This window comes from Pseudomonas sp. Irchel s3a10 (assembly GCF_900187525.1).
Classification (GTDB): Bacteria; Pseudomonadota; Gammaproteobacteria; order Pseudomonadales; family Pseudomonadaceae; genus Aquipseudomonas; species Aquipseudomonas koreensis_G.
Window position 1 is genome coordinate 55,738 of sequence record NZ_FYDR01000001.1, and the last position, 53,111, is coordinate 108,848.

The 53,111-nt window shown below is 57.8% G+C and carries 61 protein-coding genes, 1 tRNA gene and 5 pseudogenes (2 of these 67 only partly in view); 31 read left to right on the plus strand and 36 right to left on the minus strand.

Annotated features, from left to right (window positions below):
- The 4 genes in view from aguB to CKW11_RS00290 are tightly spaced (at most 50 nt apart) and all read left to right on the plus strand, a layout consistent with a single transcriptional unit that may run on beyond the window.
- Positions 1 to 546 carry the 3' portion of an N-carbamoylputrescine amidase gene (gene aguB, locus CKW11_RS00275; protein WP_095135381.1) on the plus strand. 363 nt of this gene lie to the left of the window's left edge, so only the last 546 of its 909 coding nucleotides appear in the window; its start codon lies beyond the left edge, outside the window; its stop codon occupies positions 544 to 546.
- Between the two features lie 2 nt (positions 547 to 548).
- The gene (locus CKW11_RS00280) at positions 549 to 1,652 is read left to right on the plus strand and encodes an extracellular solute-binding protein (protein ID WP_095135383.1); all 1,104 of its coding nucleotides are present in this window, start codon (positions 549 to 551) and stop codon (positions 1,650 to 1,652) included.
- A gap of 47 nt (positions 1,653 to 1,699) precedes the next feature.
- The gene (locus tag CKW11_RS00285) at positions 1,700 to 2,818 is read left to right on the plus strand and encodes an agmatine/peptidylarginine deiminase (RefSeq protein WP_095135385.1); all 1,119 of its coding nucleotides are present in this window, start codon (positions 1,700 to 1,702) and stop codon (positions 2,816 to 2,818) included.
- A 50-nt stretch (positions 2,819 to 2,868) separates the two neighbouring features.
- The gene (locus tag CKW11_RS00290; RefSeq protein WP_095135387.1) at positions 2,869 to 3,891 is read left to right on the plus strand and encodes a GlxA family transcriptional regulator; all 1,023 of its coding nucleotides are present in this window, start codon (positions 2,869 to 2,871) and stop codon (positions 3,889 to 3,891) included.
- 25 nt (positions 3,892 to 3,916) lie between these two features.
- Here the strand turns inward: CKW11_RS00290 and CKW11_RS00295 are convergent, their stop codons facing one another.
- Entirely contained in the window at positions 3,917 to 4,951 is a 1,035-nt protein-coding gene (locus tag CKW11_RS00295) for an alpha/beta fold hydrolase (protein ID WP_095135389.1), read from the minus strand.
- Positions 4,952 to 5,252: 301 nt separating this feature from the next.
- On the opposite strand from CKW11_RS00295, the gene CKW11_RS00300 reads away from it, so the two are divergent.
- Positions 5,253 to 5,666, plus strand: coding sequence for a cupin domain-containing protein (locus CKW11_RS00300; protein ID WP_095135391.1), 414 nt, complete (start codon positions 5,253 to 5,255; stop codon positions 5,664 to 5,666).
- Between the two features lie 6 nt (positions 5,667 to 5,672).
- On the opposite strand, the gene CKW11_RS00305 is transcribed toward CKW11_RS00300, so the two are convergent.
- Positions 5,673 to 6,692, minus strand: coding sequence for an AraC family transcriptional regulator (locus CKW11_RS00305; protein WP_095135393.1), 1,020 nt, complete (start codon positions 6,690 to 6,692; stop codon positions 5,673 to 5,675).
- A 90-nt stretch (positions 6,693 to 6,782) separates the two neighbouring features.
- Entirely contained in the window at positions 6,783 to 7,478 is a 696-nt protein-coding gene (locus tag CKW11_RS00310; protein ID WP_095135395.1) for an SDR family NAD(P)-dependent oxidoreductase, read from the minus strand.
- A 439-nt stretch (positions 7,479 to 7,917) separates the two neighbouring features.
- Here CKW11_RS00310 and CKW11_RS00320 point away from each other — a divergent pair, with 439 nt between their 5' ends.
- Positions 7,918 to 9,414: a sensor domain-containing diguanylate cyclase gene (locus CKW11_RS00320; RefSeq protein ID WP_095135399.1), complete on the plus strand. Its 1,497-nt coding sequence runs from the start codon at positions 7,918 to 7,920 to the stop codon at positions 9,412 to 9,414.
- Positions 9,415 to 9,455: 41 nt separating this feature from the next.
- Here CKW11_RS00320 and CKW11_RS00325 read toward each other — a convergent pair whose 3' ends face one another.
- The 3 genes from CKW11_RS00325 to CKW11_RS00335 form a co-directional block, all read right to left on the minus strand.
- Positions 9,456 to 10,373: an AraC family transcriptional regulator gene (locus CKW11_RS00325; RefSeq protein ID WP_095135400.1), complete on the minus strand. Its 918-nt coding sequence runs from the start codon at positions 10,371 to 10,373 to the stop codon at positions 9,456 to 9,458.
- Positions 10,374 to 10,453: 80 nt separating this feature from the next.
- Positions 10,454 to 10,711, minus strand: a complete 258-nt coding sequence (locus CKW11_RS00330) for an Atu4866 domain-containing protein (protein WP_095135402.1) — start codon at positions 10,709 to 10,711, stop codon at positions 10,454 to 10,456.
- A 167-nt stretch (positions 10,712 to 10,878) separates the two neighbouring features.
- Positions 10,879 to 11,643: an SDR family NAD(P)-dependent oxidoreductase gene (locus CKW11_RS00335; RefSeq protein ID WP_095135404.1), complete on the minus strand. Its 765-nt coding sequence runs from the start codon at positions 11,641 to 11,643 to the stop codon at positions 10,879 to 10,881.
- A gap of 165 nt (positions 11,644 to 11,808) precedes the next feature.
- Between CKW11_RS00335 and CKW11_RS00340 the strand changes: the two genes are divergently transcribed.
- The 4 genes from CKW11_RS00340 (at position 11,809) to CKW11_RS00355 (ending at position 16,366) form a co-directional block, all read left to right on the plus strand.
- Positions 11,809 to 12,753: a helix-turn-helix domain-containing protein gene (locus CKW11_RS00340; RefSeq protein WP_095135406.1), complete on the plus strand. Its 945-nt coding sequence runs from the start codon at positions 11,809 to 11,811 to the stop codon at positions 12,751 to 12,753.
- Between the two features lie 182 nt (positions 12,754 to 12,935).
- Positions 12,936 to 13,670 (plus strand): SDR family oxidoreductase, encoded by a 735-nt coding sequence (locus CKW11_RS00345; RefSeq protein WP_095135408.1) that lies wholly within the window; start codon positions 12,936 to 12,938, stop codon positions 13,668 to 13,670.
- A gap of 178 nt (positions 13,671 to 13,848) precedes the next feature.
- On the plus strand, positions 13,849 to 14,070 hold the full coding sequence (locus CKW11_RS00350; RefSeq protein ID WP_095135410.1) for a hypothetical protein: 222 nt from the start codon (positions 13,849 to 13,851) through the stop codon (positions 14,068 to 14,070).
- 169 nt (positions 14,071 to 14,239) lie between these two features.
- On the plus strand, positions 14,240 to 16,366 hold the full coding sequence (locus CKW11_RS00355; protein ID WP_095135412.1) for a TonB-dependent siderophore receptor: 2,127 nt from the start codon (positions 14,240 to 14,242) through the stop codon (positions 16,364 to 16,366).
- Between the two features lie 67 nt (positions 16,367 to 16,433).
- Here the strand turns inward: CKW11_RS00355 and CKW11_RS00360 are convergent, their stop codons facing one another.
- Positions 16,434 to 16,973 carry a GAF domain-containing protein gene (locus tag CKW11_RS00360; RefSeq protein ID WP_095135414.1) on the minus strand — a complete coding sequence of 180 codons (540 nt, stop codon included), beginning with the start codon at positions 16,971 to 16,973 and terminating at the stop codon, positions 16,434 to 16,436.
- A 230-nt stretch (positions 16,974 to 17,203) separates the two neighbouring features.
- Here CKW11_RS00360 and CKW11_RS00365 point away from each other — a divergent pair, with 230 nt between their 5' ends.
- The 6 genes and pseudogenes from CKW11_RS00365 to CKW11_RS00385 form a co-directional block, all read left to right on the plus strand.
- Positions 17,204 to 17,422: a hypothetical protein gene (locus CKW11_RS00365; RefSeq protein WP_371917859.1), complete on the plus strand. Its 219-nt coding sequence runs from the start codon at positions 17,204 to 17,206 to the stop codon at positions 17,420 to 17,422.
- An 84-nt stretch (positions 17,423 to 17,506) separates the two neighbouring features.
- A complete protein-coding gene (locus CKW11_RS00370) occupies positions 17,507 to 17,746 on the plus strand; it encodes a hypothetical protein (protein ID WP_095135416.1) in 240 nt (79 codons plus the stop codon).
- Positions 17,747 to 17,881: 135 nt separating this feature from the next.
- Complete coding sequence (locus CKW11_RS00375; RefSeq protein ID WP_095135418.1) at positions 17,882 to 19,108, plus strand: zinc-dependent alcohol dehydrogenase; 1,227 nt, start codon at positions 17,882 to 17,884, stop codon at positions 19,106 to 19,108.
- A gap of 56 nt (positions 19,109 to 19,164) precedes the next feature.
- Positions 19,165 to 19,317: a hypothetical protein gene (locus tag CKW11_RS28605; protein WP_166496978.1), complete on the plus strand. Its 153-nt coding sequence runs from the start codon at positions 19,165 to 19,167 to the stop codon at positions 19,315 to 19,317.
- Between the two features lie 98 nt (positions 19,318 to 19,415).
- Positions 19,416 to 20,246, plus strand: coding sequence for a ZIP family metal transporter (locus CKW11_RS00380; protein WP_095136739.1), 831 nt, complete (start codon positions 19,416 to 19,418; stop codon positions 20,244 to 20,246).
- A 15-nt stretch (positions 20,247 to 20,261) separates the two neighbouring features.
- Positions 20,262 to 20,411: pseudogene (locus CKW11_RS00385) on the plus strand (DUF892 family protein); the annotation flags it as partial.
- Positions 20,412 to 20,614: 203 nt separating this feature from the next.
- Here the strand turns inward: CKW11_RS00385 and CKW11_RS00390 are convergent.
- A pseudogene (locus tag CKW11_RS00390) lies at positions 20,615 to 21,229 on the minus strand (SDR family oxidoreductase); the annotation flags it as partial.
- A 1-nt stretch (position 21,230) separates the two neighbouring features.
- On the opposite strand from CKW11_RS00390, the pseudogene CKW11_RS00395 reads away from it, so the two are divergent.
- A pseudogene (locus CKW11_RS00395) lies at positions 21,231 to 22,049 on the plus strand (LysR family transcriptional regulator); the annotation flags it as partial.
- An 81-nt stretch (positions 22,050 to 22,130) separates the two neighbouring features.
- Here CKW11_RS00395 and CKW11_RS00400 read toward each other — a convergent pair.
- Together CKW11_RS00400 and CKW11_RS00405 are read right to left on the minus strand one after the other, a co-directional pair.
- Complete coding sequence (locus CKW11_RS00400; protein ID WP_095136740.1) at positions 22,131 to 22,883, minus strand: methyltransferase domain-containing protein; 753 nt, start codon at positions 22,881 to 22,883, stop codon at positions 22,131 to 22,133.
- Between the two features lie 63 nt (positions 22,884 to 22,946).
- A complete protein-coding gene (locus CKW11_RS00405; protein WP_218235204.1) occupies positions 22,947 to 23,681 on the minus strand; it encodes a glutathione S-transferase family protein in 735 nt (244 codons plus the stop codon).
- Positions 23,682 to 23,775: 94 nt separating this feature from the next.
- Between CKW11_RS00405 and CKW11_RS00410 the strand changes: the two genes are divergently transcribed.
- Complete coding sequence (locus CKW11_RS00410) at positions 23,776 to 24,786, plus strand: AraC family transcriptional regulator (RefSeq protein ID WP_095135420.1); 1,011 nt, start codon at positions 23,776 to 23,778, stop codon at positions 24,784 to 24,786.
- An 87-nt stretch (positions 24,787 to 24,873) separates the two neighbouring features.
- Here the strand turns inward: CKW11_RS00410 and CKW11_RS00415 are convergent, their stop codons facing one another.
- Both CKW11_RS00415 and CKW11_RS00420 read right to left on the minus strand, forming a co-directional pair.
- On the minus strand, positions 24,874 to 25,263 hold the full coding sequence (locus CKW11_RS00415; RefSeq protein WP_095135422.1) for an AraC family transcriptional regulator: 390 nt from the start codon (positions 25,261 to 25,263) through the stop codon (positions 24,874 to 24,876).
- A 195-nt stretch (positions 25,264 to 25,458) separates the two neighbouring features.
- Positions 25,459 to 26,145 (minus strand): hydrolase, encoded by a 687-nt coding sequence (locus tag CKW11_RS00420; RefSeq protein WP_095135423.1) that lies wholly within the window; start codon positions 26,143 to 26,145, stop codon positions 25,459 to 25,461.
- A 275-nt stretch (positions 26,146 to 26,420) separates the two neighbouring features.
- On the opposite strand from CKW11_RS00420, the gene CKW11_RS00425 reads away from it, so the two are divergent.
- A complete protein-coding gene (locus tag CKW11_RS00425; RefSeq protein WP_095135425.1) occupies positions 26,421 to 26,882 on the plus strand; it encodes a Rid family hydrolase in 462 nt (153 codons plus the stop codon).
- 19 nt (positions 26,883 to 26,901) lie between these two features.
- On the opposite strand, the gene CKW11_RS00430 is transcribed toward CKW11_RS00425, so the two are convergent.
- From CKW11_RS00430 to CKW11_RS00445, 3 genes are all read right to left on the minus strand, one after another.
- Positions 26,902 to 27,879, minus strand: coding sequence for a LysR family transcriptional regulator (locus tag CKW11_RS00430; RefSeq protein WP_371917846.1), 978 nt, complete (start codon positions 27,877 to 27,879; stop codon positions 26,902 to 26,904).
- 306 nt (positions 27,880 to 28,185) lie between these two features.
- On the minus strand, positions 28,186 to 28,725 hold the full coding sequence (locus CKW11_RS00440; protein WP_095135429.1) for an AAA family ATPase: 540 nt from the start codon (positions 28,723 to 28,725) through the stop codon (positions 28,186 to 28,188).
- A 160-nt stretch (positions 28,726 to 28,885) separates the two neighbouring features.
- Complete coding sequence (locus tag CKW11_RS00445; protein ID WP_095136743.1) at positions 28,886 to 29,854, minus strand: AraC family transcriptional regulator; 969 nt, start codon at positions 29,852 to 29,854, stop codon at positions 28,886 to 28,888.
- Between the two features lie 103 nt (positions 29,855 to 29,957).
- Between CKW11_RS00445 and CKW11_RS00450 the strand changes: the two genes are divergently transcribed.
- Positions 29,958 to 31,205, plus strand: coding sequence for an MFS transporter (locus tag CKW11_RS00450; protein ID WP_095135431.1), 1,248 nt, complete (start codon positions 29,958 to 29,960; stop codon positions 31,203 to 31,205).
- A 612-nt stretch (positions 31,206 to 31,817) separates the two neighbouring features.
- On the opposite strand, the gene CKW11_RS00460 is transcribed toward CKW11_RS00450, so the two are convergent.
- Both CKW11_RS00460 and CKW11_RS00465 read right to left on the minus strand, forming a co-directional pair.
- Positions 31,818 to 32,867, minus strand: a complete 1,050-nt coding sequence (locus CKW11_RS00460) for a tyrosine-type recombinase/integrase (RefSeq protein ID WP_095135433.1) — start codon at positions 32,865 to 32,867, stop codon at positions 31,818 to 31,820.
- Position 32,868: 1 nt separating this feature from the next.
- Positions 32,869 to 33,111 carry a DUF4224 domain-containing protein gene (locus CKW11_RS00465; RefSeq protein WP_095135434.1) on the minus strand — a complete coding sequence of 81 codons (243 nt, stop codon included), beginning with the start codon at positions 33,109 to 33,111 and terminating at the stop codon, positions 32,869 to 32,871.
- A gap of 104 nt (positions 33,112 to 33,215) precedes the next feature.
- Here CKW11_RS00465 and CKW11_RS00470 point away from each other — a divergent pair, with 104 nt between their 5' ends.
- Positions 33,216 to 33,437: a hypothetical protein gene (locus CKW11_RS00470; RefSeq protein WP_085731246.1), complete on the plus strand. Its 222-nt coding sequence runs from the start codon at positions 33,216 to 33,218 to the stop codon at positions 33,435 to 33,437.
- A gap of 367 nt (positions 33,438 to 33,804) precedes the next feature.
- Here CKW11_RS00470 and CKW11_RS00475 read toward each other — a convergent pair whose 3' ends face one another.
- From CKW11_RS00475 to CKW11_RS00485, 3 genes are all read right to left on the minus strand, one after another.
- Entirely contained in the window at positions 33,805 to 34,029 is a 225-nt protein-coding gene (locus tag CKW11_RS00475) for a hypothetical protein (protein ID WP_095135436.1), read from the minus strand.
- Between the two features lie 120 nt (positions 34,030 to 34,149).
- Positions 34,150 to 34,716, minus strand: coding sequence for a hypothetical protein (locus CKW11_RS00480; protein WP_371917847.1), 567 nt, complete (start codon positions 34,714 to 34,716; stop codon positions 34,150 to 34,152).
- Positions 34,716 to 35,138: a hypothetical protein gene (locus CKW11_RS00485; protein WP_095135437.1), complete on the minus strand. Its 423-nt coding sequence runs from the start codon at positions 35,136 to 35,138 to the stop codon at positions 34,716 to 34,718. The genes CKW11_RS00480 and CKW11_RS00485 overlap by 1 nt, the downstream gene beginning before the upstream one ends.
- A 165-nt stretch (positions 35,139 to 35,303) precedes the next feature.
- Here CKW11_RS00485 and CKW11_RS00490 point away from each other — a divergent pair, with 165 nt between their 5' ends.
- A complete protein-coding gene (locus CKW11_RS00490) occupies positions 35,304 to 35,648 on the plus strand; it encodes a DUF6864 domain-containing function (protein ID WP_095135439.1) in 345 nt (114 codons plus the stop codon).
- Positions 35,641 to 35,949 (plus strand): hypothetical protein, encoded by a 309-nt coding sequence (locus tag CKW11_RS00495; RefSeq protein WP_095135441.1) that lies wholly within the window; start codon positions 35,641 to 35,643, stop codon positions 35,947 to 35,949. Before CKW11_RS00490 ends, CKW11_RS00495 begins: the two co-directional genes overlap by 8 nt.
- Before the next feature lie 12 nt (positions 35,950 to 35,961).
- Here CKW11_RS00495 and CKW11_RS00500 read toward each other — a convergent pair.
- Positions 35,962 to 36,884 (minus strand): annotated as a pseudogene (locus CKW11_RS00500) (DNA cytosine methyltransferase).
- Positions 36,885 to 36,971: 87 nt separating this feature from the next.
- Here CKW11_RS00500 and CKW11_RS00505 point away from each other — a divergent pair.
- Positions 36,972 to 37,256: a hypothetical protein gene (locus tag CKW11_RS00505; protein WP_095135443.1), complete on the plus strand. Its 285-nt coding sequence runs from the start codon at positions 36,972 to 36,974 to the stop codon at positions 37,254 to 37,256.
- A gap of 38 nt (positions 37,257 to 37,294) precedes the next feature.
- Here the strand turns inward: CKW11_RS00505 and CKW11_RS00510 are convergent, their stop codons facing one another.
- Positions 37,295 to 38,071, minus strand: coding sequence for a DUF2786 domain-containing protein (locus CKW11_RS00510; protein ID WP_095135445.1), 777 nt, complete (start codon positions 38,069 to 38,071; stop codon positions 37,295 to 37,297).
- Positions 38,072 to 38,154: 83 nt separating this feature from the next.
- Between CKW11_RS00510 and CKW11_RS00515 the strand changes: the two genes are divergently transcribed.
- Both CKW11_RS00515 and CKW11_RS00520 read left to right on the plus strand, forming a co-directional pair.
- Entirely contained in the window at positions 38,155 to 38,685 is a 531-nt protein-coding gene (locus tag CKW11_RS00515) for a hypothetical protein (RefSeq protein WP_095135447.1), read from the plus strand.
- 372 nt (positions 38,686 to 39,057) lie between these two features.
- Positions 39,058 to 39,189, plus strand: coding sequence for a hypothetical protein (locus tag CKW11_RS00520; protein ID WP_256582001.1), 132 nt, complete (start codon positions 39,058 to 39,060; stop codon positions 39,187 to 39,189).
- A gap of 273 nt (positions 39,190 to 39,462) precedes the next feature.
- Here CKW11_RS00520 and CKW11_RS00530 read toward each other — a convergent pair whose 3' ends face one another.
- Positions 39,463 to 40,494 (minus strand): hypothetical protein, encoded by a 1,032-nt coding sequence (locus CKW11_RS00530; RefSeq protein WP_095135451.1) that lies wholly within the window; start codon positions 40,492 to 40,494, stop codon positions 39,463 to 39,465.
- A 95-nt stretch (positions 40,495 to 40,589) separates the two neighbouring features.
- Between CKW11_RS00530 and CKW11_RS00535 the strand changes: the two genes are divergently transcribed.
- Entirely contained in the window at positions 40,590 to 41,435 is an 846-nt protein-coding gene (locus tag CKW11_RS00535) for a putative phage abortive infection protein (protein ID WP_095135453.1), read from the plus strand.
- On the opposite strand, the gene CKW11_RS00540 is transcribed toward CKW11_RS00535, so the two are convergent.
- Positions 41,407 to 41,742, minus strand: coding sequence for a hypothetical protein (locus CKW11_RS00540; RefSeq protein WP_095135455.1), 336 nt, complete (start codon positions 41,740 to 41,742; stop codon positions 41,407 to 41,409). The genes CKW11_RS00535 and CKW11_RS00540 overlap by 29 nt on opposite strands.
- A 147-nt stretch (positions 41,743 to 41,889) precedes the next feature.
- Between CKW11_RS00540 and CKW11_RS28610 the strand changes: the two genes are divergently transcribed.
- Positions 41,890 to 42,066 carry a hypothetical protein gene (locus CKW11_RS28610; RefSeq protein ID WP_003225311.1) on the plus strand — a complete coding sequence of 59 codons (177 nt, stop codon included), beginning with the start codon at positions 41,890 to 41,892 and terminating at the stop codon, positions 42,064 to 42,066.
- Between the two features lie 6 nt (positions 42,067 to 42,072).
- Here the strand turns inward: CKW11_RS28610 and CKW11_RS00545 are convergent, their stop codons facing one another.
- The 6 genes from CKW11_RS00545 to CKW11_RS00570 form a co-directional block, all read right to left on the minus strand.
- Complete coding sequence (locus tag CKW11_RS00545) at positions 42,073 to 43,680, minus strand: YqaJ viral recombinase family protein (protein ID WP_095135457.1); 1,608 nt, start codon at positions 43,678 to 43,680, stop codon at positions 42,073 to 42,075.
- Positions 43,677 to 44,483, minus strand: coding sequence for a phage recombination protein Bet (gene bet, locus CKW11_RS00550; RefSeq protein ID WP_095135458.1), 807 nt, complete (start codon positions 44,481 to 44,483; stop codon positions 43,677 to 43,679). The genes CKW11_RS00545 and bet overlap by 4 nt, the downstream gene beginning before the upstream one ends.
- Before the next feature lie 168 nt (positions 44,484 to 44,651).
- Positions 44,652 to 44,846, minus strand: coding sequence for a hypothetical protein (locus CKW11_RS00555; protein WP_095135460.1), 195 nt, complete (start codon positions 44,844 to 44,846; stop codon positions 44,652 to 44,654).
- A complete protein-coding gene (locus tag CKW11_RS00560) occupies positions 44,843 to 45,034 on the minus strand; it encodes a hypothetical protein (protein ID WP_095135462.1) in 192 nt (63 codons plus the stop codon). Before CKW11_RS00560 ends, CKW11_RS00555 begins: the two co-directional genes overlap by 4 nt.
- A complete protein-coding gene (locus CKW11_RS00565; protein WP_095135464.1) occupies positions 45,031 to 45,435 on the minus strand; it encodes a hypothetical protein in 405 nt (134 codons plus the stop codon). The genes CKW11_RS00560 and CKW11_RS00565 overlap by 4 nt, the downstream gene beginning before the upstream one ends.
- Positions 45,436 to 45,626: 191 nt before the next feature.
- On the minus strand, positions 45,627 to 46,055 hold the full coding sequence (locus tag CKW11_RS00570) for a hypothetical protein (protein WP_256582003.1): 429 nt from the start codon (positions 46,053 to 46,055) through the stop codon (positions 45,627 to 45,629).
- A 1,052-nt stretch (positions 46,056 to 47,107) separates the two neighbouring features.
- Between CKW11_RS00570 and CKW11_RS00580 the strand changes: the two genes are divergently transcribed.
- Positions 47,108 to 47,491 (plus strand): hypothetical protein, encoded by a 384-nt coding sequence (locus tag CKW11_RS00580; RefSeq protein ID WP_256582004.1) that lies wholly within the window; start codon positions 47,108 to 47,110, stop codon positions 47,489 to 47,491.
- A gap of 205 nt (positions 47,492 to 47,696) precedes the next feature.
- Here CKW11_RS00580 and CKW11_RS00585 read toward each other — a convergent pair.
- Positions 47,697 to 48,773, minus strand: a pseudogene (locus tag CKW11_RS00585) (IS30 family transposase); the annotation flags it as partial.
- Positions 48,774 to 49,022: 249 nt separating this feature from the next.
- A tRNA-Ser gene (locus CKW11_RS00590) sits at positions 49,023 to 49,110 on the minus strand.
- A gap of 123 nt (positions 49,111 to 49,233) precedes the next feature.
- Between CKW11_RS00590 and CKW11_RS00595 the strand changes: the two genes are divergently transcribed.
- Positions 49,234 to 49,905, plus strand: coding sequence for a Bax inhibitor-1/YccA family protein (locus tag CKW11_RS00595; RefSeq protein WP_095135472.1), 672 nt, complete (start codon positions 49,234 to 49,236; stop codon positions 49,903 to 49,905).
- Between the two features lie 64 nt (positions 49,906 to 49,969).
- Here the strand turns inward: CKW11_RS00595 and CKW11_RS00600 are convergent, their stop codons facing one another.
- The gene (locus CKW11_RS00600) at positions 49,970 to 50,296 is read right to left on the minus strand and encodes a YceK/YidQ family lipoprotein (RefSeq protein ID WP_095135474.1); all 327 of its coding nucleotides are present in this window, start codon (positions 50,294 to 50,296) and stop codon (positions 49,970 to 49,972) included.
- Positions 50,297 to 50,354: 58 nt separating this feature from the next.
- Positions 50,355 to 50,792, minus strand: coding sequence for an Lrp/AsnC family transcriptional regulator (locus tag CKW11_RS00605; RefSeq protein ID WP_095135476.1), 438 nt, complete (start codon positions 50,790 to 50,792; stop codon positions 50,355 to 50,357).
- Positions 50,793 to 50,942: 150 nt separating this feature from the next.
- Between CKW11_RS00605 and CKW11_RS00610 the strand changes: the two genes are divergently transcribed.
- Positions 50,943 to 51,839 (plus strand): DMT family transporter, encoded by an 897-nt coding sequence (locus CKW11_RS00610; protein WP_095135478.1) that lies wholly within the window; start codon positions 50,943 to 50,945, stop codon positions 51,837 to 51,839.
- On the opposite strand, the gene CKW11_RS28715 is transcribed toward CKW11_RS00610, so the two are convergent.
- Both CKW11_RS28715 and CKW11_RS28720 read right to left on the minus strand, forming a co-directional pair.
- A complete protein-coding gene (locus CKW11_RS28715; protein ID WP_256582005.1) occupies positions 51,826 to 52,821 on the minus strand; it encodes an SGNH hydrolase domain-containing protein in 996 nt (331 codons plus the stop codon). The genes CKW11_RS00610 and CKW11_RS28715 overlap by 14 nt on opposite strands.
- Before the next feature lie 39 nt (positions 52,822 to 52,860).
- Positions 52,861 to 53,111: the 3' portion of an acyltransferase gene (locus CKW11_RS28720; protein ID WP_256582006.1), read on the minus strand. 604 nt of this gene lie beyond the right edge of the window; only the last 251 of its 855 coding nucleotides appear in the window; the start codon falls outside the window, past its right edge; the stop codon is at positions 52,861 to 52,863.

The following is a 53,111-nucleotide window of genomic DNA, read 5'->3' on the forward strand; positions in this document are numbered from 1 at the left end:
GCCATCGGCTATCAGGAGAAGGAATATTTTAGCCCCGGCGATAGCGGCTTCAAAGTCCGGGACACCGCATTCGGCCGCCTCGGTGTGGGTATCTGCTGGGATCAATGGTTTCCCGAGACCGCGCGTTGTCTGGCGTTGATGGGCGCTGAAGTGTTGCTGTTCCCTACGGCCATTGGCTCCGAGCCGGGCTGCGCGGCGCTGGATTCTCGCGACCACTGGCAGATGACCATGCGCGGCCATGCCGCCGCCAATCTGCTGCCGGTGGTGGCGGCCAACCGGGTCGGGCGCGAAGTGGCGAGCACCGATCCGTCGCTGCAGATGAGCTTCTACGGTTCGTCGTTCATCAGCGATCACAAGGGCAAGTTGCTGGCCGAAGCCGATCGCGACAGCACGGGCGTGCTGGTGCACAGCCTCGATCTCGATGCGATGCGCGAAGAGCGCCTGAGCTGGGGCATTTACCGCGACCGCAGGCCGGACATGTACGGCGCGCTGCTCAGTCAGGATGGTCGCCACCTCCATGCACGCTGGAACGCTCAAGGGGTTTGAACATGGCTACGCACCACAAAAGATTGCTGGGCGCGCTGGGTCTGGCGCTGACATGCGTGATCCCGTCGCTGCACGCCGAGGACAAAACCCTGCGGCTGTACAACTGGGCCGATTATTTTGCCGAAGACACCCTGAGTCGCTTCACCGCCGAAACCGGGATCAAGGTGATCTACGATGTCATGGACGGCAGCGAAACCCTCGAAGCGAAGATGCTTTCAGGTGGCAGCGGCTATGACCTGATTTTCCCCGGCGACACCGTCGCCGAGCGCCTGATGCGCGCCGGCAGCCTGATGCCGCTGGCCCCATCGAAGCTGACGGCGCTGGCCGACATCGAACCCGGTTTGCAGAAATTGCGCAGCCATTACGAGCACTCCAGCCAGGCCACCGTGCCCTACACCTGGGGCACCATCGGCTTGACTTACAACGCGGCGCAGATCCAGCAGCGCGTGGCCGACGCGCCGGTCAACAGCCTGGACATGCTGTTCAAACCGGAGCTGGCGGCGAAGTTTGCCGACTGCGGCATTTCGCTGATCGACTCGCCGGACGAAGTGCTGGCAGTGGTGCTCAATTATCTGGGGCGCGATCCGCGTAGCGCGAAACCGGCGGATCTGGCGGCGGCCAGTGAGGTGCTGATGAAGTTGCGGCCTTATGTGCGCAAGTTTCAGTCACAACCGGTGACCGATCTGGTCAACGGCAACCTGTGCCTGTCGCTGGGCTACAGCGGCGACATGACCCAGGCCCAACGCACCTCGGACAGTGCCGGCAAGACCACCCGGTTCGAGTACCGCATCCCTCGCGAAGGCACCACGGTGTGGATGGACACCATGGCGATTCCCGTCGATGCGAAACACCCGGAATACGCCTACGCGTTCATCAACTTCGTGATGCGCCCGCAGAACATGGCGGCGATCAGTAACTTCACCGGTTACCCGACTTCCAACGCCAAGGCGCGGGACAGCGTCGATGCGGCGATGCGCAACAACCCGGACATCTACCTCGACGAGGCGACCTATGCTCGATTGATCCCGGGCAAGGACATTCCTCAGGCTGATATGCGCGCCCGCATGCGCACCTGGACCAAATTCAAAACCGCCACTCAGCCATGATCCAACGGCCGGCGCCCGGTCGCCGGCTCTTTTAAGGAAAACCAGATATGTCGACGCGTCGTGAATTCATCAAACAGGTATCGGTCGTGGCAGGTGTCAGCGCAGCCATGGGCCTTGGCCTGGCGCCGGGCAAACTGCTGGCGGCCAGCGCGGGAGATTGGTTCATGCCCGACGAGGGTGACCCGCACGAGCGCGCCTTCATTGCTTTCGGCGCACAGGATGCGATCTGGGAAGATTTCACCGCGGATGTGCAGGCAGCACTGGGTCGCATCGCCCACACCATTGCCCGTTATGAGCCGCTCACGGTGTTGTGTCGCAGTGGCGAACGCAGCCTTGCCGAAGAATATTGCGGCACCCGCAACGTCACCTACGTGACCGCCGCGCTCGACGACATCTGGATGCGTGACATCGGCGCCAATTTTGTCATCGACGACAAGGGCGGGCTCGGCGCGGTCGACTTCAATTTCAACGGTTGGGGCGACAAACAGCGGCACAGCAAGGATGCGAAAATCGCTGCACGAGTGGCCGCCGACGCCCAGGCGACCTACCTGCGCAGTGAACTGGTGGGCGAGGGTGGTGGCATCGAAGTCGACGGTCACGGTACCGGGATCATGACCGAAAGCAGCTGGATCAACAGCAACCGCAATCCCGGCTGGAGCAAGGCCGATGTCGAGGCTGAATTGAAGGAACGTCTGGGCCTGCGAAAAATCATCTGGCTGCCGGGCATCAAGGGCAAGGACATCACCGACGCCCACGTTGATTTCTATGCGCGGTTCATCAAGCCCGGTGTGGTCATTGCCAACCTCGACAACGACCCCGAATCCTACGATCACCAGGTCACGCTGGCGCACCTGGAAACTCTCAGGAAAGCCACCGACGCTGATGGTCGCAAACTGCAGATCCACACGATTTCGCCGCCGCTCAAGCCGCGCAAGAGCAAGTTCAACCAGAACAACCCGGATTTCGCTGCGGGTTACATCAACTATTTCGTGATCAACGGCGCGATCATCGCACCGGAGTTCGGCGACAAGGAGGCGGATAAAAAGGCTTATGACCTGCTGTCGAAGCTGTACCCGGAGCGCAAAGTCGAGCTGCTGAACATCGATGCGATCGCTGCCGGCGGCGGCGGGATTCACTGCGTGACCAGTCATCAGCCACAAGCGTGATTGACTCTTTGGCCCATCGAGCCAACTATCGGCGCATAACAACATGACCGATGGGCCAGACCTTGATCGAACGACGTCAATTCAGCGGAGGCATGAAGGGTAAAAACCTCCGCTATCTGAATGAGCAATCCGCCGAGACCCGCATCACCCGCACCGGTTTTCTGCTGCTGGAACACTTTTCGCTGCCGGCCTTCACCCAGGCGCTGGACACCATCATCACCGCCAACCTGTTGCGCGCCGAACTGTTCAGCTCGCGCACGTTCGGTTTGGGCGAGGGTGAAGTGATCAGCGATCTGGGGCTGGTGATTCGCCCGGATGCGCGAATTGATATGGCCAGCTTTGTGGATCTGGACTTGCTGGTGGTGTGCGGCGGCTACCGCACCGAGCTGAAGGCGGGTGAGGAGTTGATCAGCCTGCTGCGCTCGGCAGCGGAGCGCGGCGTCAGTCTGGCCGGTTTGTGGAACGGTGCGTGGTTTCTCGGCCGCGCCGGGCTGCTCGATGGCTATCGTTGCGCGATTCACCCGGAGCATCGCCCCGCGCTGACGGAAATTGCCAAAGCCACCCAGGTCAGCAGCGAACCTTATGTGATCGATCGCGACCGGCTCACGGCGTCGAGTCCGTCCGGGGCTTTCCATATGGCGCTGGACTGGATCAAGGGCCTGCACGGCAAGGCGCTGGTCGAAGGCATCGAGGACATTCTGGCGTTCGAGGAGTCGCGGTACCGGCGGATCAAACCGGATGAAAACCTCTGCGTCAGCGCACCGTTGCGTGAGGTGGTCAAACTGATGGACGCCAACCTCGAGGAACCGCTGGAGCTGGAGCAACTGGCGGTGTACGCCGGTCGCTCGCGGCGGCAGTTGGAGCGCTTGTTCAAGGAGCAACTGGGCACCACACCGCAGCGTTACTACCTGGAACTGCGCATCACCGAAGCCCGGCGCCTGTTGCAGCACACCGAGCTGTCGCAGATGGAAGTGCTGGTGGCCTGCGGTTTCGTTTCGCCGAGCCATTTCAGCAAATGCTACAGCGCGTTTTTCGGCTATCGACCGTCCAGGGAAAAACGCCTGGTCAAATAGACCGAGGCGTTTTCGGCCATTGGCCTCAGAGATGGTCGGCGTCGATCACCGCCTGAGCAAACGCTCGCGGATCCTCCTGCGGCAGGTTGTGGCCGATGCCGCCGTTGATCAGGCGGAACTGATACTTGCCGGTGAAACGTTTGGCGTAATCCTCGGGCGCCGGGTGCGGCGCGCCGTTGGCGTCACCTTCGAGGGTGATGGTCGGCACGCTGATCGACGGGGCGCTGGCGAGTTTCTGTTCCAGCGCCGCGTATTGCGGTTCGCCCTGCACCAGGCCCAGACGCCAGCGGTAGTTGAACACCGTGATCGCGACGTGATCGGGGTTCTCCAGGGCTTTGGCGCTGCGGTCGAACGTGGCGTCATCGAAGGCCCATTTCGGCGAGGCGAGCTGCCAGATCAGCTTGGCGAAGTCGTGGGTGTTTTTCCGGTAGCCGTCACGGCCACGTTCGGTGGCGAAGTAGAACTGATACCACCATTGCAATTCGGCCTTGGGCGGCAACGGATTCTGCCCGGCAGCCTGATTGCCGATCAGGTAGCCGCTGACCGAGACCAGTGCCTTGACCCGCTCCGGCCACAACGCCGAGACGATGTCTGCCGAGCGCGCGCCCCAGTCGTAGCCACCGAGCACCGCTTGCTTGATGTTCAGTGCATCCATGAAGTCGATCACGTCGCTGGCCAGCGCCGCAGGCTGGCCGTTGCGTGGCGTCTGATCCGAGAGGAAATGCGTGTCGCCATAACCCCGCGCATACGGCATCAGCACCCGATACCCCTTGGCGGCGAGCAGCGGCGCGACCTCGTCATAGCTATGAATGTCGTACGGCCAGCCGTGCAGCAGAATCACCACCGGCCCCTGCGCCGGACCCGTTTCGGCGTAGGCCACATCCAGCAGCCCGGCCTTCACATGCTTGAGCGGGCCGAACGGCGAGGGCGCGGAATAGCTGACGCTGTGCTCGTCGGTTGCCGGTTGCGCGGCGGCGGCCGTTGGCATTTGAGTCGCTGCCATTGCGCCGAACAGCGCCACGGCAAGGATGTTCATACGGTTGAATGCTGCGTTTTTCATGCTGAAGTCTCCTTGGCAATCCTGTTGGGGGCAGGTGCGGGCTGAGCCCGGCAAACCTTGCAGGCATTTGAACGCCGGGACGTATCTGGCCCATGTCGAAAAAGCGCGGTGATTCAAGTTCATGTATCGCCGGGGCGTCTGTACACACTGTGATACACGGTCGGTGTGCTTTGTATGGCCGTGTATCCAGCGTTGCGCGCGATACACGGCGAGACCAAACCCGGGTTTTTCGACACATCGCCGCTACACCCGGCAGTCACAGTGCAGGCCTTCACACCATGACTGTCGAGAGGGTAATTGCATGCAACGCACACTGATTCTGGCCACTGTGGCCGCACTGGTTTCATTCACCGGCCTGGCGCAGGCGGCAGACACTCAGGCCATGAGCTGGCAGCAGGGCCTGAGCCGTACCGACCTGATTCGTCAGGACCTGGGCGACGCGGATCGCGAGGTGATACAGGCGCGGATCGATTTCGAACCGGGTGTCACCGCGCCGCGGCATGCGCATCCCGGTGTCGAGGTGGCGCATGTGCTCAGCGGCACGCTGGAGTATCAGTTGGAGGGGCGGCCGGCAGTCACGCTAAAGGCCGGGGACTCGCTGTTCATCCCGGCTGGCGTGGCCCATGTGGCGAAGAACGTCGGCCAGGACAAAGGCGTGGAACTGGCGACCTATGTGGTGAAAAAGGGCCAGCCGCTGCTGGAACTGAAACCGTGATCGGGCTTATCTGGCGCGCAACAACTTGCGGTAATCCACCGGTGAAATCCCGCGTGCCTGACGGAAGGAATGGCTGAAAGAACTGGCCTGCGAGTAACCCAGCATCAGGGCGATGTTCATGATGCTGGTCTCGGTGCGGCGCAGGTAATGGTCGGCCAGTTCCATGCGCATGGTTTCCAGCACCTGATTGAAGTTTTCCCCTTCGGCGGCCAGTTTGCGCTGCAAGGTGCGCGGCGAAATCGCCAACTGCCGGGCCAGACTTTTCAGGCTGAAATCACCGGTCGGCAACTGTTCGGTGAGCAGCGCGCGCAAGCGGTCGGTCACGGAAAATGCCGGGTACGTCAGACACAACTGCCAGTCGGCCTCCAGCAACATGCTGCGATGCATGCGCGGGTCGGCACCCTGGATTCGTGCCGAGAGTGTCGATTCGGCGAACACCAGCGCGTTGCAACCGGCCTCGAACTGCACCGGACAGCCAAAAAAGTCTTCGTACAGCGCCGGCTCACCCAGCGCCGGATGCATCATCCGGACTTCGAGCATCGGCTGATTACTCGCGATCAACCAGCGGCCGAACGCTGCCCAGCCGACCATCAGCGCTTCCTGATGCAGGGCGCAGTAAGGCTCCAGCTCACTGATGCGCTGATCTTCGAGGGTCACGCGGCCGTCGCCGATGACGATCCGGGTCTGGCTGGACGGGCTGTCGTAAACGATCTTGCCGAACCGCAGAATCATGTTCAGCGACTCGCCGAGCGTCGCGCTGGTCATCAGCACATAACCCAGCACGCCATAGGTGCCCGGGTGCACGGCGGCGCCGACCAACAGGCCGAAATGCGGCAGGTTGCTGCTGAGCGCCGCCAGTTCCAGCAAGGCACGCAGTTGGCGCATGGGGATGCGCACGATCGAGTCAGACAACTGCTCGCGTGAGAGTCCGGTCTGCTGCAACAGCCAGTCGCCATCGCAGCCGTATTGTTGGGCGACATCAAGGACGTGGTTAACGAAGGCAGCGCTGGAAGTGGCGGGTCGCATGGGGGGAGGGGAAGTCCGGTAATCCGGTGATCTTGCTTTTCCGAAAGGTGAAGAAAGCGACGTCGCCAAGGCGCGCGGCGTCAATAGACCCTACATGCGCCCGATCACCGGAATACCGGTGCCGGTGACCGCTGAAGCCTGTTCCGAAATCAGAAACAGGATCACCGCCGCCAGTTGCGCAGGTGTCACCCAGCGCTGGTGCTCGGCATCGGGCATGGCCTCACGGTTTTGCGGGGTGTCGAGCACGCTCGGCAGCACGGCATTGACGGTGATGCTCATGTCCTTAAGCTCTTCGGCGAGGCTTTCGGTCAGGCGCAAAACGCTGGATTTCGACGCGGCGTAAGCGCCCATACCCAACCCGGCCTTCGCCGCCATGCTCGATCCGACATTGACGATGCGTCCCGCCGAGGATTGCAGCAGCAAGGGCAGCAAGGCTTTGCTGGCGTTCAATGCGGTTCGAAGGTTCAGCGAGTAGAGCCGATCCCAGGCCTCTATCGCACTGCCCAGCAACGGCTCCCACGCATAGCCGCCGGCGCCGTTGACCAGGGCGTCGAGGCGTCCGAAATAGCGATTGATCTGGTGGGCGACTGCCTGGCAATCGGCAAGGGAGGTCAGATCGATGCCGGACAGGACCAGTCGATTGTGGGAACTGGGCATCGCCATCGTCGCCTGATCGATCAGCACCAGATCCGCGCCCTGGGCTGCGGCCATGTCCGCCAGGGTCTCGCCGAGATTCCCCAGGGCGCCGGTAATCGCCACAACGCGCCGTGAGAGTGACTGAGTCATCAAGAGTCCTTTCCTTTTTAAGGGCGCATACTCTAATGACATCGGTGGCCCGTGGCATGCTTTTGGATGTCAACTTGTTGCGCAAAAGTGCCAAAATTTTATGCTTGGTAAAACAACGGGAAAGGGTCGTTAAACAGGCGTCAGAAAGTTGGCTTGAGGCTGGCGGCGCCAAGCGGATTCTGAAAGCCTGGCGATGGTTTGGTCTGGCATTCTTGTCGCTGTTTCGCCAAGCGCAAATGCTGTCCTGAAGTCGTTAGCACGCTTTTTTTCCGGACGACGCGGTACATATCAGAAGTATGTTGTTTGCGTCACATAATCTGTTGCTGCAGCAAGTCAGTGCTGCTTGTATCCTTGCGCGCGACAAGGACACGCGGCTGCAGTCATCGAGTCGGTCGACCCGCCGCAGGAACGGAAACCGGACTTTCCCAAAGGTAGTAATGTGAAGCGTGATACCCGCCTGGTTGTGCTTTTGTTGTTGGTGATCGGTTGTTCCCTCGGGTCACTGACGGTATGGAAAGTGTTGGCCTCTCGAGAGCGCGCACTGGAGGAAGTCAACGTTCATGGCTTGAACCTGACCCAGACGCTGGCGACTTATTCCGAAGGGATCGTCCGCCAGAGTTCGTTGCTGCTGCTCGGGATCGTCGAACGTCTGGAAACCGAAGGCAGTGGCCCCGCGCAGATCCAGCGTCTGAGCGCACTGGTCAACCGTCAGGAACCGCTGATGCCACAGCTCAGCGGCATCACCATTTACGACAATCAGGGCCGTTGGCTGATGTCGTCCAACCGACCGATCCCGGCCGGGGCCAACAGCAGTGATCGTGTGTATTTCATCCATCATCGCGATGATCCGAGCCGCGAAACCTTTATCGGTCCGCCGATCCAGAGCCGCTCCAATCAGGAATGGGTGATGACCGTCAGTCGCCGTTTCAATGACGCGCACGGCGAGTTTGCCGGGGTGGTGGCGGTGACCCTCGGGATCGAAAACTTCCTGCGCCTGTTCGGCAAGATCGACGTCGGGCAGGAGGGGGCCATCGGTTTGTCCTACACCGACGGCACGTTGCTGGTGCGCTATCCCTTCCGCGAGCAGGACATGGGGCGCAACTTTTCCAAGTCGCCCATCTATGCGAAGTATCTGGTTGATCGGTCCGTCGGTACCGCGTCGTTTACCTCCAGCCTCGATGGGGTCGAGCGGCTCTACGCCTTCCGCAAGAGTGACCGGCTGCCGCTGATCACCACCGTCGCCCTCGGCAAACGTGAAGCCCTTGCGGCATGGCGCATGGAAGCCTGGCTGTCGGCAGTGGTGGTTACGGGATTGCTGGGGCTTACCGGGCTCATCGGCTGGTTTCTGATTCTCGATATCCGCAGGCGCACCAGGGCTGAAGATCAATTGCGCGGGACGCAGCAGCAGTTACTTTCATCCAATCGGCAGTTGGAGTTGCTGGCGATGAAGGACGCCCTGACCGGTCTGGCCAACCGGCGCTGCTTCGATGAGAGCCTCGCCATGGAAGCCCGGCGCGCGCAACGTGACGGCACGACCTTGGCGTTGCTGATGATCGATATCGACTACTTCAAGCTGTTCAACGATTCATTCGGGCATGTCGCCGGCGATGCCTGCCTGCAGAAGGTCGGCACAATCCTCGAAGGTTGTGTACGGCGCCCGTCGGATCTGGTGGCGCGTTACGGCGGCGAAGAAATGAGCGTGATCATGCCGGCCACCGACAGCGACGGTGCTGCGGTGGTGGCGCAGCTGATCCTCGAGCGCTTGCAGCAAGCGAACATCGCACACCCCTCCAGCCCGTTCGGACGGCTGAGTGTGAGTATCGGCATCGCTACGGCCTCGGGGTCGCAACTGCAATCCTTGCAAGGGTTGATCGAGGTCGCCGATCAGGCGCTGTATAACGCCAAGGCGCTGGGGCGTAACCGTTTTGTGAAGTGATCGGTGGGCATTTATCCGATAGATTGCCGTCGGGCTGACTTTCACGCCGGGCGGCGAATCCGCTGGGTGTCTTTTGATGGCGGACACCCGAACTGGCGACTGTATTCCCGGCTGAATTGCGACGGGCTTTCGTAGCCCACTCGATAGCAGGCACTCGCCACATCCAGCCCTTCGCCGAGCAATAAGCGGCGGGCTTCCTGCAGGCGGAGCTGTTTCTGGTATTGCAGCGGACTCATGGCCGTCACGGCCTTGAATTGATGATGCAATGTGGAACTGCCCAGACTGGCAACCCGGGCGAGTTCTTCGATGCGCAAGGGTTGGGTGTAGTGGTTGTTCAGCCAATCGATTGCCCGCGTTACCCGGCGTGTTTGCGAGTCACCGAGAGCAAGCTCATACAGACGACGACCGTGCGCACCTCGCAGGAGCCGGTAATACAGCTCGCGAAGGGCGAGGGGCGCGAGCATGCCGATGTCCTTCGGTGTTTCCAGCAGCCGGACCAGCCGAAGCATTGTTTCCAGCAGAGGTACATCGACCTTTTCAATGAACAGGCCAAGCTCCGGCTCGTCGGGGACGCCCGTCGGGGGCGCATCGGCGATGACCTGCGCGATTTGCGTGGCTTCGAAATCAATGCGGATACACAGATAGGGCGCCTCCGGGCTGGCCATCAGCACGCGCCCGGACACGGGAAGTGTCACTGAGACCACCAGGTAACTGAGCGGGTCGTACAGATAATGGTCGTCACCCAGGCCGACTTCTTTTTGTCCTTGCACGATCAAGCAAAGTGCCGGCTTGTGCACGGTGTGGATCAGCTCCGAAGGTGCGTCAAAACGGATCACATGCAAGGGCGCTACGGCGGTCTCATAGACCCCGGGTGCGCTAAACCGTTGCGTCAGCAAGCGAACCAGTTCGTCACGGTAGATGGCCGTGTTTTGCAGGATGAAAGCATCGCTCTGTTGCATTTCAGGCTCTCACAAGTGTGCATGAGCGTCTGCCCGGAACTGTCCAGGCAGACGATATTCACCCGACATCATTAAAGTGTTCATTGCCGATAAAGGACCATGCCGGCGTGATACAGCACGTCGTCATGAAAATGCCCGTCAGCGGTGAAGCCGGTGTCGTCCCAGTACTGGATGTAATCACCGGCTATTTCGTAGCGACCTTCATAAGCACTGTTATTTTTACCACGCGCCTCGTCATAACGCCCAGTGGTCAGAAGCTCGTGACGGATGAATCCATCGGCGGTAACCCACATGCCGGCGTAACGATGGTCAGGCGTGATTTGTCTGGCATTTTTCATCAGCTTTTCTCCTCAGTCCTCATTCAATCCGAGCGGCCTGCCGTGGCCTGTGTCTGCATCCGTTGCGTGCTTTCAGATTACGTAGCCGAGCGCAGCGGTGTCAGAACAAAACTGCCGCAGATTTGCCTGATCCTGTTGGCTTGCCGGCGGTTCTTTCCTTTAATGGCTCACCCGGCCGTGACGGTCATGCCGCCGTCGGCCATGACCACTGAACCGACCATGAAGCTGGCGCGGTCCGAGGCGATGAACGCGACCACTTCGGCGATTTCTTCCGGTTGTGCCGCACGGCCGATCGGCGCGGCCTCGCCGTGTTGGGCGAGAAATGCCGGGCCATCGTCGACTACATTGTTGAGGATGTTGGTCACCACATCTCCGACGCCGACGGCATTGACGCGGATGCCGTGGCCAATGACTTCAAGCGCCAGGGTGCGCGTCAGTTGCGCGAGTGCGCCTTTGGAAGCGGTGTAGGCGGCGATGGTGGGGAAAGCGAAGTAGGAGGCGTAAGACGCGATGTTGACGATCGAACCGGATTTATTCGGCATCATCGCCTTGACTGCTTCGCGGCTATGCAGAAATGCCGCCGTGGCATTGACCGTCTGAATGCGCTCCCAGTCTTCGCGAGTCATGTCGATGACCAGCTTGTTGATGATGATGCCGGCGTTATTGACCAGAATGTCCAGTCGGCCAAATTGCTCGACGGCCAATGCGACTGCGCGTTCGGCGGCCCCGTCCTGAGTGATGTCGGCTACCAGTGGTACCAGCCCGGGGCGAGCCAGCGCCTCTACCTCAGGGTTGATATCTTCGGCGATGACTTTGGCGCCGCGGGCATGCAGCAGTAGTGCGATGGCCTTGCCGATGCCACTGGCCGCGCCAGTGATCAGAGCCACTTTACCGGCCACTTCGTTTGGTGTGCTGTGCTTGATATCGGTCATGATGTTCTCCAGCTTTTTGATCGAGTAGGGATTGGCCGGGTCGGCGCCCGCAAGGCGCTGTCATCGGCGACGGGCCTACTGTCTCGCAGCGGGACTAGGTCGGCTTTCGGGAGATTGCCCAGGCTGTCGGGGTTTTGCGCTGTATCTCAGCAAAAGGACATGTTCATGACCAATACCGGGCGAACGGCGTTGCAACAGAGGTCGACTTCCTCCCAGGACTTGCGCATCACCGGGCAGTCGATGGGGGACTACCTGCCGGGCGAGCCGCAGGCGTTGCCAGCGTGTCCGGAAATCAAGGACATCGTGATCCGGTTTTTTACCCATGGCAGCGTGGTTGAACCCATTCTCGTGCCTGCGGTGGTGGAACCGCTGCTCGTCTTGGTTCTGGCGGGGTCGGCGAGGGTGGAGGAGCGCGTGCCGGGTGGCGAGTGGGAAGCGGCGGAGGTCAGCACCGGCGATTTTTTCCTAACCAGTTCCGACGAGCCTTATGAGATGCGCTGGCAGACTCACGGGGGCGATACCTTTGAAGTCATGCACCTTTATCTGGGGCTGCCGCTGATCGAGCACGCGTCGCGTGAGCTGTCGGGTGAGTACGCTGGCGCTGTGCGTTTGCGTGATATTTCCGGGGCACGCGACGCGCGCGTCGCGTTTGTCATGGAGCAGTTGCGCACCGAACTGGTTCTGGAGCGCTCGCCCAGCGCGCTGTTTGCCCGCTCGCTGGCACAGGCGCTGGCCGTGCATCTGGTGCGCAGCTATCGCGCCGAGGCCCGCGGCGGACGTCGGAGCAACGCCTTGCAAGCCTACAAACTGCGCAAAGTCACTGACGCCATGAGTGCGGATCTGGGCGCTGAATTCAGTCTGGCAAAACTGGCCGGACTGGCCGAGCTGAGCGAGTACCACTTCAGCCGTCTGTTCAAGCGTGCGACGGGTTTTTCGCCTTCGCAGTACTTCATCCGCTTGCGCATGATTCGCGCGCGGCAACTGTTGCTTGAGACTGGGCGCAGTGTTATCGACATCGGGCTGGAGGTCGGCTATTCAAGCCCCAGTCACTTCTCTCAAGTGTTTCGTCGTGAGGTGGGCGTAACGCCCAGCGAGTTCCGTGGGGTTTGAACTTCGCTGCGCTTGCTTTTTTGCAGATTGCTGCACACCGACACGAATAGGCAAAAGTTGCGCAGGTTTCGGCACGCGCCAAGCAGACGTGTGCGCTTAATCTTTTCGACGTACCCCGCAGCAACGTCCGCGACTTCAGCGGTCGCTGCTGAACTTCAATGCTGAGAGCAGGAGCTACGGATATGTCGAACATTCACAACAAAGTCGTGCTGATCACCGGTGCAAGCAGTGGTATTGGCGAAGCGGCGGCCAGGCTGATCGCCAGCAAAGGTGCCCATGTGGTACTCGGTGCCCGCCGTACAGAGCGTCTGGACCAACTGGTCAGCGAGATCCAGGCCGCAGGTGGCTCGGCCAGCGCCCGCGCACTGGATGTCACGGATCTGCAATCGATGCAGGCGTTCGTGACGTTCGCCAAGGCGCAACATGGCAAGGTCGACGTGATCATCAACAACGCGGGCGTGATGCCGCTGTCTCCCCTGGCCTCGCTGAAGGTCAACGAGTGGAACCAGATGCTCGATGTCAACGTGCGCGGGGTGCTGCATGGTATCGCTGCGGTCTTGCCGGACATGCAGGCGCAAGGGTACGGGCAGGTTATCAATATCTCGTCGATCGGCGGTCTGGCGGTCTCTCCAACCGCCGCGGTGTACTGCGCGACCAAATTCGCCGTCCGGGCCATCTCGGATGGTTTGCGCCAGGAAACCGACAAGATCCGCGTCACGGTGGTGTGCCCGGGTGTCGTCGAGTCGGAACTGGCCGATACAATTTCCGATGAGGTGGCACGCGAGGCAATGAAAGCCTTCCGGCGTGTGGCGCTCAACGCCGACGCCATTGCACGAGCACTCGCTTATGCCATCGAACAGCCCGACGATGTGGATGTGAGTGAGATTGTGGTACGCCCGACGGCCAGCCCGCACTGATCGGACTTGGCGGGCAATCGTTCTCCGGCCCAGAGCAGTCGTGGATCAACGGCTGCTTTTGGCTGCTTCATTTATTGCGGCACAACGAAAACCATCTGTCGCGCCGTCAGTCGCCGCCGCTGAACACTCCAGAACCGCAGCCCTCTACCGACTTACAAGTCACCCGGGGGTAATGACCATGAGCGACATTCGCAAAGAGCAGGCGTTGGCCGCCTGGCGAAAGTTACTGGAAGAGCCGGAGATCCGTATGGACGCCGAGGATCAATACGACGAGTTGCTGAAAATGGCCGATACGATGGAGCAGGAAGGGCTGATTACAGCAACTGAATGGCGGCAGTTGGTGCGCAAGGCCGGGGTGAGGTTCGCCCAGACTTCGGAGGGACTCTCGGGCGGAACCTGAAAATTCGGCAGGGCAGGGCAGGGCGCTGAGCGACGGTGTCTTCCTTGCCAGGGGGTAACGCCGTTAATGGGAATTTGTATTAATTGCGAATAATTTTGTATAGCATGCGCGGGAGTTTTTTGGCGGTTTCACCCCCTGCTTTGGCCTATTCGTAAAGGTTGCTCTCTCCATGCGTCGAACCCTGCTTTCCATTTGTGTGCTGCAAGCATTGTCGCCTGCCTCATGGGCTGATCAAACGGGGGCATCACCCTCAACGCTGGAGCTGGACGCAACCGATGTCATCGGTACGGCGAATTACGAAAGGGCAGACGGCCCGGTGCAGGGATATCGGGCGACACGCTCGGCCAGCGCCACGCGCACCGACACCTCGATCCACGAAACCCCACAATCGATCAGTGTGATCTCGAAGGATGCGGTCGAAGATCTGGGCGCCACCCGTTTGCAGGACGCGCTGGACTACGCCGGCGGCGTGGGGCGGGCGAACAATTTCGGTGGCCAGGGCCTGACCACGTTTACCGTGCGTGGCTTCACCACCGGCGAGTTCTATCGCAACGGTTTCCCGATCAACCGCGGCTATCCGAACATGCCGGATGCCAACACAATCGAACGCCTCGAAGTGCTGCGCGGCCCGGCCACCATGCTCTACGGTCGAGGTGATCCTGGCGGCACCTTCAACGTGGTGTCCAAGCAGCCATTGCCTGAAAGTAGCGTCACTCTGGGCAGCCAACTCAACGATCAGGGCATGAAACGCGGCACGCTGGACGCTTCCGGCCCGCTCGACGAAGAGGGGCGTCTGGCCTATCGCTTGAACGTTGTGGGCGAGGGCGGCGACACCTTCCGCGATCACGTCGAAACCGAGCGCTACGGTATCGCACCGGTACTTACCTGGCAGGCAACCGATGCGACCAGGCTGATTTTCGAAGGCGATTTCATGCGCAACAACGCGCCTCTGGATCGAGGCCTAACCCGTTACGCGAAGCAGACCGGAACCGCCTCGCGCGACAGCTTTTTCGGTGAAAAAGACGCTGGCAAACTGCACAACGACAACAACATGGCGCAACTGCGTTTCGAGCACATGCTCAACGACGACTGGACCCTGGGCGGCGGCTTTCAGTGGCTCGACGGTTCGCTCAAGGGCAACGCAATCGAGGCCAATGGCATTGCCGATGACGGCCGCACCCTCGGGCGCAACTTCAACTACCGCAAGCTGGAGTGGACCGACAAGGATACCCAGCTCAACCTGACCGGGCATTTCGATACCGCGGGTTTACAGCACACGTTGCTCACCGGTATCGAGTACGAAGATTACGACTACAAGTCGATCATCCAGCGCTCCAGCGGCGCCGTCGGTGCGTACCCGATCGACATCTTCGATCCAGTGTACGGCCAGCCGCGCCCGGCACTCACCCGCACGCCGACGCACGACAAGGAAAACCTCAAGACGTATGCCGCGTTCGTGCAGGATCAGGTGGCATTGACCGACAGACTGAAAGTGCTGGCCGGGGCGCGTTTCGAGCGCTTCGAACATGATTACGAAACTTACGTGCCCGGTGGCAAGAGCTGGCAGGCCAGTGACAACGCGGTGACTCCGCGCATCGGCGTGACCTACGACCTGACCGAGACATTGGCGGTCTATGCCGACACCGCGCGCTCCTTCAAGCCGAACACCGGCGCCAGTCGCCAGGGTGGAGGATTCGAGCCGGAGAAGGGCAAGTCCTATGAAATGGGGATCAAGTGGGAAGCGCTGGATCAGCAGTTGAGTGTAGACGCGGCGATCTACCAGATCGAAAAACGCAACGTGTTGACCACCGACCCGGTTGACTCGACCTTCAGCGTTGCGGCCGGCGAGGTGCGCAGTCGTGGATTCGACGTCAACGTTGCCGGCAACCTCACCCCCGAATGGCGGGTGATTGGTGGTTACGCCTATGTTGATGCCGAGGTGACCAAGGACAACGTGCTGCGTTCTGGCACGCGGCTGATGAACATCCCGAAGAACAGCTTCAGCCTGCTGAACATGTATGAGTTCCAGGACGGCACGCTCAAAGGATTGGGGTTGGGCACCGGCCTCAAGTACGTCGACGAGCGCGCCGGACAAACCGCCAACACTGCGTTTTCGATGGGCAGCTACACGGTCGTCGACTTGCTCAGCTTCTACAAGATCAATGACAAGGTGCGGCTCAATCTCGACGTGAAAAACCTGTTCGACCGTGATTATGAAGAGGGCGCATTCGGCAACGTCTATGCCTACCCAGGGGCGCCGCGAACCGTGCAGGTTGGTGTTTCCTACACCTTGTAGCAGGGTGGAGCAAAATTCTCACAGGCCACAAATGAAACAGCCCTGAATATTCAGGGCTGTTTCTTGTTTATCCGATAACGCTTGAAACGTTCTTGCTGTAGCCGCTGCCGGCCTCCGTCAGATTCGCATAAAAGATACAGCCGATCAGTCTTGCGAACAGGCCTAACGTGTCCGCCAGATCCGGGTCGTCGAAAATGACCGCCCTGGAGTCCAGTGCACACAACGCGCCCCAAAGTTGTCCGTCGGGAAGGAAAATCGGCGCACCTGCGTAGCTTTCAATTAAATATTGCTTTACCACCGGGCGCGTCGAAAACCTGCCGTCGCGACTTATCTGCGGCACGAAAAGCACCTGAGGGTCTCTGCGAAATTCGCTGCACAGCGTGGTCTCCAATTCCAGCGTGTCGCCGGAGTTGATCCCAAGTTCGATCGGATCGTAGGCGGAACAGACGATCCAGTCCGTGTCGGTGAATTTTGCGATCGCCGCGAAGCGCGTCCCGGTCATGCGTGTAACGAGTTGCAGAATATTGGTCGTAGCTTCAATTTCAGCGATAGAGGAACGTTCCTCTGCGCTTAGCAACGCTCTGTCAATGGTGTCACTGAGGGGCATGCATTGTTCTCCGGTCATGATTGTTCGAGTTGGCGACTGCTAAACGCTTTTGAAACTGCGGTTTTGATACTAAACAAAACGGATTCGTTCACATGAAAGGTTCCTGATGGCTGCCATAGCGAAGGATCATTGGCTTCAGGCTTGAGGCGCCGTTATCGGCGGCGTAGCCTTGATCACACCATTTAGTTTGATGTCGCATTGAATGCAGGGTGAGGAAAGTGGAAGGCGTAGTGTTGAGCGAGAAGATGCAACGTGAAGCTGATCGGCTTCTGGCGCAGATTGTCCGGGCAGACTCGATGATCATCGCAGTAAAGGCGGGGGCTCGCGCCGATGGCTTCGTGCTTGGACTCGACACCAGTGGGGTTTTGCGTGCCGGCGATGCTGAAAGGCTGTACGTGATTTTTGAAGCGGCTTTGGTCGAGCGGCTGAAAACGCTTTCTCGCAGTTGAGCTGCAGAACATTTATCCGCTTGAACTAAAGATTGACCGGTAAGTCAGGGTAGTTGTCTGCCACTCTGATTTTTGAGGTCATCAATGCGCAACTACACCATCGAGTACCTGTTCAACGGCGAGTCCCGTACGCATCAACTCGCGCTGCAGCAGTCGAAGCTCTCCGCTCACGACGCTGCCATGCATCTGCTGGAACTGCATTTTGGGGATGGTGAGAACAGTCTGATCATGCCAACGGCGGACTCGACTGCTGAAGAGATTCTGGAGCAGGCCAGTCTGGTGGGTATTTCGCAAATCGACGTGAAGGATGCAGGCGCTGACTGATTTGTGGATTCGGCCTTGAGTCCGCGCCGCCATCCCGCTTATCCAGAATGCATAAAACAGAGTGAACTCGCGGTGGCGGAGTCCTTCCGAATTTGAAGAGAGAGTTCTTCAATTTCATCGTCAGAGGATTGCACCATGCGAGCAATGACCTACCACGGCGCTCACGATGTACGCGTCGAAACCGTGCCGGATCCGATCCTTGAAGCACCGGACGACATCATTCTGCGAGTGACCGCCACAGCCATCTGCGGCTCGGATCTGCACCTGTATCGGGGCAAGATACCGACGGTCGAGCATGGCGATATCTTCGGCCATGAGTTCATGGGCATTGTCGAGGAAACAGGTTCGGCAGTGACCGCGGTGCAGCGCGGCGATCGAGTGGTGATTCCGTTCGTGATTGCTTGCGGCGACTGTTTCTTCTGCCAGCAGGCGCTGTACGCGGCCTGTGAGACAACCAATGCCGGACCGGGCGCGGCGATGAATAAAAAGCGCATACCGCCGCCGGCTGCGCTGTTCGGTTTCAGCCGCATGTACGGCGGAATTCCGGGCGGCCAGGCCGAATTGGTGAGGGTGCCGAAAGCCAATACCGGGCCGTTCAAGGTGCCGGGAACGCTGGCGGACGAGAAGGTCTTGTTCCTTTCCGACATTCTGCCGACCGCGTGGCAGGCGGTGATCAATTCGGGCGTTGGCCAGGGTTCGAGTCTGGCGATCTATGGCGCCGGACCGGTCGGACTGCTCAGTGCGGCGTGCGCTCGCATGCTCGGCGTCGAGCGCATCTTCATGGTTGATCACCACGCTTACCGACTGGCCTATGCGCAACGCACCTACGGTGTCATCCCGATCAATTTCGATGAGGACGACGACCCGGCCGATACCATCATCAGCCAGACACCCGGCAGCCGTGGGGTGGATGGCGTGATTGATGCGGTGGGCTTCGAGGCCAAAGGCAGCACTACCGAAACGGTGCTGGCCACACTCAAACTCGAAGGCAGCAGCGGCAAGGCACTGCGTCAGTGCATCGCGGCAGTTCGCCGCGGCGGCTCGGTCAGTGTGCCGGGGGTGTACGCGGGTTTTATCCATGGATTCCTGTTCGGTGACGCTTTCGACAAGGGCCTGACTTTCAAGATGGGGCAGACCCATGTGCAGCGTTATCTGCCGGAACTGCTGGGGCATATCGAAACCGGGCGCCTGCAACCGGACGCAATCATCAGTCATCGACTCTCGCTTGAGCAGGCGGCCGAGGGCTACAAGATCTTCGACAAAAAACAGGAAGACTGCCGCAAGGTCATCCTGACGCCGGGCGGCAGTGCTGTGCCGCTGGCCGAGGTGGACGGGACAGCACCGCTGGTGCCGGCCGTCTGAGCAAGCAGACCTGTGGCGAGAGCCCTCGCCACAGAATCATTTAGCGGGAGACGATCATGAAAACAATCTGTGCCTGTCTGGGGCTTTGCTCAATGTTGCTGTTGCAGGGCTGTTTTGAAGGTTCGAATGACGCGCCGAACAAGGATGGCGACAAAAGCAAGGCGTCGCTGCAGATCCAGAAAGACAAAGCGCCCGATTCAGATAAGTGATCGAGGGTGCGGATGTGCGCGCGAAACTGAACTGCATTCGCGTGTGGAGCATCGCGTCCAGTGGTGGTTGGCCAGGCATCTTGTTTTGGTTAACGCTGATGCTGGTTACCGGCCTGCTGCTGATCAGCGGGTACAGCGCACTGGTCGACGCTGACAAGGAAAATCTGCGTCTGGCTGCATTGGGTGGCCTGTCAGGCTTCGGGGCGACCGCATTAGGTGCTTTGGTGGCGATCATCCTGCGCGATATCGCTTCACGCACCCAGGACATTATGCTGGGGTTCGCGGCCGGCATGATGCTGGCCGCCAGTTCTTTCTCACTGATTATGCCCGGAATCGAGGCTGCCCAAACGCTGTGTGGCAACCCGCTGCTGGCCGCCGCTGTGGTCGTGTGTGGATTGGCCTTGGGCGTTGCCCTGATGGTCGGTCTGGATCGCTTTGTACCCCATGAGCATCAGCAGATCGGCAGGCGTGGGCCCGACGCTCAACGCATCAATCGCGTCTGGCTCTTCGTTCTGGCGATCACTCTGCACAACTTGCCGGAAGGCATGGCCATCGGCGTCAGTTTTGCGGACGGCGACATGAAAGTGGGCCTGCCGTTAACGACCGCCATCGCAATACAGGACATCCCCGAAGGACTCGCGGTTGCTCTGGCTTTGCGCGTCACCGGGATCTCGGCCTGGCGGGCGGCACTGTTCGCCATTGGCTCCGGTTTGATGGAACCGCTGGGTGAAGTGGTCGGACTGGGTGTGTCGAGTGGCTTCGCCCTGGGCTATCCGATTGCGCTGGGTCTGGCTGCGGGGGCCATGATCTTCGTGGTGTCGCACGAAGTCATCCCCGAGACCCATCGTAATGGTCACGAGACCCCGGCGACCCTCGGCTTGATGCTCGGCTTTGGCGTGATGATGTTCCTCGATACCGCTTTGGGTTGATGGGAGTCTCACAATGGCACGCTGATCGCGATGGCCAAGTACCTGAAACTCAAGGATGCCGCAACCTTGCTGCAGGCCACACTTGCAGAAGAGAAGGGCGCGGATGAAAAACTGACGAAAATCGCCGAGCAAGGCGGTAACCAGGCGGCGACGCTTGAGAAGTGACCAGACGTTGCAGCGTGCCCTGTAAGCGCCACGGCGATCGAGTACGCCGTGGCACTTCAGGACAAGCCTTCGCCTGTGGTGTATGAATCCCACCCCTGACCGTCTTCTGCGGAGCACAACAAGGGTAATTATCATCCCTTGCGTGGGCGTTACGCTGCCGGGCAGGAGGCGGAATGCTCAGACTCAAAAGCGTACTTGTCTCGTTAAAGCGCGCGACCACCATCAACGATAATTTCCGTTCCCACCGTCCAGCGAGATTCGTCCGACGCGAGATACAGCACCGCCTTGGCTACTTCTTCAGGCGTGCCAAAACGGCCAAATGGGATAGTCGCGACAATCTCCTTATTGACCTGCTCACGGTAGGCATCGGGTATACCCGCCTTGTCATACAGTGGCGTGTCGATCGGACCAGGGCTGACCGCATTGACTCGAATCCCACGCGGTAGAAGCTCGCCAGAGAGCGTTTTCGACATGTTCAGGAAGGCAGCCTTGGTTGCAGCATAAACGGATGAATTCGCGGCGCCCAAGTGCGCACTTATCGAGGTGTTAAGAACCACCGATGCAGGATTGGAGAAGGTCGGCAGCAGCGCTTGCAGAAGGAAGTAAGGGCCTTTGACATTGATGTCGAAGGAGCGATCAAACATCTCCTCGTTCCAGTCTTCGATTGGCCTCCAGACGGATACGCCAGCATTGAGGAAGGCAACGTCCAGTTGCCCGTAATGAGACTGAACGGCCTGCGCCAGCTCCTTCTGGGCTGCGACGCTGACTGAGTCAGCGCGCAACACCAGGACTTCGCTACCTAAAATAGCTTGAGCATTACGTGATCTGGGACTAGGGCAACCGAGCGTCAGTCGTTACGTCGCTGCGCTTGAGGACCATTTGCAAACCAGGCTGCTTCACCGATCCACACGAAAGCTGATGCTCACGCCCGAGGGTGAACGGTACTACGCAGATGCGCGGCGTATCCTGGACTCAGTTGAACAGTCCGAGTCCTCACTAAGAGGAAACGTAGCGCCGTCCGGGTTACTGCGCGTCGCTTGCCCGACCGCATTGGCTCACACCTTCATCGTACCGCACGTCGCAAGTTTTCTAGGGCGCTACCCCGAACTATCGCTCGATCTTCAAATCAATGATCGCTACGTCAATTTGGTCGACGAGGGGGTAGAACTCGCGATTCGTATCGGTCACCTGGAAGACAGTGCAATGCGAGCCCGGCCACTGGCGTGGTTCGAGCGTGTGTGCGTTGCCAGCCGTGCGTACCTGGAGAAACGAGGCACTCCCTCTTCGCCAGACGACCTGAAGGAACACGACTGCCTCATTTATACCCTCCTGTCCACTGGAACCAACTGGCGGTTCAAGGACACTGATGCCCCGATCTCCGGACGATTGCGAGTCAACTCACCTGAGGCGATCCGTGAGTACGTCAATGCAGGGTTGGGCATCGCGCAGGGGCCGCAATGGCTTTATGAGGAAGGGCTGAAGAGTGGCAATCTTCAATTGCTGCTTAACGAATACGTGGCGCCGCCGGTACCGATCCAAATCGTATATCTGGCGAATCGGCTGCTGCCCCAGCGAGCCATCGTTTTCATGGATTTTATGGCGGATGTTTTTGCTGCCTTCCATCAGCGCCCTGAATAGCCTTTTACCTACGGTCAGGGCGCGAGCGGCGAAAAGGACTCTGGCACACGTGTGTCGCCTGCATCGGGCATCTGGAATACGTTAAAGTTTTCGCGCCCAACTTCCAAACATCATATCGCCGATGTAGATGCCGCAAGAGCCTGAACGCTCCTGATCCAGACGCTGTTGCAGCGTTTCAATGTCGACTTCTTCTGCACTGGCCACCCCCAACGCGGTGATCCGCGACAAGCAGGCCTTAACAATGTTGCCAAGACCGTAGGGGGTATCAGGTGTTTGTACCAGGCATTCGGCGCGCACGCTTTCGACGGACAAGCCTGCCTGGGTAAGAATGCCGTGCAGATTAAAACCGATGTGTAGATCGGCCCCTTCACGAGTAATCATTTCCCGTATCCAGGCTTGCGCTCTGTTATGCAACGGAAAAGGCTCAAGGCTGGCAGGCACCATCGTCGTATCGTGTTCTTGAAAAACCACGATGCCACCGGGATGCAAATATTTGGCCAGCGCACGGATCGTTGCCACTGCATCTTTCTGATACATCAGGACGCGTCGTCCAACGATTGCGTCAAAAGTACCGAGAGTGTCCTGCAACCTTAGAAGATCACACTGGAGAAATCTCAGCGCAGGGTGGTCGTGTGCTGCACTGCGCTGGCGTGCAAGGGTGATGGCGCCGGCGTCATGATCAACGCCTATGATCTCTCCGCTTTTTCCCACCAGATCACACATCAGGAAGGAAACATCACCCGAGCCGCAGCCCACGTCCAGGATTCGCATCCCTTTTGCGATGCCTGCGTCGATCATCAAGCGTGTGGTGAAGTCAGGTGGTTGGGTCGACATGACCAATCCTCGCAGAATGTCAGGGGAATTCTGTTGCATCTTCATCGGCCAGCCTGTCGAGCATCAGCTCGACGTACCCAGCAGCGCCTGATCCTTGGCCACCGCACGTTGATAAGCGTCGCGGTTCGTTAACTTCTGGGCATAAGCGAGAAACGCGGCTCTGGGCGGCAAAGTGCCCAAGCCTAGTCCCCAACCGACGTGGGAGCCAACATACACGTCGGCAGCGGTGAAGCGGTTTCCGGCAATGAACGGCTGAGCCAACACTGCGCGTTCGAGTTGATCGACGGTGCGCTCGTAGCTGCCGTAACCCAGAAAGAATTCCTGATCCGGTGTCGGGTTGAAGCCAGCGCGGCGGTTGGTTACAGCCTGTTCCAGTGGGCCTGCGGCAAAAAACAGCCAGCGGTAATAATCAGCCCGCTCCGCTGCCCCAGGAGCCAGTGCAGCTTCCGGGAACGCATCAGCCAGGTACGCACAGATCGCGGCTGTTTCTGTTATGGTTTGCCCGTTATGCACCAGGGCGGGAATCTTCCCCATCGGGTTCACGTCGCGAAAAAAAACAACGCGTGGATCTTCAGGGTCGGCCAGCGTCGGCGCTGCCAGCGCAGCACCGCCCCAACGGTCATCCTGACTGCTTGCCTGATAATCCAGAACGACCGATTCATAGGTGCAGCCGATCTCCTCGAGCATCCAGCGCACCATGCGCCCGCGAGAGTTGGGATTGGTATAGAACGTCATTGTCATCGTGAGCTCCTCTTGGCTCGGTTCGTTGACAACAATGGTAGGATCGAAGCTGCACATCACCTTGGGCGGTTTACGCCAGAATACTTGCGGAACGCGCCATCAGCGGGATGTTGCGTTACGCGCTACCGCTCATCTGCGGTTTGGAGTCTAGATGTCGTACCTGCAGAACAGCGCCGAGCGTTGTAAATTACCCAGCGTATTCTGGCAATCGATAGAGCAACTGGGACTCGATCCCGCGTTGATTCAACAGCACGCACAACTGCCCCGTGCGCTTCTCCTTAACGAAGCGGCTGTTGTCAGCACTCGTCAGCTTTTTGCCGTCTGGAACGCTATCGAGGCGCTTTCTGAAGACCAGTCCTTCGCAATAAAGATGGTTCGCGACACGCCAAGTGCGAAACACAAAATGGCCTTTCTCGCGGCGCTATATGCGGCTGACTTTCGCGACGCCATAGCGAGGTATTCCCGGTTCAAACGCTTATGTAGTCCCGACCGGATTTGCATCGACGAGCATCAGGGCAGGGTGGCCTTCACGATTCAGTGGCCTTCTGGCACGGGGCCGGCGCCTTACTTCTCGGTGGATGCGGGTTTTGCTCTGGTATTGGAACTGGGTCGAAGAGGCACCGGTAAACACCTGGTGCCACTCGAACTGAATTTGCGCCGGCCAGCTGCTGATTCGGAAACTCACTCGAGTTATTTCGGTTGCCCCATTCGCTATGGCGCGGAGCAGGACGAGTTGACTATGAGCGCTGCCGACCTCGATTTACCGTTTATTGAACACAATCCGGACGTGTTGCACATGATGACTCCCGGCCTTACTGCTGCAATGCGAGAGATCGAGGCTCCTGCTGGATTCTGTGAGCAGGTCATTGAAGTGCTGAAACGAGCACTGGCGGCGGGGCGGCCAAGTTTGCAGTATCTGGCCCAGGAACTCTTGCAGAGCGAGCGGACGTTACAACGACGCCTGGCTTCAGAGGGTACGACGTTCAGCGCCTTGCTCAACGAGACACGGCGCCAGGTCGGATATCACCTGCTTGCCGATACAAGCCTTGAACTGAAAGAGGTGGCGTATCTGCTCGGTTACGAGGACGTTAACTCTTACTACCGGGCTTTTCGGCAGTGGGAGACGGTTTCACCCGGTCAGTGGCGATTTTCCAATACATGAGTATGACGCTGTTGGGATGCGGATCGGTTGAATCCACAGCCATTTGCAGCCTTTCGAATTGAAAAACGTCTTTAAAAAGATTGGTTATTAGGCGGCAGCTCGAGCAACGCGCTTCCAGGCCAGGGGCGTCATACCTTCAGTCTTTGAGAACACTCTGCAAAAGTGCGCCTGATCACAGAACCCGCATGCCATTGCGATCTGGGTCAGCGTCATTATTGAGGACTCGAGCAGCTGTTTGCTCTTTAGGATCCGTTGTTGACGTAGCCATTGCGTAGGGGACAAGCGTGTGCTTGCTTTGAATTTTCGGCTGAAATGACTGCGAGAGAGTGCACAGGCGTCCGCAAGCGTCGACACTGAAACTCCAGTCTCCAGGCTTTCCAGCATCAATTGTTTTGCAGCTGTCTCCTGCCACAGTTTGAGTTTCCCCGTGGGGAGAAGTACGACATTGCTGAGTGCAGTGCTTTCGACACCTTTCATGGTGATTCCTTTTTTCAACATGAACGACCGGAAGACTCGGTAAAGTCGGGACGGGACATTGCCCAGGGACAGCAGGCGGATCAGTCAGCGCAGCGTCGCAGGTGTGCGGACGACGCTGATATAGCCTCTGTCGCCGTTCCGGTTCAAATGGATAGCAATAGGGACTGGCCCCCATTTAATGAGGGCCAGTGAGGTTCAAACAGAGGCAGCCACAGGTGCCAGAGTCGGGCCATGGTCTACACGCTCGGGAGCCTTGTGCACCATGGTGTAGGCATAGTCGACGCCCATGCCGTAAGCACCGGAGTGCTCCTTTACCAGATTCATGACGGCGTCGTAGGTGTCGCGGTTATTCCAGTCACGCTGCCACTCCAGCAGCACCTGCTGCCAGGTGACCGGCACCACGCCGGCCTGGATCATGCGCTGCATGGCGTAGTCGTGAGCCTCCTTCGTAGTGCCGCCGGAAGCATCGGCAACCATGTAGATCTCGTAGCCGGCATCGTGCATGGCGGAAAGTGCAAACGTGGTATTGCACACTTCAGTCCAAAGGCCAGAGACGATGATTTTGTTGCGGCCATTGGTCTTCAGCGCGTCACGGACTTTCTGGTCGTCCCACGAGTTCATCGAGGTGCGTTCCAGCAGAGGCGCGTCAGGGAACACAGCGAGTAATTCGGGGTATGTGTGGCCGGAAAAGCTATTGGTTTCAACCGTGGTGATAGTGGTTGGCACGTTGAAAATTTTTGCGGCCTTCGCCAGAGCGACCGTGTTGTTCTTCAGCGTCTGGCGGTCGATGCTTTGCACGCCAAAGGCCATCTGGGGCTGCTGATCAATGAAAATCAGTTGGCTGTTTTGAGGGGTCAGTACTTCGAGTTTTGGATTGTTCATGGTGGTTCCCTTTAGTGAAATGATGGTCTTCAAATCTCTTTGCGGGCCGGGCCAATCTTCTGTCTGCTGAATATCGCGGAAGGTTGTTGGCGGTAGCTGCGGCGCCGAATTCGAGTTCAAGGTAACCGATCATTCTCAATTTTAGGGGCGCATTAATGCCTCTCCAGTGGCGTATTAATGCGCCCTTGCAAGATCATTTGCGGTGCTAGTCTCTGGCCTCCCACAACTCTGATTGCCGCTGTGCGAGCAGTCTGTTCTACGCCAGGAGAAAGCAAATGTCTGCTTCGCAACCGTTCGGAAAGAAAACCGCTTACTGGGGTGTCGCATGGGAAGAAAGCTACGGCTACCCGCAGGCCAGAAAAGTCGGAAACGACATCTATATCTCCGGCCAATTCAACCATGATGAAGACGGCAATCTGGTGGCTCCGGCTCCACTCAATAGCGAAGGCAAGCCCAGTGATTTCTCTTCCATGGGTCAGCAAATGCGCGCCTCCTACGACAACATCTCCAAGTTGCTTGCCCTGTATGGCGCAACACTGGAAGACGTGGTCGAAGAGACACTTTATGTGCTGGACATGGACGCGGCGTTTGCCGTGGTAGGGACTGTGCGCAAGGCTGCGTTTGGCACTGAGCGGCCGCAGTGCGCGAGCAATATCATCGGTGTATCGAGGCTCGCACAGCGTTCGCAGTTGATCGAAATTGTCTGCAAGGCGGTCATTGGCTCTGGCACCCGCTAAGACGTGCTTCCGGTTTCGTCTACGAAACCGGAAGAGCTCGCTGGCCTTCGATCAAGGGCTTGAGTTCGGCAACCGCCGCTGCGCAAAACGTCATGAACGCCTTGACTCGCCATGACTTTCGAATGTCCTGGTGAGTCAGCAGCCAAAGCCCATCTTGAAGTTCAGGCACAACCGGGCCGATACGCACCAGACCGGGCGTGACGTCACCCAGCATGCAGGGAAGGAATCCAAAACCCAGACCCGCCGCAATCGCAGCGCTGGCCGCGGCGACGGAGTCGGTGCGATAGGAAATGCAATCGGGGTCAACCCTGCTGTCGACGTAGCTCGTTGCTTTGAGGCCGCATAAAGCTGCCGAATAGGACACCCACGCCTGGCCTTCTGCGAAAGGCGTCGAGGTCGGTGAGTTTTTATCACTGCCGTATGGCGCCCAGGCAATCGTCGCGAGTTTGCGTCCGACCAGACTTTCAGCGGGTTTATTGGTCGCCCTCACTGCAATATCCGACTCATCGCGGGCAAGACTCAGTGTCTGATTGCCTACCAGTACCTCAATTGCTATCCCTTCATTAAGAGCTTTGAATTGCGCAATGATGGGCGTGAGGAAGTACAGCAGCAGCGAATCACTGGTGGTGATGCGCAGCTTTCCAAGTGGCCCCTTACCTGCGCGTGATACTCGTCGTGCAACACTGACAATATCCAGCTCGACCCGCTCTGCGAGCGCTCTCAGCTCTGCGCCTTCAGCAGTGAGCATGTATCCCGAGCGGCGGTGATCGAACAGTGCGACGCCAAGTGTTTTCTCAACCTGGGTCACTCGACGCGATACGGTGGACACGTTGATTCCCAGCTTCTTTGCAGCATCGGTGCGATTGGCGCATTCGCTGAGCGTTTTGATAATGCGTAAGTCGTCCCACGAAAGCTGAGCCGCAGAGTCACTGAAATCCAATTTCACGCCACTTTCCACAGCCTGGCGCAATGAACCAATTTTAGGTGATGAATTCACGCGAGGCATTCCGGATACCATGTTCGCTCATCATACGAAAAGGCTAACGTGGAACAAAGGAAAACTGGTCGGGCAGAAATCCCCACTTCGACTTAGAGATATCTGGGCCCTTCGGGTGAGGTTTCAAATTGCAGGGCTGGAGAGCACATTTCGATATCTGGAAATTGAACTCGCTGACGCCTTGGAGATTGCGCAACAGACTGGGGTTGAATATGCCTGGCGACGGTCGAATCCTGACCGTCGCTAACTGGCCAAAAGCAGCCACTCGTGACCGGCAGTTTGCGCAGTGAATCAGGCAACCGTCGATTAATCTCGCGGAGTCTGGACAGTCGAATTTCCAATGCTCGCGAGAAAAATGCCGAGATCCCGATCAGAGCGCAGACAAACCACGCGGCAAGCTGGTGGCGCTGCGGCAATAAGTCGCTGCATCTTTTCTCGCGCTGTTTTTTTCGTCCGCCACATGAATCTAAAAAACTCCGGCAGGTTCATCAGCAGTTCGGGGCAGTTCTCCGGCAAGTCAGGCCGAGACTGACCGCGTTGGAGCAGCGTTCTGCGCAGTACGCGCAAGAATCGAAGCGTCGCCGAACGATCAATCCATATCAAAAGATCTGCACGGGCCAGCCGGTTGTCCCAAGTGGCTGAATGGCCACCTTCGAATATCCAGCAATCTCGGGCTTCTACATCTAGACAAAGCTGTGTCTTCTCGTCCCGACTTCGTTCGATCCACCCTGGCTTCCAGTGAATAGTGTCGATATGAACGACCGGCAAGCCCGTACGCTGACCAAGCTCACGCGCCAAAGTGCTTTTGCCTGACCCAGGTTGACCAATAATCATCACCCGTTGCATCGAAGCTCCTTCTCGCTATGCAAGCTGATTTTTTGGGGGGGGGGCGATTTTACGTCAATGCCTATCTCGGTCAACAACAAGCGGTCAGCATGACAGACAGCTTTTGGCCGTAAGCTGCCTGACGCATAGACAGTGCAAAGCCGCCGATTCTTGCTCGGCGTCAGGAAGCAGCGGACTGCCTCGACTGTCGACTTAATCCAGGTGTCTTGCCCGTAATACGTTTGAATGCGCGACTGAAAGCGGCCTGAGAGGTATAGCCCAAACGCTGAGCCACTTCTTCAATGGGCAGCCTTTCAAGCGTCAGCCACTGGCTTGCAAGCCGCATCCGCAACTCAGTGACGTAGCGTAGCGGGGTCATGCCAATAGTCACCTGGAAACGGTCCGCAAAGACTGAGCGCGACGTATTGCATTGCTCCGCCAGCTGCGCAACGGTCCAGTCGCGCCCCGGTTGTTGGTGGAGCGCAAGAAGCGCATTTGCCAAGCGTGGATCGCGCAATGCGGCGACCAGGCCTGAGGCATTACCGCAGGCGCACTCCACCCAGCCGCGAACCACCATAGCAGCCACCACGTCGGCCAGTCGCGCGAGGATGCCGGCGAAGCCGATACGAGCGGCGCTGACTTCGCGCTCCATGGTGGCCAGGATTGGCACCAGTCCGGGGTAACGCTGGCCACCGGCATCAATCAGCATCAGGCCGGGCATCAGGCTGCCCAGGCCATGGATACTGCCCAGCTCAAACTCCATGCAGCTACTGAACAAAATGTTGGTCGGCGTGGGGTTGGCATCGATTCCGGCATCCACCGCGCTGACGGTTTCACCGAGGGGCGCTCCGTCCAAACGGTCGATGTCCTCAACAGGCACGTCCGCATGGGAAAGCAGTTGATGGGCCGCACCATGGGAGATGAGCACGGCGTTGCCGGCAGACAGTCCATACGTTGTCCCGTCCTCCATCCGTAGCATCGCATTGCCGACTGCCAGAAAGTGGAACCAGGCATGCCCAGGTTTGGCAGCGAAGCCCAGGCCGAAGGCTCGACCGGCTTGGATACGTCGGTGTTCTACGCCACGCAGGCGCATGCCGCGCAACAGCTCGTTGATGAGTTCCGAAGAAAGAGCAAACTGATCTGTAGGCATTGTTTCAGGTGTTTCAGTCAAAAAATCGAGGTTTTCGATCATAGATCATCCAGATTCTCGCGCCTAGACTGCGGGTCGCAATGAAGATTTGGAGATCTGTGCAATGACTGACCTTGTGTGTAATGCCGAACCCCACTGCCGTCCCGGCGTCGGGCAGGATGTAGAACCTGCAACCCCCGCGTGGATGGCCGTATTCTCGTTGGCAATGGGCGTGTTCGGCTTGCTGACCGCTGAGTACCTTCCGGCCAGCCTGTTAACACTGATGGCTACCGATTTGGGTGTGTCCGAAGCGCTAGCTGACCAGGCGGTAACGAGGACAGCAGTGGTGGCGCTGTTCGCCGGCCTGTTGGTGCCAGGCCTGACTCGCAGTATCGATCGCCGCTGGGTGCTGCTGGGCTTTTCCACGTTGATGATCGCATCCAATCTGTTGGTCGCTATTTCCTCCAGTTTCGCGGTGCTGTTGTTCATGCGCATCTTGCTGGGTATTGCTCTTGGCGGTTTCTGGAGCATGGCGGCGGCGGTAGCGATGCGCTTGGTGCCGAATGCTCTGTTGCCCCGGGCGCTGTCGATCATTTTCAGCGGCATTGCCATCGGCACGGTCGTGGCTGTGCCGCTGGGCAGCTATCTGGGCGGGTTGTATGGTTGGCGCAGCGCGTTCTTTGCCGCGGCGGCGGTAGGCATGGTGACCCTGGCATTCCAGTCGTTCACCCTGCCGCGCCTTGCGCCGCGCCGGCCGGCACGCCTGCGTACTGTGCTCGAGGTATTGCAGCGCCCGGGCATCGCCATCGGCATGTTTGGTTGCGTGCTGGTGCACAGTGGCCACTTTGCGATGTTCACCTATGTTCGTCCATTCCTTGAAAGTACGACCGGCATCGGCCCGCAAGGGCTGTCACTGATGCTGCTGGGGTTCGGTGCGGCGAACTTCTTCGGCACGCTGGTAGCCGGCAGGCTGCTGGAGCGCTATCCACTGGCCACTCTGGTGTTGATGCCGGCGCTGGTCGGCGTTGCAGCACTGGCGTTGGTGCTGTTACCGGCCTCGTTGGCGGGGCAGGCGGTACTGCTGGCAGTCTGGGGCTTGGCCTTTGGTGGTGTGCCGGTGGCGTGGTCGAACTGGGTCGCCAGCGCGGTACCTGACCAAGCGGAAAGCGCCGGAGGCATGGTAGTGGCCTGTGTGCAGTCAGCCATTGCAACGGGCGCCGCCGCTGGCGGTGCAGTGTTCAGCTTCGGTGGCAGCGCAGGCGTATTTGTAGCGGCGGCCGTGCTGATGCTGCTGGCCGCGCTGCTGATTGCGTTGCGTGTTCGGGTTCCTTCCCATGGCAGTGCCCAAGCCCGGCCAGCGCTGCACCTTTGATCCGACTTCCCGGGTCGCCTCGATTCTGTCCTTGGCCCGGACATGAAATATGAACAACACGACGTCTCACCAAGGACGCCTGAAATCTATGCGCACAGCAGGTATAGGCAATGCGCTCGGGTGGTTCGACTGGACGCTGTACGCAACTGTTTCGCTGCATCTGGCAAACAATCTCTTCGACAAGGCCTGTCCAAGCATTCAACCTGGGCACGACATGCTGTAGTGAGAGCGGCAGAGAATGGCCAAAAGCTGTCCGTTGAAGACACCCACATCCCCAGGTGTGTCGATGTCCAACCAGTGATGTCGGAGAGATGGATTGCGGAAATAGCCGACGAGATGCGGAAACGATCCACAAAGTGCGGGGGTGAAAATCTCAAACCCCAGAAACGACAAAGCCCTGAATAATCGGGGCTTTGTCGTACATAAGATGGCGGAGGCGATGGGATTCGAACTCATGGACCTGTTACAGTCGACGGTTTTCAAGACCGCTATGGAAAGCCGCTGAATACGCGGCCTCAGACTCTTTTTCGTTCCAATACTTTTGTTTTGCAGCACCTCTACAGACCGCATTCTACAAGGGGCGCGATTTGAGTTATGGAACGCATTTTTTGCCTATTTTGATGGTTTGGCGATGGCGCCGACGCGACGATAAACTCGCTCGGTAATATCGCCTTTTGTGTGCCCGAGCAGCAGGCTGGCGTCACCCACATCGCTGATTTCCGACGCCGCCTTTGGCCGAATGTCCCGGAACTGAAATTCACCGATCCGCTTCGCCAGCAGTTCGTCTCCCTGCTCAAGCGCTTCCAACTTTGCCTTCTCCCGCGCCGCGTCCCACCGTTTCCTCAGCATCGTCGCCGTCATCCGTTTACCGCTCCGGTTGATGATCAGGTAGCTCGAGACATGCGCAGCGTTTCGCTCTGTGATTGCCGCGATCAGAATGCCCAGGCTGTTCGCCTCTCCGGCGGTCGTCATCTGAATGCGCAGCTTCTTGTGCGTCTTGTTCTGCTGAACAGTCAAAAATCCGCCTTCAACATCATCCTTCCGCATAACCAGCACATCTGCCGGCCTTTGCCCGGTCAGATAGGCCAGGTCCATCGCTTCTTTCAGCTCCTGAACTGCCTGCTTGTACACCGCCTCCCAAACCACATCATTCGCGTAATAGTCCCTAGGCGTCTCCTTGTTCTTGCGCACACCTTGGCAGGGATTTTCTTTTGTCGTCAGCCCCCATTCCCGGGCGATGTTGAAAATGTGGGAGAGGGTAGCGATCTCACGGTTCGCCCGGACCTTTGCCGATCGCGCGTCTCTGTAGCCAGCAATCGTTGCTGGCGTGATCGAGTCGATCGGTGCGCTATCGAACATCGGCCGAAGCTGCTTGATCTCCGCCAGGTTGTCCTTCTGCGTACGCGGTGCTTTCTTCGGCACCACATCGCGAATGTACCGATCGAAGATTCCCTTCATGGTGCGCAGGTCGAGCGGTTTTTCCTTGGCTTCGAGTTCGGCCCACTTCAGTCTCGCCTTATCGAGTTCCTTGCCCAGGGGGATGTCATTGCCGAGCAGGTCGCGGTAGTAATACGCGGTCCACGTACTACCGTTTTTGCGCTTTCGGGATCGCTTGTACATTCGAGGGGGCAGGTGCTGGTGCTCGGTCTTGCGGGGGCGCATATCAATTCACTCGCGAATAATCAGGTGTCCATACCGGTGCGGCCGGCGGCGGGTTCGGATCGGCGATGGTGGGGCTGATCATGCCCAGCTTCATGCGGGCGTACATCCGCCCCACCAGCGGGCGCTTACCGCGGCTTTCTACAAACACCCACTGGCGGTCAATCAGCCATCGGCGCTGGTATGCGCGGGCCTTGTAGCCGGTGAGTTCGGCCAGCTCCTCGTCAGAGAGGATTTCGGTTTCCATGAGGTATTGCTCCATGCCGCGCGTGGCGGCAGAAGGTGGTGGGTATTGAGTGGTCGCACCTGGTCTACAGTTGGTGGACGCGCTATTTGACGTGGAGAAAATGGATGTTCAGCAGGTATCCCGAACAGAAGCAGAGCCGAAGGGTGATGGGAGCTCTTGGTGCTGCATTCCTAGCGTTGGGCTTGTTTCTGATTGCCATCGACGGAGTGGGTGGTGTTCTTTTCACCGTTATAGGGAGCGGTTTATTGCTGTTGGTGTTTCTTGCGAATGAAAAAACGTATGCGAGAGCAATGCGTGTTCTAGGCTGGTTCGACGGACTTTCGTGAGTCGATTTCCTCCCGCCTTACACCTGCAAGCTGTTGAGTTGGGGGAGGGGTACATGAGCGTTGCCATGTAGGCACTCGCGATTGGCAGCCGTAGTTCTTGGCGTTGGTGAAGGGTGATCAAACCCTTTTCGAATATGCGATTGCTCCACTTGTCAAAGTCGCGGAAGAAACGATTTCTCGACTTGCGATTTGATACCGGTGCGATAGCGATAACTGCTTCTGAAAAATGTCTCATGAGGCCTTCCTCTAAGGTTGAGCCTCGATGGTCGTCGCGTTTAACTGTCGGTTTCCCGACTATTCGGCTTGGCAACCAGCTATCGCCACGGCCCCTTGGAGATCAGGTAGGCCATGTAGGGCGGGGCGAAGATCATAGTAGGTCTGCTCTCGCTTCAAGTAGGCCGTCCCGTTCTTCGCGCAGGCGCTGGTTCTCGGCGATCAGTGCTAGCACCGCCTCGGGCGAGCACTCCTTGAGAAACTGCTCATCACGGTGCAGAAACCCGGCATCCTCGATCATGCCCGCCCAGCCGTGTGAACGAATGACCTCGTCGCGGCAGCCCTCGGCGAGTTGTTTAAGTTTTGAATGGTCTGTCATGGCGTCACCCTCTTGAACTCGACGACCCAGACCCACGGGTTAGCGTCCCAGCCGCTGCCGGTGGAGTTCTACAGTTCCTTCCAAGCCGCCGGGTACCAATCTCGGTAATTCGGTGAAACGTCATCGCTTGCCAGCTGCGGCGGACACTGCAGACCTTCCGCCCGGATATCGGCGCGACTGATGTCCTGCAACCGCTCGACGCGCACGTCGTTGATCTCCAAAGATGCGGCTGGCCCAGCGCGGCATATGGATTGAAGGGCGCCCCCGGCCTTGTGTGATCATGGAGCAGCCGGTTTGCCGAATGGAGCCGTCTGCTGGGTAGAGGATCGGCTCGCCTTGGCTCAAGTCTCGGGGCGCGATCGAGTCCACCTGTGCATCTGCTGCCCAGGCCTCGCGCACCCACAGACGCTCGCCGCGCCGGCCGTAAGGGCAAGGCGCGTACTCTTCCAGCTCTTTGGCGCACTCCGCCTCGGTTGCTCCGAAAACACCGAAACCATATCGCGGGTCGCGCTGAGCAATGGCCATCCAGCGACGACGCTCACCGGCAGCAACGGAAGCGTCTTCAACCGGGATCTGGCAGCCTTTGACCGGCCGGCGCGTGACCGTCTTCCGGCCTTCCAGGATGGCGCGCACCATCGGGGCCGAGAACAGGATCGGCCGTTCTTTCGGTTTGGTTGAGATGGTCATCAGCAGTCCGTCCAGTTGAGCTGTTTGATGTAGTCGCCACCCGAGCACAGATGCTCGTCGTTGATTGCATTAATCTCCTTGATGTCGGCGAGAACTGCTTTCGCACGCTCAAGGGCAAGTTCAGCGTGCCCAAGCTGGTGCCGTTTGCGCGCCTTGTAGGAGGAGAGCGCTTTTTCTTTTTCTGGGTACGCGAATCGCCGCCACGAATCCTTCGATACCCGCTTCGCATCTTTGAAGGTCTTGCCTGTGGCCGTCTGCCTCGCCCGCGCCCATCCTTCCGAGCCTTCGGGAACGATCCAGTAGCAGTGCTCGCTTTCCCGGATCACAACGTATTTTCGGCAGACGATAGTTACGCCTTCCGGGTCGATGCGGTCGACGTAGCGAAAGTGGTCTGGCCCTGTTTGTTGCTTTTCTTCAGACATGACTTCGTCCTTGCCGCTATAGCGGCTGACTTTGACGGGGAGGTGTTACAGCTTCGGGAGACGACGGAACGTGCGCGGCACCGGCGATTTCATTTTTTTGGAAATGGGATACCTTGGCGATAATTTTTGCTATAGGGTACGGTTTTTTGAAAGAGGGTTGCGCAATTGGAAGTCAAAGCGATAATAAATGGATTAGACGTGATAGCTTCGGGAATAGTGCATGTAGTGGGACCCAACATCACGTTGATGCTAGATGCGATGCCTGTCGAAATTGTCTTCATCACTGACTTTCTCGGCGTGCGATATACTTCTGAAACGGTTGGGCACTCAGTTAAAATTAGTTTGTATAATTTTTCGACTATGGGCGATGGAATGGTTGTGCCTGTATCAATTGCCACTTTCGATGGTCGATCGGTGTACATGACATTCTGGGTGAATACTATTAATGCTCTGCAGCAGGCTCGGGAGTTGAGGTATACCATTTTGATGGGGCCAAAATTAAATGCTTGAGCCAATACAGCAAGATCAACCGGCGAGAGTGGACTTGGGACACGAGCGGCCCCAGCCAACAGCCGCCTCTTCTGGCCGGATCGCTGAGACTATCGGTACAGGTGATAATGCCAAAAACTCAATTGTGTGGATGACCATCACTTGGAGTTTTTTTATTGGTTCGACGCTAAGTCTTTTGTTGTTTTCTCTAGTCGTTGCTGAAAAGAACTTCAAGTATGTTGATGAGATAAAAAGCATCTGGTCGACGTTTATTCCGCTGATAACATTGGCGCTTGGCTATGCGTTTGGTAAAAGCAAATAGTTTTAGGCTCGACTATGCGGTTTTAATTAACGATTCGATAATCCGCTGCCCGGCCAATGGTGGTACTGCATTGCCAGTCATGTGCATGGTTAGTCGGTTGCTGTCCGGGCGGAGCATATCTTTCGGGAAGGACTGAGCAGCCATGGTCTCGTCTGCGCTGATCATCCGCATCATATCGCCGTCGACGACTGCCCAGCGGTCAAGTGTGGTGATGGTGCCGATCGGACGATCAAGGCGATGGCCGGTCAGCCCTGAGCCTGAACCGTAGTAGGGCATCACAAACCGATCACCGAACCGCTCGCGGCCATTCTTCACGCGGATCAGCGTCGAGGCGGCACGGCCTGGCTTGTTGATCGGCGACCACTTGCCGACATCGAAATCGATTATCTCGCGGGCGGGCACGTGCTGGTAGCGGGGCAATTGCAAGTGCAGCGGTGCTTTGCTGCGCGAGCAGACCATGAACAAGCGCACGCGATGCTGCGGGACGCCAAGATCGGCGCAGTCCACGATGTGCGGCGCCAGTGCGTAGCCGAGCCGCTGCATCGCGTCAGCCCACGCCGGGTACAGAATCCAGTCCATGAACTCCGGTACATTCTCGATCACCGCGAGTTCCGGCCGGTTGACCTCGGCATTCTGTACCGGTGCCCATGCAGTCGAGCGCGAGTTGTCGTGCTGAGGGTTGCCGGCGATCTTGCCGCGAGCCTCGGTGTGCCCTTGGCAGCACGGCGATACGAGTATGATGTCGTGCTTCGGTACGTCCGCCCAGTTCGCCTGGTGCAGATCCTGACAGGCATGGATGGTCTCCGGGTTGTTGCGGGTGTGCCACTCGACCGCCTCGGGCCAGTGGATTGCTGCCCAGAGAACGTTCAGGCCGGCGTTGCGGCCGCCCTTGATCATCCGCCGAACCCGGCGAACAAGTCTATTGCTGAGTGCATAGGGGATCCTCTCCGGCCTTATGCCGGTGGAAAGGGCGGCTGGAATGAGGTAGCGTCAGTCCCATTGCCATAAACCGGAGGTCGAATATGGAAAGAAATGACTTTGAAGACTTTGTTCAGGAAGTCTTGGATGGCGGCCACCTAGACGGATCTGTCGAGGGCATCGCACAGCAAGTAGTTGCGCAAGGGCTCAGCTCCCTATCTAAAAAACAGGATTACGTTTTCCAGCAGGATTTTATGGGCGAATTTCACACCGACGGTTGTGGCGTTTGCAGCAATCCGATTCCGTGGTCCGAGATGTATGACGCGTATCACAACGGCGGTAACTGCTCACATTGTGATCACGGACTCGCAAAGCTGGAAAACGAATAGGCCTGCAGAGGCGTCCAGATAGGCAGGAAAGGGATGGTCTAGGCGGTTGCGGATAGGCCAAGAGTGTCCTCGCCGCCGCGAGCGATGCCGGCATGCAGATCTACCCTGCGGCCGGCAAGCATTCCCGCGATTTGCGCATTCAGGTCGATATCGACATCTCGCGCTTTACGGGCTTTGCCTACGCCTTTGTTTGCGAGGTACTCGGTGATCAGCGCCTTGTCTTGCGCTTCGACGGCGATGATGTCGCGGCCCTCGCTTGCTGGCGCGATATCGTCTTCGCCTTTCGGAACAAGGGCGCTCAGCTTTCCGTAAACGTCGTTGACCCATGCCAGGGCGAAGTGGTCGCCTTCAGTTTCGGCTGAGTACGAGCTGAGGTGAACGCCTGCACGCACCGAAGCGACGTATTGCTTGCGGGCAAATTTCAGCTTTGTCAGCAGCGCCTCGAACGCATACAGCGCGATGTGCTGGGCAGGTGTCACCCCTACGAATGACACGCGGGCGATGATTCGATCCTTTTCCTTGCAGTACTTCCGGCCGTACAGCGACGTGCACCCGAACACATGAGCGACAGCCCCGCTCAGGCTCCGCTCCCACGCAGGGAGGCGTTCGACACTGGAGAACTGCGACTCGACTTCACCGACGTCGCTCAGCTTCACATCCATTTCAGTCAGCCGGTACTCGCGCATCAGCGCCTGTGCCTGCCGAAGCGCTGTAGCGGCTTCGTTCTCGTTGGCGCTCTGAGCTAGTGCCAGACAGTGCTTGATCTTGCGGATCGCTCGCTCGAGTTTCTTTTCGTCGATCTGTTGTGCGGACATAGGGGGGCCTCGCTAGCTGGCGTGAAGTGGATTTATAGGCTATTGATTGATGTTCGAGTACAGGGCAGGAGAGGAATAGTTAAATGGAAGCAGCGATGTGGGCGAACTTGATTGCGAGCTTTGCTTTTGTTATTTCGATAATTTCGGCATGGTTTACGTGGAAAGCGGCTCAGGAAGCAAAAATTGCCAATCGTATAAGTGTCCATAACTATCAGAAGAATCTTTATGAGGCGTTTTTCAACGCTAAAAATTACCTGCAGACAAATGGGGGGCGTTCAGAGATTAGTGGGTTTTCAAATCTCTATATGCAAATTCAAACAGCGAGACTCTACATTGATGATGCTCTGGCAGACCAGCTCATCGGTTTCTATGATGCTTGTGTTTCTTTAAGTGACTTGCGAGTGGCGTTAGCCGCTGCCGAGAGATATAGGGTAATGTTAGAGTCCCATAGGTTGGTCGGTGGGGAGCTTGTAATGGTGGATCACTATTTAGTTGAAAATGCTAATAAGAAACAAGAGGCCTGTATGCTCGATCTTGATAAGGCTGTGGATGAAGCTCTTAACAAAGCTGCCTTAATAGATAAGGTGTTCGTCGGAAAAATAAGACTCTCATGAGCTTATGTTTTCATTCTTCAGAAACCTCTTTCAATCTTCTCTTCTCTTCTCTTCTCTTCTCTTCTCTTCTCTTCATGCTCGTGCGTGATCCCGCCACTCAACAGGTAAGATCTGCTTGAATCTGCAGCGCTTTGAGGCTTCTCCAGCTGTCGCTGGTTTGCTTGTGACTTTCTTCGGGCGCAGACGCTGAGGGTCACAGTCAAGTACTGAAGATTTTTTCATGGTTTATCGCCAAGCGCGCACCTGCGTCGCCGGCTGGCGTGATTCGTAGAAGTGGGGTATGTATCTCTGAACTCACACTGGCAGGAGGCCGACATGAGGTTGTAGAGCGATGTAGATGCGCTGGCGGCTATCGAAGAGGACGCCAAGGCAATGCTGAAACGGATAGGGCTGCCGGACGACGCAGTGAAGCTTGAGGTGGTCGTGTTCCTTCGGGAGGTGATCGACCTGGCCAGTTACATGGCGTCGGCGCATCGGGTTGTTGATCCGCCGAGCTTCGTCTGAGCTGGCGTATTCCCGATCGTTGCGGTATTTGTGTTCGGCCCGGCATGGAGCCGGATCAAGGAGAAAACGATGGCAATGTGTAAGTCGAAGAGCTGTGGTGAAGAGTTCGACGTCGAGTTTTATCAGGGACAGCCTGACAAAGTAGTCACATGTCACCATTGTGATGCTAAGCACCTTCTCACCTGGTTCGAGCGAGTTCCGGGGGCGGCGCTCATATTTCAATGCCGGTTATTGGAAGAAGACGCGCAATCAGCGAAATAGTTGATTGCCGGATCAGGCGGCCTGTGAAATCGGTACAGCCTTAAGGCCGTCCTTTTCATCAGAGTCGCCAAGGTAGGGCTTCAACTCGGCACGAGTGTATTTTCCGGCCCTGATCGAATCTTTGGTGTAGCCGCTGTAGTTCGGTCTGAAGTACAGACCATCCTTCACGCTGTAAATCATGAACAGCGGTTCAGGCTGCGGGAATAGCACTTTGCGCAGCACCTCGGCCCGTTGATAGTTCATTCCCACAACTGCCTTCGCGATCAGGTCTTCCAGGCGCTGGCGTCGAGCACGCTCGTTTTTCTTGGCTCTTACGTCAGCAGGCCGGTCGACAAATAGCTCGAAGCAAGCCTTGTTGTCGTAGCCGTACTTGCCATAGGCGACCCACCACATGTTGTTGATGTTCACGAAAGCGGTGCCTTGGTACCAGCGGCCTTTTCGGTCAGTCGTCCAGACCTTCGCGCCATGCTCGATGGTTTTCTTGTCGCCTGAGCCAGAGTTGTAGTCAGCCGGCGGAATGGTGGGTGGTCCAAAACGACGGTCGCTCACGTAGTCGGCATTGATCCACTCAAGGCTGGTCAGGCCTCCCAAACCGCATCTGCGATCTGATTCCTTGAACGTGTAGCCGGTAAAGACATTGCAAAGGTAGTCACGAATGCGTCGGCGTGTCCGCTGCATTTCCAGACGTACCAGGTACTGCATGTGCTTTTCTTTGTCGCTTTGGTACCGGCCACCATGGTCAGCGCGATCCGGTGTGTTTACGGCTTGGAAGAATTCCAGATCAATACTTCGCCCGGAGATTTTTAGGTCGGCTTGCAGATCACCTTTCACGCAATGGCGTGAATTGTTGCCGGTGAAAATATGGGCCTGCTCGCCTACGGTCCAGCCGATACGGTTGAGCGTCTGGATGATGCGCTTGAATACCTCGCGCTTGAACTTGCGCTCCCAGACAACCTTGGCGTCCCATTCGCGAGGAATCCCTTCTTCCCATACAGAAAGTCTCGCCTCGCCGAACGACACGCGGCCTTCGCGTTGGATTTGCATTGGAGTATCTCCAGTCAGCCGCCGCCCTCCGTGACCGGTGGTGGCAATTTGGTTTGGGTTGGGGTATTACGGGTGACCGGCATGGAGCCGGGTCAATGAGCGTGCTTAATATGAGTAAACAAAGTAAATCTTGGAAGCCTATAATTTTGGGACTTCTCGCTGTTTTATTTGTGATTGGTGTGTACACCGCTTACTACGCTTTTCTGTACGCGGGGTACGAAACATCAATCGATAGTGGCGGTAACTTAACCGGCGTTCGCTCGGGCGTTTTTGGTGATGCATTTGGGGTTTTGAATGCTCTTTTCTCGGGGTTAGCGTTTTCTGGCGTATTAATTACTTTGTTGCTTCAGAGGAAGGATTTGGCAGACAGCCAGTTGCAAAATGCAAAGCAGCAAACTGAATCGCAGTTTTATAGTATGTTGACGCTGCAGCAGCAGGTCATTCAAGGATTTGATCTCCATATAAATAGACATGATATTCAGTACACGATTGAGGGACGAGACTGTTTTAGGGATTGGCATAAAAAATTATGCCGTGAATATAATGGGAACTATGAAGATGGGCGCAGCAAAAGCTTCCGAGCAGGGATGGCATACGAGCAAATTTTACGATCTCACCAAGGTGATTTGGGGTTGTATTTCAGAAGTTTGTACTCCGTTTTCAGGTTCGTTGAGTTAGCTGAGTATGGAGACGAAAAGCACTTGGCACGAGTGGCGCGATCGCTTCTGTCTGACTACGAACTCGTCTTCCTGTACTATAATTGCTTGAGTCGTAAAGGTAGAAACTTTCAGAAGTATGCAAATAACTACGAGCTATTCGACAATCTAGATATCAACTTGTTATTGGATGTTGATCATATGTTTTTCATGGAGGAAAAGGCCTTTGGTAAAAATAAAGAGGCTCTAGCTGCTATTAAGAGTTTAAAAGCGCCGGCGCAATGATTTCATCCCCAGGGTTGCGCTTCAACTCAGCTAGGGTTTGATTACGAAACTCTCGCGCCACGTTTTTGCTAATCACGATTTCGTGGCGCGCTTTCAAAGCTTCCCGCGCAGCGTCTGGCCCAAGCGAATGCACATAGCGCAGACAGCCCTCAATCACTGAAGCTTGTTCGGTATCCTCGTTCCAGGCCATGAGTTCTTCCAGCTTTTGCCGTGTACCGAGCCGGCACCGGTGCCGCAGTTCCTTTTCGTCGAACTCGATCCGTTTCAGCGCGGCCTTTGCCGATCGCTCCTGTCCAGTCTTGGCCATGGCCTACCTCTTCAATTCCGCTGGCCGGCAAGTCCAGTCAGTTCAGTAACTTTAAGCTTCAACACTCCGTGATCCGTCTCGATAACGTAGGTTGAAGTGATGGCTAAATGCGATTACGATGCCGCCCCTTCACAAGGGAGTTGCGCAATGTTTCCAAGGTATTTTCGCTGGATCGCAGCATTTGGCATTCTCGCGGCATTGGCGATGATGGTCATTACCGGGCTGCAGGTGTTTTCCGGCATGGCCTCAGCCGGAGATCTGATACGACCCATCATTGGCGTGGTTGCATTCGGCTGGATGTTCACTCAGTCGACCAAGGCTTGAGGCAGATCACGCTGCCACCTTGACCATCCTCACACCGGCCATGGTGAACTTGTCGCTTTGGGCTGCGACCATTGCGTCGAGTTTCTCCCAGTCCACGGTCAGAACCGAGATTGGAATATGACCGCCTGCGACGGCATGGATCAGCGCCTCCAGATCGAACACCTCAGCTTGCAGGTTCACCGGCACCGCGGTTGTGGTCGCTGGCTTCGATGCAGACTGAACCGGCGCGGCGGCTTTCACCGGTGCCGGACTGGTGACTGGTGCAGGTTCAACCGGTATGTTGGCTTTCGCCTCGTCCGCAATTCGCTGCAGCTCCTGCTGGCGGATCTGCTCGCGCTGCGCTTCGGCTTTCTGGTGTTCCGAAATCCGCAATCTGATCAGCGTGATCAGATCGTCGTTCGCCTTCATCACCAGTGGCTGAATATCGTTGAACAGGAAAGCGTAATCGGCCGCCAGCTCGGCCAAGCTGGCGAGGTTCAGGCGAATTGCGTCGGCGGCTTGGCTCGCGGCGATTTTCGCCCGGGCCAGTTCAGTATCGACGGCGTCCTGCAAGCTGGCGATCGTGCGCTTGTTCTTCATGGCGCCGGCGAAGTCTGCGGCGACCGCCGGCAGGGTGACCCGGCCCAATGTTTTGTTGATCGCTGCGACGTGCTCTGCCAGCGACTGCTCTGCTTTCTGCTTGATGTTGGTTTTCACCAGCAGTTCTTGAGCCTGCACCAGTTTGTTGACCTTCAGGCGAGTGTCCCGGGCGTGAGCGCTGATCCGGGTCAGTGCAGAGAAAAGCTCGTCGATGCTCTGGGTCCGCGAAAGCGCCTGCTTCTTCGCAGTGTCGACTGCCTGCTCGACATCGCCGCACCATTTCACGGCCTTCTTGGCGTCGGCAAAGTCCTGGTCTGTGACCAGCGTGGTCTTCACTGAGTCGATGACCGCCAAAGCCGATTCCTCGAACACCTTGAGGTTGCTCGCGGTAACCATGCCAGTCAGTTCGATGCGCAGCGCTGGCAGTTCGTCCGGGGCATTGCCGACGACAATAGAAGGCGCCTCGGCCAATTCGAAGTTGGCCAGGTCGGCCTCGAACTGTTTCCAGCCTTCGACCAACTGCGCGGCCCGGCCAGCGACAGGCCGGTACTCCATATGCACGAAGTTTTCGGGGGTGCCGTCTGAGCAAACAAAAATCACGCGCTCGGCACCGCTGACCAGCAGTTGCTGCTCGAGCTGCCAGTAGTAGTGCGGATCCAGGTTTTCGGCCCGAACCTGGGCAGCCAGCGATTCGTTCCAGAGTTTGTGCTCGAAAAGCGTCTCGCCGAGCATCGTTGCGCCATCCATGGACGCGAGCAGGTTGCCGTCTGTACCTACAACCGGGTACAGCTCTTCGCCGATCATCACCTCAACCAATGGCCGGCCCAGCGCTTCAGTGGCGTGGCCTTTGTCGAAGATGTACTGCTGAGCCTGGGTGACTTCCGGCGCAATGCCGGTTTTTTTCAGTGTCAGCAGCTCGGAACGGGTTTGGTATTTCGAGGCGCCCTTCATTGCTGGGGCCTCGGAGGCGGTGAAGTGCTGGACGCGGAGTGCATGCCACTCGGCGGAGCCTTGAGCTACGTTGTGAATTTTCATGCTGCGTCTCCGTCGATGGCTTTGAGGTTATGGATGGTTTCGATTTGGTCGTCGCGCAGTGAATATTTGCTGCTGACGTTGAGGATGATGTGTTCCGCATTGGTTCTGCCTGCGTCGATGAGTGGCCGCCACTTTTCGATGTTTTCCGTAAGAAGATCATCGGGGTAGGGTGGAAGGGCTTCTGGCTCAGGTTCTCGCTTTCGCTGCGGGCTCACATCGCGCGGCGCTTCATCGAAAATTTTTCCTTCCATCTCGTCAGCAGTCGGCGCCGAACCAACCTCGGGGAAGGCCTTGCGCAGCGCCTGCGCCTCGGCGCACTTGGCGAGTTGTGCGAAAGCGCGGCGCTTCCACATCGAGTTCGGGGCTGCAGTGTCTTTGCTGGCGGTTGCGTAGTTCTCCAGCCAGCGCTCGTTAGCGGTGAACTCGGCGACAAGGCCGTTCGACATCTGGCGCTTGACGGTCACCCGGCACCACTCTGGATAAGTGACGTCAACGCCGCTCAACTTGGCTTTGATCGATGGCCCGTACTCCGGATCGCTGATTCCGGCGTATTGCCCGGTGCGCGCAGCCTGAATGCGGTATAGGCCGATGCCGGGCATGACGGTGTCCTGCATCTTTTTCGCTTTAGCGTTCCAAATTGGCACGATGTGTACTGGCTTCAGCATGGGGTCGAGATGTGCGGCCTGGCAGTACGCCAGAACCATCACAACCGAGTTCTTTTCCGCGCCCGGGTAGAGGCTGCTGCTCAACACTTCGACGAGTGCGGCCTCCGACATCACAGGCAACTGGTCGTCCTGCTTCATTACTGCGCTCACGGGAGATCCTTGCCGCGCCCAGCGCAGCGATTTAATGCTTGGTTTATTGAGTGATGCGATCGGCGAGGGCGCTGAGCAGTATCAGGAAGGTGAAAACGCCGAGGGAAGAGAACGCGCCGCGCCAGATGATCAGGCGGCGCGCCCATTGGCGACCGGTCACGGCCGGACTCTCACGGCGATGCGCTTGCCCTTCATGGACGGCGCCAAGCGCTGGGGGAGACTGGCGACCAGATCCTCGCGCTTGCGACCGATGACCTCGTTGAAGGGAAGTCCGAAGCCGAGCAGGGCGATCTTGTGTTCGATGTCCTCAAGCTGCTCGTCGATCAGAGATTTAACCGGTGCCGTACTCATGCTTCCTCCTTGCGCCGCTGACAGGTGTCACGCAGGCGTTTGCAGTAGTGGTTGAACTCGTCGATGGTGATTGCGCCGTCAGTGAAAAGACGGGTGATCAGCCCCTGAACCAATAGGCTGATGTCTTCTTCGCCGGCGGGCGCCGACACACCATCAAGGGCTTGGTCGATCAGGATGTGTGGGCTCAAAACCCACACTCCCGCTCTACGCGATCGCTTTCGCGCTTGGCATCTCGGTATTCGTTGGCGTGCACCGCGACCAGGTCGTTGGCGAGCGACCGAACGATCTGCGGATCACCGCCGACGGCTTCGATGGCCCACTTGTGCAGTACACCGCCATCCCCGCGACAGATCAGTTCGATCAGGATTTTCTCGATGTACCGATCGGGATCAGGGTTCGCGGCCATGTGATCCGCCAGCGCCTCCGGTAAGTGGTCAGCGTTGACCAGGACCTTGCTGCGACCTACCGGATTTGGCGCCTCGACGTGGCGTCGATAAAGCAGATCGTCGACCGACTCGGTCAGCCATTCCTGACCTGCCTCCGTATCGAGGAAGTCGTCTTCCGGGATGGGCTTGCGTAGAGCTGACATGGTCGTCTCCAGAGTGACGGGGTGTTGATCCAACAAAACTCGGATGCACTCGTTCGCTCCGCTGGTTGCCGTTGGGCGCGGAGGGGAGTGCATTCGAGATTGGTCGGGAGATTGATGCCTAGCTGCGCGGACTCATTGGGGTGCGACACGCAGAAAAAAGCCCGCGAGAGAGGCGGGCTTTGGGGATGGCTTCAGAGGCAGTCGGACTTGCCTATCTGAAACTCGACTATCGGTGAGCTGGTTGAATCTTTGTAGAGGAGGTCAATGGAAAGCCCCGATTTCACGAACTGCCCTAAACCTTTTTCATTACAGAATGCAGAAGCTGCAAGCGCTCTTGCGTCCTTGGTGAATTCATCAGAATCCATTTCGTACTTCGTAACTTTTGTGAGTGTGTAAGAGATACGCATGACCTCATCGCTGTAGGTCACAGAATCGACGCGGGTTGAATCGTCGGATACTTTTCCGGACTGGACACTCATAATGAGCGCGAGCCCCTTGAGTTGGCGCTCCCGCTCCTGCTTTTTCTCTTCCGGGCCAGATTTTGCGTGCCATACCTGTACCAAGATAAAGAGCAAGGTCATTGCCGAAAAAAATATGATGATTCCGCGACTCTGTTTCAATTGAGATTACCGTAGCAAAAGGCCATTGCTCATTTGACCATGCCGGTAGCACCATCTCAAGTCGGAGGAGTTGCGTCATTGATCCCCCGAAAAGCCCGACTGCAGCTATCTGCTCCGGTGAGTGTCTCTTGGCGTAGAGGGGAATCGCGCGCGGGTCGGGCGGAAGGGAAAAGGCGTAGCGGGGTAGTGGGGCCGGCGGTGGATTGATTGTCCGAGCCGCCGGCAACGAGCATGGTCACTCTACGATGCAGATCCAGCGGTGGTTATGCCGGTATGGCGCGCGAGTGAAATGAACATCTGAAACCAGATTCATGCCTCGCTCTTGCAGCGCTTCGGTCAGTTGTACGAGTGTCTCTGCTTGGATAGTCATTGCTGTCACCTCGTCAGATTTTCTGCGTTCATAAATCTTGACCGGGCGGGCAACTGGCTAATTCAATTTTTCTACATGATTGATATGCAAAGCGCCCAGACCCGCTACTGGCGTCGGTCTGGGTTTGCCGCATCAAATTGTCGACGTGCGTAAGGGTGGCCTTCCTCATTGGGCCGATGCGTGGTGACATCGACGGCCTACTGTCCGCTGCCTGTATGAGTGATGGGCGCCGGCCTTCAGGCTTGCCGCGCCGCGCGAGGTGGATCAGTTCATCTATTTCATGATGGCCATCCTCCCAGTGCGCGCCGTTGGCGTCTTGCGGGCGCTCGCCGTTCTCAATATGTTGCCGGTTACGTCTCCGGCGCCGAGTTCCACGGCCGTGTTCAGTTCGCCAGCGCTCGATAACAACCGATTCTGGGATTTGATGCAGGTGGGCGGTTATAGGCCGCAGTTTCGTCCTCATCGGGGTGTGATCTGCATGACGTTTGCCTGACATTGCTCTCACGCAGCCAGACGGTACTCAGATCACACCCCGATGCGCTCTCATAGAGAGGATCGGGCAGTTAACGACAGGCTGTCGTGGCGCTGGTTGTTTAGCCCGTAGCGCTGAAGGCTGGTAGCATCGAACTCCTTTTCGGAGCGCGCAATTGCTATGCATCAGGTTGTTGAAAGGGCGTTGAACATGATCGCAGCAGAGAGCAGCGAGCCCGAATACATTGAAGCGTTCAGCGCTTCGCGGGCAGTCGTCCTTGAGTTTGGTGAGGAAAATCTGGCTGACCGGCTTTTTGCCGATATTCCCGATTCAATCTCTTTCATGCAGGTGGCCCGGCTCTTCGATTTTCTTGCCTGGCAGACGGAGGACAACGGGTCAGCGATGACTCGCGCTATTGAGCGTTGGCTGGTAGAAGGCACCAATTTGCGCAAGGTTCAGATCGCTCTCAATCTCGACGTCTACCCGTTTCTGGATGAGCGCGAGATGGATCGAGTGCTGTCTGATGTGGCTGTATCACTCCCGGAGATGGCTGATAGATGTCGGCAGATAACCAGCTCTCGGAAAAATTGGTAGCGCTTGGTCTTCATCCCAAAGCCCGCTCTTAGAACGGGCTTCAGTGATGCTTTCCAGTCGGGGCCCGCTACTGGCGTCGGCCTCCGACTATCTTCTGATTGTTCCTCCAGCCGCGGGCCTTTCGGCGTGTTCTCCCGCTGGAAAACTACTTTCGACGTTTTACGCTGCACGCCCGGGTCAGTTGCCAACCCTCTGAACCGTTGAGCCTTGCTACTTCATTGAGTGTGGCTTGCGAGTGATCTGCAAGGTCAGTCCCTTTCGGGAAGTACTGCCTTAACAACCCGTTGGTGTTCTCATTCGATCCCCGTTGCCAAGGACGATGAGGATCGCAGAAGTAGACCTTTATGTCGGTAGCCACCGTAAAGCGCTTATGGTCAGCCATCTCTTTGCCACGATCCCACGTCAGCGATTTGTAGAGTTCTTGGGGTAAGTCGCGGGCGTTTTCGATCAGGGCGCTGATGACCGTCTCGCTATCCTTACCGACCAATTTCACCAGCATTACGTAGCAGGTATGACGCTCTACAAGAGTGGCAATTTGGCTGTTTCTGCTACCGCACAGCAGGTCACCCTCCCAGTGACCTGGCACCGCTCGATCCTTAACTGTGGCCGGGCGTTCACGGATCGATACCGCGTCTGTGATGCGACCGTGATTTTCTTTCTTCTGAGTGTGATGGCGCGAGCGACGCATGGCTCGCGTCCGCCGTAAATGCTCAAGCAACTCCCTCTTCAGAGCCCCGCGAGCCTGTATGAAGAGGGTGCGATAGATCGTCTCGTGTGACACCTGATAGCTCGTATCGTCCGGGTAGGTACGCTTCAACCAACCTGCAATTTGTTCCGGTGACCACTGCAATTGAAGCTTGTCTGCAACAATTTGCGCCACCGTTCGGTTCTCAACAAGTTTGCACACCTTAGGTCGATGCGCGCGATCCCAGGCAGCCTGATCAGCTTGATTAGCCCGGTAGCATCCTTGGCCACCGTTGCGTCTGATCTCACGACTGATCGTAGAGGCTGCTCGCCCTAGTAGCGCAGCCATGGATCGGATCGAGTTACCTGCCACCACTGCACGCGAAATCTCTTAACGCTCAGCCAACGTCAGCGCCAATCTGGACCTGCGGCGTACAGCGGGTCTGATACCGCCTGTTTCCGCCAAGATGCGCTGTATCGATGAGTGGTTTCGATCAAATAATTGGGCTATGTGCTGGAGAGAGTCGCCTTTCTGCCAGTGATCCCACATCAGTTTTTTCTGGCTTTCGGTGTAATAGATCCGAGGTCTCTGCTTCATCTGCAACACTCCTTCTGCTTACACAGAATTTAGTTGTGTTGCGTCGACCCGTTGAATCCACAGCTGGAAGCAGCCCGTTGAAGGTTGCCCCATACTTTTGAGTGTCGAGATCGAAACAGTGATCTCAAAAGGGTAGGGTTGCGGAAATGGCCGAAAAGATGCGGAAACGATCCGTAGAGAGAGGAGGACGTTTCCTGAGTGCGAGAAACGACAAAGCCCTGAATAATCAGGGCTTTGTCGTATCAAATATGGCGGAGGCGATGGGATTCGAACTCATGGACCTGTTACAGTCGACGGTTTTCAAGACCGTTGCCTTAAACCACTCGGCCACACCTCCGTTTGCGTTGCGGGCGCCATAATACCTGAATGAAACACACTGTCAAACTCTGTGCATGGCTTGTTACAGAGCGTCTGTTATGATCTTTGCGACTGAACGTTTCAAACCAACAGGAGTGTCGCCATGCGCGAACAGGATTACGCAGTTCACAACAGCGTGCAGGCTGAGCAGCTAGAGGTTAGCCGCGTCCTGCGCAACACATACGGCCTACTGGCGCTCACCCTCGCATTCAGCGGTGTGATGGCGTTCGTGGCGCAGCAGATGCGCGTCGGCTACCCGAACATTTTCGTGGTGCTGATCGGCTTCTACGGGCTGTTCTTCCTCACCAACAAACTCCGTGATTCCGCGTGGGGCCTGGTGTCCGCCTTTGCGCTGACCGGTTTCATGGGTTTCCTGCTCGGCCCGATCCTCAACCGTTACCTGGGCATGCAGGGCGGCGCTGAAGTGGTCAGCTCGGCATTCGCCATGACCGCGCTGGTGTTCGGTGGTCTGTCGGCCTACGTGCTGATCACCCGCAAGGACATGAGCTTCCTCGGTGGTTTCATCACCGCCGGTTTCTTCGTCCTGCTGGGTGCAACGCTGGCGAGCCTGTTCTTCCAGATCAGCGGCCTGCAACTGGCGATCAGCGCCGGTTTCGTGCTGTTCTCGTCGGTGTGCATTCTGTTCCAGACCAGCGCGATCATCCATGGTGGCGAGCGTAACTACATCATGGCGACCATCAGCCTGTATGTATCGATCTACAACCTGTTCGTCAGCTTGTTGCAGATCTTCGGCATCATGAGCCGCGACGACTGATCGCTGTTTGTGAATCAACAAAAAACCCGCTTCGGCGGGTTTTTTGTCGTCTGCGAAAAGCGGATCAGTTGATCACCATGCTGCCATCGGCCTGCTGCTTATAAATCGTGTAGGGCAACAGAAACGTATCCAGCACGCCCGAAACCGCTGCATCGACCACCAGGCCAAAAGAGGCGTTGTTGTAATTGAACGCGTCGACGTCATCCGGCTTTTCGGCGTGCAGCATGCAGAAGTCGTAGGTGGCACCGCTGTAAATGCGCGGGACCGCGCCGCAGTAGCTTTTCTTGGTTTTCAACTGGTCTACGGAAGCCTTGTCGCTAAGCACAACGGTCTGCACCGTCCCGCACCCGCTGAGCATCAACACTGTCAGCATCACTGCCTGAATTCTCATTACCGCCAATCCTTCGCCGGAAAAACCTCAATCTACGCCGAGCAGGCGCAAAAAGCACTCACGCCATCGGCGGCAATCGGCGTTTGACCGGGGTTTTCTTGACGATCGCGGTGTTGGTTTCAGCCAGCGTATTGAGGCGGTCGAGCAGGGTGTCCAGCTGTTCCATCGAGCGCACGTGCAGGCGGGCGATGAAGCAATCCTCGCCCGTGACCTTGTCGCATTCGGTGAACTCCGGGATCAACATGATCTGGCGTTCCACTTCTTGCAGTTGACCCGGCAGTGGCCGCACCCGGACGATGGCCTGGAGCTGATAGCCGAAGTATTTGGGGTCGATCTCGACGGTATAGCCCTTGAGCACGCCGCGTTCCTCCAGCCGGCGCAGGCGTTCGGCCACACTGGGTGACGACAGGCCGCTGATCTGCGCCAATGCCTTGAGCGAGCGGCGCGAGTCTTCCATCAAGGCGCTGATAAGGATCTGGTCAATATCGTCGGTCATAGAGCAACTCCGGTATTAGGCATTTGCGGGAAACCACCCGCGATAAAAAAGGCAGAATCCGAGTTTAGCCTGCTTTTTGCGCTGGAGACGCAGAGTGTCGGCTTGGCATACTTTTGCCACGCTTTCGTCAAACGCTTAGGGAGATCGATGATGGACAACACAATCCGCCGTGGTTCATTGGAAATGACCGCCGCCATGCTGATTTCCGGGACCATTGGCTGGTTCGTGCTGGTGTCCGGGCAACCGGTGCTGGACGTGGTGTTCTGGCGTTGCGTGTTCGGCGCCGGCACCTTGCTGCTGATCTGCGCGGCATTCGGCTTCTTGCGTCGGGGTATTTTGACCCGCACCACGTTCCTGCTCGCGGTGCTCAGCGGGGTTGCGATTGTCGGCAACTGGGTTTTGTTGTTCGGCTCGTATTCCCGGGCCTCGATCGCCATCGGCACGGCGGTCTACAACGTGCAGCCGTTCATGCTGGTCGGTCTGGCGGCGCTGTTTCTCGGCGAGAAAATCACCTTGCAAAAGCTGTTCTGGCTGGCGATTTCCTTTCTCGGCATGCTGGCAATCGTCAGCGCCCATGGCGGGCAGGGTGAGGGCGGTAGTGACTATCTGCTGGGCATTGCGCTGGCGTTGGGTGCGGCGTTGCTCTACGCGATTGCGGCGCTGATCATCAAGCGCCTGACCGGCACGCCGCCGCATCTGATCGCGCTGATCCAGGTCTGCACCGGAGTGCTGTTGCTCGCGCCGTTCGCGCACTTCAACAGCCTGCCGCAAACCAACGGAGCCTGGGCCAGTCTGGTGACGCTGGGCATCGTCCACACCGGTCTGATGTACGTGCTGCTGTACGGCGCGATCCAGAAACTGCCGACTGCCCTGACCGGTGCGCTGTCCTTCATCTACCCGATTGCAGCGATCTTCGTCGACTGGTTCGCCTTCGGCCATCGACTGGAGATCCTGCAATGGATCGGGGTGGCGGCGATTCTGCTGGCCGCCGCCGGGATGCAACAGGGCTGGGGCCTGAAAGCCCGACGCCAGCTCAAATCGGCTTGATCAGATCCTTGAACAGGCCTTTGAGCTGCTGATTGCCGGCATCCACCAGATGATTGTCGTCAAAGTACAGCGGCACGCCGTCCATGGAACCCATGCAATTGCCGTTGGGGCACAGGTACGGTATCGGATCGATCACCGTCGCGTTGCAGCGGCTGGCGGCGGCTTCGATGGTTGCGATGGCGATGCGGTTGCGTTTCTCGTATGCCTGCAACGGCAGGGAAATGTCCGTGGTTTGCCGGAACCACCGCTGATTCAGATTCAGGCCTTTGTAGACGCTGAAGGGCATCTCCGGGATCGGTTTGACGATATACACCGGATGATTTTCAGCGATCGAGCAGACCGTGCTGACGTACTCTTCGGTATAGGCCTCGGCAAACGCGGTCTGGCGCTCGGGAAAGGAAATCCGATAGCTGTTTTCCCGCCCTGAATCCGCGTATAGCGCCGCACGGCTGAACAGCACCACCGGCACGCCGGCGTACGCGGTTTTCAGTTGTTGCAGCTTTTCCTGATTGAAGCCCCGGCACTGGCTTTCGACAGCCTTGTCGTGCATGGCGAAGTGCGCCAGGGTCGGGCAACCGCCCCGTGACCACGACAGCGCCGCTTGCGGGTTGTGCATTTGCACCGCCGCTGCGGTCGATTGCGCATGACTGTCGCCGTACAGAATCACCGACACATCACCCGTGCCCAGTTTGCAATCCGCCGCCGCATAGGCATTCGGGTAGCACTCCTGCGGATACAGCTTGCTGGTGTATTCCGGCTGGCCAAGTTCGACCAGTGCCGGACGCCAGTCGGGGTGTTGTTTGACCAGCGACGACGTCGTTGCCGACACGGCCACCACCGCTACCGTTAGTGACGCGAACTTGATCACTGTTCGAGTAGCGCTCGTACCTTTTTTCACCTTCGATTCCACCAGATAGAAGGACAGGGTGCCGAGGGCGAACGAGGCGATGATTGCGCCGATCACGTGCGGCCAACTGCTCAACAGCCCGCACAGGTAAAGCAGTACCACCAGCGGCCAATGTCAGAGGTACACCGAATAGGAAATGCTCCCGACAAACTGCAGCGCAGGACTTGTGCTGAACACGGATCGGGTGTTGGCGTGAATCACCAGCATCGTCCCCAGTACCGGCACCAGTGCCAGGTAGCCCGGCCACAGATCCGCTTCAGAAAAGCCCAGCACGCCAAGAGCAATCGCCAACAGTCCAAGCCCTTCGCAAATCGCGCCGCCGCGTTGGCTCAATCGTAGGGGAAACATAAAAACCAGCCCGCCAG

Excerpts from the sequence above, each read along its gene's own strand:
- CKW11_RS28605 (WP_166496978.1), top strand. The coding sequence starts at position 19,165 with ATGAAAACAATCTGTGCCTGTCTGGGGCTTTGCTCAATGTTGCTGTTG.
- CKW11_RS00445 (WP_095136743.1), bottom strand. The coding sequence starts at position 29,854 with ATGCCTACAGATCAGTTTGCTCTTTCTTCGGAACTCATCAACGAGCTG.
- CKW11_RS00565 (WP_095135464.1), bottom strand. The coding sequence starts at position 45,435 with ATGTCAGCTCTACGCAAGCCCATCCCGGAAGACGACTTCCTCGATACG.
- CKW11_RS00485 (WP_095135437.1), bottom strand. The coding sequence starts at position 35,138 with ATGTCTGAAGAAAAGCAACAAACAGGGCCAGACCACTTTCGCTACGTC.
- CKW11_RS00335 (WP_095135404.1), bottom strand. The coding sequence starts at position 11,643 with ATGACCGATATCAAGCACAGCACACCAAACGAAGTGGCCGGTAAAGTG.
- CKW11_RS00460 (WP_095135433.1), bottom strand. The coding sequence starts at position 32,867 with ATGCGCCCCCGCAAGACCGAGCACCAGCACCTGCCCCCTCGAATGTAC.
- CKW11_RS00605 (WP_095135476.1), bottom strand. The coding sequence starts at position 50,792 with ATGACCGACGATATTGACCAGATCCTTATCAGCGCCTTGATGGAAGAC.
- CKW11_RS00480 (WP_371917847.1), bottom strand. The coding sequence starts at position 34,716 with ATGACCATCTCAACCAAACCGAAAGAACGGCCGATCCTGTTCTCGGCC.
- CKW11_RS00380 (WP_095136739.1), top strand. The coding sequence starts at position 19,416 with ATGCTGGTTACCGGCCTGCTGCTGATCAGCGGGTACAGCGCACTGGTC.
- CKW11_RS00295 (WP_095135389.1), bottom strand. The coding sequence starts at position 4,951 with ATGAAAAACGCAGCATTCAACCGTATGAACATCCTTGCCGTGGCGCTG.
- CKW11_RS00520 (WP_256582001.1), top strand. The coding sequence starts at position 39,058 with ATGCTGAAACGGATAGGGCTGCCGGACGACGCAGTGAAGCTTGAGGTG.
- CKW11_RS00370 (WP_095135416.1), top strand. The coding sequence starts at position 17,507 with ATGCGCAACTACACCATCGAGTACCTGTTCAACGGCGAGTCCCGTACG.
- CKW11_RS00415 (WP_095135422.1), bottom strand. The coding sequence starts at position 25,263 with ATGAAAGGTGTCGAAAGCACTGCACTCAGCAATGTCGTACTTCTCCCC.
- CKW11_RS00420 (WP_095135423.1), bottom strand. The coding sequence starts at position 26,145 with ATGAACAATCCAAAACTCGAAGTACTGACCCCTCAAAACAGCCAACTG.
- CKW11_RS00345 (WP_095135408.1), top strand. The coding sequence starts at position 12,936 with ATGTCGAACATTCACAACAAAGTCGTGCTGATCACCGGTGCAAGCAGT.
- CKW11_RS00280 (WP_095135383.1), top strand. The coding sequence starts at position 549 with ATGGCTACGCACCACAAAAGATTGCTGGGCGCGCTGGGTCTGGCGCTG.
- CKW11_RS00555 (WP_095135460.1), bottom strand. The coding sequence starts at position 44,846 with ATGAGTACGGCACCGGTTAAATCTCTGATCGACGAGCAGCTTGAGGAC.
- CKW11_RS00610 (WP_095135478.1), top strand. The coding sequence starts at position 50,943 with ATGGACAACACAATCCGCCGTGGTTCATTGGAAATGACCGCCGCCATG.
- CKW11_RS00495 (WP_095135441.1), top strand. The coding sequence starts at position 35,641 with ATGCTTGAGCCAATACAGCAAGATCAACCGGCGAGAGTGGACTTGGGA.
- CKW11_RS00425 (WP_095135425.1), top strand. The coding sequence starts at position 26,421 with ATGTCTGCTTCGCAACCGTTCGGAAAGAAAACCGCTTACTGGGGTGTC.
- CKW11_RS00410 (WP_095135420.1), top strand. The coding sequence starts at position 23,776 with ATGTCGTACCTGCAGAACAGCGCCGAGCGTTGTAAATTACCCAGCGTA.
- CKW11_RS00310 (WP_095135395.1), bottom strand. The coding sequence starts at position 7,478 with ATGACTCAGTCACTCTCACGGCGCGTTGTGGCGATTACCGGCGCCCTG.
- CKW11_RS00465 (WP_095135434.1), bottom strand. The coding sequence starts at position 33,111 with ATGGAAACCGAAATCCTCTCTGACGAGGAGCTGGCCGAACTCACCGGC.
- CKW11_RS00580 (WP_256582004.1), top strand. The coding sequence starts at position 47,108 with ATGATCGCAGCAGAGAGCAGCGAGCCCGAATACATTGAAGCGTTCAGC.
- CKW11_RS00400 (WP_095136740.1), bottom strand. The coding sequence starts at position 22,883 with ATGTCGACCCAACCACCTGACTTCACCACACGCTTGATGATCGACGCA.
- CKW11_RS00305 (WP_095135393.1), bottom strand. The coding sequence starts at position 6,692 with ATGCGACCCGCCACTTCCAGCGCTGCCTTCGTTAACCACGTCCTTGAT.
- CKW11_RS28610 (WP_003225311.1), top strand. The coding sequence starts at position 41,890 with ATGTTTCCAAGGTATTTTCGCTGGATCGCAGCATTTGGCATTCTCGCG.
- CKW11_RS00535 (WP_095135453.1), top strand. The coding sequence starts at position 40,590 with ATGAGCGTGCTTAATATGAGTAAACAAAGTAAATCTTGGAAGCCTATA.
- CKW11_RS00510 (WP_095135445.1), bottom strand. The coding sequence starts at position 38,071 with ATGTCCGCACAACAGATCGACGAAAAGAAACTCGAGCGAGCGATCCGC.
- CKW11_RS00290 (WP_095135387.1), top strand. The coding sequence starts at position 2,869 with ATGGGCCAGACCTTGATCGAACGACGTCAATTCAGCGGAGGCATGAAG.
- CKW11_RS00440 (WP_095135429.1), bottom strand. The coding sequence starts at position 28,725 with ATGCAACGGGTGATGATTATTGGTCAACCTGGGTCAGGCAAAAGCACT.
- CKW11_RS00600 (WP_095135474.1), bottom strand. The coding sequence starts at position 50,296 with ATGAGAATTCAGGCAGTGATGCTGACAGTGTTGATGCTCAGCGGGTGC.
- CKW11_RS00350 (WP_095135410.1), top strand. The coding sequence starts at position 13,849 with ATGAGCGACATTCGCAAAGAGCAGGCGTTGGCCGCCTGGCGAAAGTTA.
- CKW11_RS00505 (WP_095135443.1), top strand. The coding sequence starts at position 36,972 with ATGGAAAGAAATGACTTTGAAGACTTTGTTCAGGAAGTCTTGGATGGC.
- bet (WP_095135458.1), bottom strand. The coding sequence starts at position 44,483 with ATGAAGCAGGACGACCAGTTGCCTGTGATGTCGGAGGCCGCACTCGTC.
- CKW11_RS00475 (WP_095135436.1), bottom strand. The coding sequence starts at position 34,029 with ATGACAGACCATTCAAAACTTAAACAACTCGCCGAGGGCTGCCGCGAC.
- CKW11_RS00515 (WP_095135447.1), top strand. The coding sequence starts at position 38,155 with ATGGAAGCAGCGATGTGGGCGAACTTGATTGCGAGCTTTGCTTTTGTT.
- CKW11_RS00360 (WP_095135414.1), bottom strand. The coding sequence starts at position 16,973 with ATGCCCCTCAGTGACACCATTGACAGAGCGTTGCTAAGCGCAGAGGAA.
- CKW11_RS00375 (WP_095135418.1), top strand. The coding sequence starts at position 17,882 with ATGCGAGCAATGACCTACCACGGCGCTCACGATGTACGCGTCGAAACC.
- CKW11_RS00545 (WP_095135457.1), bottom strand. The coding sequence starts at position 43,680 with ATGAAAATTCACAACGTAGCTCAAGGCTCCGCCGAGTGGCATGCACTC.
- CKW11_RS00340 (WP_095135406.1), top strand. The coding sequence starts at position 11,809 with ATGACCAATACCGGGCGAACGGCGTTGCAACAGAGGTCGACTTCCTCC.
- CKW11_RS00530 (WP_095135451.1), bottom strand. The coding sequence starts at position 40,494 with ATGCAAATCCAACGCGAAGGCCGCGTGTCGTTCGGCGAGGCGAGACTT.
- CKW11_RS00405 (WP_218235204.1), bottom strand. The coding sequence starts at position 23,681 with ATGTGCAGCTTCGATCCTACCATTGTTGTCAACGAACCGAGCCAAGAG.
- CKW11_RS00470 (WP_085731246.1), top strand. The coding sequence starts at position 33,216 with ATGTTCAGCAGGTATCCCGAACAGAAGCAGAGCCGAAGGGTGATGGGA.
- CKW11_RS00285 (WP_095135385.1), top strand. The coding sequence starts at position 1,700 with ATGTCGACGCGTCGTGAATTCATCAAACAGGTATCGGTCGTGGCAGGT.
- CKW11_RS00330 (WP_095135402.1), bottom strand. The coding sequence starts at position 10,711 with ATGAAAAATGCCAGACAAATCACGCCTGACCATCGTTACGCCGGCATG.
- CKW11_RS00540 (WP_095135455.1), bottom strand. The coding sequence starts at position 41,742 with ATGGCCAAGACTGGACAGGAGCGATCGGCAAAGGCCGCGCTGAAACGG.
- CKW11_RS00595 (WP_095135472.1), top strand. The coding sequence starts at position 49,234 with ATGCGCGAACAGGATTACGCAGTTCACAACAGCGTGCAGGCTGAGCAG.
- CKW11_RS00325 (WP_095135400.1), bottom strand. The coding sequence starts at position 10,373 with ATGCAACAGAGCGATGCTTTCATCCTGCAAAACACGGCCATCTACCGT.
- CKW11_RS00450 (WP_095135431.1), top strand. The coding sequence starts at position 29,958 with ATGACTGACCTTGTGTGTAATGCCGAACCCCACTGCCGTCCCGGCGTC.
- CKW11_RS00300 (WP_095135391.1), top strand. The coding sequence starts at position 5,253 with ATGCAACGCACACTGATTCTGGCCACTGTGGCCGCACTGGTTTCATTC.
- CKW11_RS00355 (WP_095135412.1), top strand. The coding sequence starts at position 14,240 with ATGCGTCGAACCCTGCTTTCCATTTGTGTGCTGCAAGCATTGTCGCCT.